The organism is Methylocella sp. (assembly GCF_041905455.1).
In the GTDB taxonomy this organism is placed as follows: Bacteria; Pseudomonadota; Alphaproteobacteria; order Rhizobiales; family Beijerinckiaceae; genus Methylocapsa.
The window spans coordinates 52,692-107,086 of record NZ_JAYRLA010000007.1; the positions used below are offsets into that span (position 1 = coordinate 52,692).

Here is a 54,395-nt window from a genome sequence, read left to right on the forward strand (position 1 = left end):
AGCCGCAAATCCGCCCGTCGCGCCGCCGCCGCGCCGCGGGCCCGGCGCACAAGCCCGGCGCGCAAAGGAGTAGAGTGAATGAACACCGCGCCGCTCATGCCCAAGGCCACGGCCGTCTGGCTCGTCGAGAACACCTCGCTGACCTTCGACCAGATCGCCAATTTCTGCAAACTGCATCCGCTGGAGGTCAAGGGCATCGCCGACGGCGAGGTGGCGAGCGGCATCAAGGGACATGATCCGATCACCTCGGGCCAGCTGACGCGCGAGGAGATCGCCGCCTGCGAGAAGAATTCGAGCCGCCAGCTGCAGCTTGCGCAGTCGAAGGTGCGCCTGCCCGAGGCGCCGCGCAAGCGCGGGGCGCGCTATACGCCGCTGTCGCGCCGTCAGGACCGCCCCAACGCGATTCTCTGGCTGATCCGCAACCATCCCGAGCTCAAGGACGCGCAGATCATGCGCCTCGCCGGCACCACCAAGACCACGCTGCAGGCGATCCGCAACCGCACCCACTGGAACTCCGCTGCGCTTACCCCGGCCGATCCGGTGACGCTGGGCCTGTGCTCGCAGATCGACCTTGATTTCGAGGTCAACCGCGCGGCCAAGGACAGGCCGCATCACGTCGAGGAGCCGCACGCCGACGCCCTGCTTCCGGCCGAGGCGACGACGCGCCGCTACGACGAGCCGCGCACCGAGGCGGACGTGTTCGGCGCGCCCTCCCCCAAGGCGCCCGAGGAGGACGACGTCGACGTCGATTCGGTGTTCGCGAGCCTCAAGGACCTGAAGACGCGCGAGTGAGGCTCACGGTTGGCGCGCCGACCGTTCGCGGCCGGCGCGAATCGCGCCCTGAAGCAATTACTTAAAATTGTCTATTTATCGTATTGGTTGAAAACACTCGCGCCCGCGTGCGCAGGCTGCTACAATAACCTGCGAATCAGGCCGCATCGCTCCGTCCGGCGCGGAGACGCGCGGACGCAAGGCGGGAGCGGCGGCATGAAACGCAGGTTCGGGCGCGCGACGGGACGGCGCGAGGCGCGGGGGACGCGCTTTTCCGGTCGCGCGACGGCGATTCGCGCGTCGGCGCTCGTCGTCTCGCTTGCCGCCGGGGGCGGCGCGTTCGCAGCCGATCTCGGCTATGCGCCCTATTCTCCCCCGCCCGCGCCCTCGAGGGCCGACGCGGCCGCGGCGGCCTACCAGCTCGACCCGCGCTGCGTCGTCGCGCCGATGCCCCAGGCCGACCTCGTCGGCGACACGGCGCGCTTCCGCGCGACCGCCGTCTGTCAGTCGCGCGGACTCTACGCCGACACCGTGATCTTTTCCGGGCCGCCAGTGACGTATGGCGGCTACGCTTACGGCTATGCGCGCTGAGCGCGGCGCCCCGCGTGACAATCACGAAGAATTTGTGAACGCGTATGACATATTTGGGTCAATCGGCGCCGTCTCGAGGCTGTAGGCTCACGGCGCGAAGTTCTCGATGCCTTCGCAACTTCGGACGGTCCGCCCTCCCGTAAGGTTCAGGCGGGTCCATGTCTGGCCGGCCGTTCCGCATGTCGGAACGGCCGTCCCTCTCCGGCCCTCCTTAATTTACGAACGACGCGATCTGCGCCTCAAGCCCGTCGACGCGACGCGCAGCCTGTCCCGTCTATGAATAGCGCGGCCCGCGCTTCGCCTGCGCCAGCGCGCCCGACAGTTGCGCCGCGAAATCCTCCTTCTCCCGCCGGCCGAGGAAGGATGCGACCTCGAGGCTGCGCCCGCGCGAGACGAGGCGCACGCGCTCGACGCCGAATTCCTCATGCGTTTCGCGCTCGAGCCGCACGAAGGCCGGATTGAAACGCCATTCGTCCCGCAGCCCTCGCGCGCTCACCTTGGCGACGACGAGATCGAAGAAGGTCACGATATAGTCCTCGAACGCCCGCGCCTGCGCGAAACTGGCGCGGAAGGCGAAATAGAACAGCGCGACGTCAAGGCCACAGAAGCCGAGCACCGGCCAGGCGCCGAGCATGACGAAGGGCGCGCTCAGGGCGACGTTGGCGAGGCCGAAGGCGACGAGAAGCACGCGGAAGCCGGCGGGCGGCAGCGATCGGTGAGGATGGAGGCGCGCGTGGAACAGTTCGGCGTCGCCGGCGCAGGAGCGCGTTTCCGCCGGCCCGGGCGGCCCCGATTCCTCGGTCGGCATAAAACCTCCTTCTTTCCAGAGGAGCATGAAACTATAACGCGCGAATGGCGAAAACATCCAGCTCCGCCGGCGCGTCCGCCCGCCCGCCGCGGGCGCGAAAGAGCCGCGCCGAAACGGGCGAGGCGGCGCGGATAGAGGCGATCTTCGCGCGGCTCGCCGCCGCGCTGCCGCAGCCGCGCACCGAGCTCGAATATCGCAACCCTTTCACCCTGCTGGTCGCCGTCGCCCTTTCCGCGCAGGCGACCGACGTCAGCGTGAACAAGGCGACCAAGGCGGTGTTCGCGCTCGCCGACACGCCGCGGAAGATGGTCGATCTCGGCGAGGACCGGCTGCGCGACATGATCAGGACGATCGGCCTCTACCGCGGCAAGGCGAAGAACGTGATCGCCATGTCGCGCCTCCTGATCGAGCGTTTCGGCGGCGAGGTCCCGCGCGAGCGCGAGGCGCTCGAGAGCCTGCCCGGCGTCGGCCGCAAGACGGCCAATGTGGTGATGAACGTCGCCTTCGACGCGCCGCTGATCGCCGTCGACACCCATATCCTCCGCGTGTCGAACCGCATGCCGATCGCGCCTGGCAAGACGCCGCTCACCGTCGAGCTCGGCCTCGAGCGCGTGACGCCGGAGCGCTACAGGCTCAACGCCCATCACTGGCTCATTCTGCACGGGCGCTATGTGTGCAAGGCGCGCCGGCCGGAGTGCTGGCGCTGCGTCGTCGAGGACCTTTGCCGGTTTCCGGCGAAGACGACGGCCGGCTCTCCGAACGGCGCGGCGGCGTAGGGCTCAGAACGGAGCCGCGGGCGGAACGACGCCGCGCGCCTTGTTGCGGGCGGCGTCGGCGCCGAGCTCGCGGCGCAGCGCGTCGAGCTCGTCCTTCGAGCGCGGCTTGGGGCTCTCCCGGTCGGGACCCCAGGGCGGCCGGTAGTCGAGGCTGTCGTCGTCCGGGCGCGCCTGGCGCACGAAGTCCTTGGCCTCCGGCACGTCCGGCCAGAGCTTGGTGTTCATCAGCGTGTCGAGCGGCGAGCCCGTCGGATTGTGCTTGCGCGCGGGCGCGTCCGACGACGCGGGCGCCGCGTCCTGCGCGGCGAGCGGGCCGATGCAGGCGAACGCCAGAAGCAGCGCGAGCGGCGCCGCCGCGGCGCGCGGGGCTCTGGGAAGCGCTCTCAGTCGCATAGGGCTCAAACCTCATCCTTCGCGCGTAGGCGCTCTATGCCTTAGGGCGGATCACGTCACAACGCTGTTTTCCGCCGTCTCAAAACCATTATGATGGACGAGGCCTTTAAGAAAGCGGCGCCGTCGAGCGCCCCGTGGCCTCGAGCCCGCGTCGCCGCCTTGGCGAAAAAATGGTCCCGCGAAGGAACCGCCCGGAGGAAACCGATGAGTCCGACAGGATCCCGCCGCATGCCGGAGGCCGCCCAGCTCAACAAGGCCAAGGTCGCGGCGCGCAAGAAGAGGGCGCAGGCCTCGGCCAAGACGAAGCGCGGGGCGAAGGCCGACGCCGCGCCGCGCGAGGAGGCCGCCAAGGAGGCCGGCGCCAACGGCGCCGGGTCCGCAGGCCGCGAGGCGCAGGCGGCTCCGCCGGCGCAGGCGCTCGGACTGCCGCAGGGCTTTCCCGTCAACCTCTCCTCGATCTCCGTTCCGCCGGCCTTCGCCAATCCGCTCGGCGCGGTTCTGGGCCCCCTCGCCCAGACGGGAAAGAGCGCCCCCAAGATCGATTTCGAGAAGCTCGTCTACAACATGGCCCGCCTCGTCGAGCAGGGCGGCAAGGCGGTCGCGGCGACGCTGAAGCCGGCGGAGAACGGCGAGGGGAAGAGCGATTTCTCGAACGAGATCGCCAACGCCGCCAAGGCGATCGGCAAGGTCGCCGAGCTCTGGCTGAGCGATCCCAAGAAGACGGCGGAGGCGCAGTCGGCGCTGGTCATGGGCTTCTTCGGCCTGATGGCCAACACCATGCGCCGCATCGCCGCCGAGGGGGCCGAGCCGATGGTTCCGCTCGACCCGGCCGACAAGCGCTTCGCCGCGCCCGAATGGCGCGAGAGCCCGTTCTTCGATTTCCTGCGCCAGGCGCACGCGATCACCGTGACGTGGGCGAACGGCCTGATCGACAAATCGCTCGAGCTCGCCCCGCACGAGCGCGAAAAGGCCAAATTCTATTTCCGCCAGGTTTCGAGCGCGCTGTCGCCGGCGAACTTCTTCGCCACCAATCCGGAGGTGCTGAAGGAGACGCTGGCCTCGAACGGCGAGAATCTGGTGCGCGGCGCCTCGCTGCTGGCGAGCGACCTTGCGGCCGGCAACGGCCGCCTGAAGATCACCCGCTACGACGCCTCGAAATTCGAGCTCGGCGTCAACATCGCCAACACGCCCGGCAAGGTCGTCTTCCGCAACGACCTCATCGAGCTCATCCAGTACGCGCCGACGACGGAGACGGTCTACAAGCGCCCGCTCCTCATCATCCCGCCGTGGATCAACAAGTTCTACATCTTCGACCTCGGCCCGGAAAAAAGCTTCGTGCGCTACCTCGTCGCGCAGGGGTTCACCGTGTTCATGGTCTCCTGGGTCAATCCCGACGCGCGCCACCGCGAGAAGGGATTCGAGGACTACATGCGCGAGGGAATCATGGGCGCGCTCGAGGCGATCGAGCAGGCGACCGGCGAGCGCAGGATCACGGCCATGGGCTATTGCATCGGCGGCACGCTGCTGGCGATGACCCTCGCCTATATGGCGCAGACCGGCGACGACCGGATCGAGACCGCCTCGTTCTTCACCACCCAGACGGACTTCAGCGAGGCGGGCGACCTCAAGCTGTTCGTCGACGAGGATCAGCTCGCCGAGCTCAAGGAGAGGATGGCGGCGACGGGCTACCTCGAATCCTCGTCGATGGCGAACTCGTTCAACATGCTGCGGCCGGACGACCTGATCTGGTCCTTCGTCGTCAACAACTACATGAAGGGCAAGCCGCCGCTCGCCTTCGACCTCCTTGCGTGGAACGCCGACGCGACGCGCATGACGGCCGCCAACCACATGGCCTATCTGCGCGACTGCTACCTCGAGAACAAGTTCGCGCGCGGCGACGCGACGTTCGGCGGGCGCAAGCTGAACCTCGCCGACATCAAGATCCCCGTCTATCACCTCGCCGCCAGGGAGGACCACATCGCCCCGGCGCGCTCGGTGTTCAAGGGCGCCAAGCTGTTCGGCGGCGAGGTGCGCTACGTGCTCTCCGGCTCCGGCCATATCGCCGGGGTCATCAATCCGGCTGGCAAGCCGAAATATCAGTACTGGCTTGGCGAGCGGCCGCAGGGCGACTTCGACGCATGGACGAAGGCGGCCGTCGAGCACAAGGGCAGCTGGTGGCCCGACTGGGTCGCCTGGGCCTCGGCGCAGGCGCCCGAAAAGGTTCCCGCACGCGTTCCGGGCGAACGCGGCGCCGCGCCGCTTTGCGACGCGCCCGGCGAATATGTGAGAGTGCGCTACGGCTGACGCGAACAGGCCCCGCGCGCGCGGGGCCGCCTCTTTCGGACCTTCAGGGAATGACGCGAAGCTTTTCGAGACAGACCTTCCGCTTCGCCCCCTCCTCGAACGGCTACCTCCATCTCGGCCACGCCTATTCCGCGACGCTCAACCACGAGCTGGCGAAAGCTTGCGGCGGGCGGATGCTGCTGCGCATAGAGGACATCGACGTCGAGCGCTGCCGGCCGGAGTTCGAACAGGCGATCTACGACGACCTCGGCTGGCTCGGCCTTTCGTGGGAGACGCCGGTCCGGCGCCAGTCCGAGCATTTTGGCGATTACGCCGGCGCGCTCGAGCGGCTGGTCCGGCAGGGCCTCGCCTATCCCTGCTTCTGCTCGCGCGGAGAGGTGATGGCCGCCGTCGCCAGCAAGCCCGACTGGCCGCGCGACCCTGACGGCTCGCCGCTCTATCCTGGCCTGTGCCGGCGCCTGTCGCCGGTCGAGCGCGCGCGCCGCGTCGCGCAAGGGCGCGCGCCGGCCCTGCGGCTCGACGTCAAGGCCGCCCTCGCCCGAGTCGCGTCGGAAGGCGCGCCGCTCGATTGGCTCGAGAAAGGCGTCGGCGACGCGACGCGCCGGATCGCCGCGACGCCGGCGATCTGGGGCGACGCGGTGATCGCGCGGCGCGACATCAGGACGAGCTACCACATCGCCGTCGTCGCCGACGACGCGCTGCAGGGCGTCACCGACGTCGTGCGCGGCGAGGATCTGTTCATGGCCACGCATCTGCACCGGCTGCTGCAGGCCCTGCTCGACCTGCCGACGCCGGCGTGGCGTCATCACCGCCTGCTGCGCGACGCGTCCGGCCAGAAGCTGTCGAAGAGCCTGCGCGCCAAGTCCTTGCGCGCCTGGCGCCAGGAGGGGATGTCGCCGGAGGCGGCGCGCCGGCGCCTCGCCGTCGAAGCGCTCGCGCCGCCATGAAGCGCGCCTCGCCGCCATCTCGCCCATATGCGGGCGCATGGTCGCGCCGACGTCGACGCGGCTCGGTTGACGCGGCTCGCCGAATGCGCCTAGCTGCCGCCTGCGGAATCCTGTCCCTTCATCGCGGACACAGCCTCTTCCCTCCGGTTCGAACCCGTCAAGGAGCGCATATGACAGCTCTTCGCGTCAAGGCCAGGCCCGTCCTCCGCAGCCGCGCGTTCGGCGCGGCGCTGGCGGCGGGCGCGGCGCTCGCCGCGCTCCCGTGCCTCGCCGAGCAGCCGGCCGCGCCGAAGGCCGAGGCCGGCAAGCCCAGGGGCGCGGCCCCCGCGAAGTCCGAGATGACTTTCGACATCATCCGCAAGGGCGACAAGATCGGCGTCAACGTCGTCGGCGTCGAGCGCAAGGGCGATATGGTCACCGTCAAGAACAAGACGGACATCTCCGTCAAGGTTCTGGGCTTCGAGGCCTACCGCTTCGCCCACGCGAGCAGCGAGACATGGAAGGGCGAGCAGCTCGTCGCGTTCTCGTCGCAGACCGACGACAACGGCAAGAAGCACGCGGTCAAGGTCGAGCCGGGCCCGGGCCCGGACAAGCTCACGCTGACCGTCGACGGCAAGAAGTCGGAGGAGGCGAAATCGCTGACGCCGGCGACGCTGTGGAGCCGGGCGCTGCTGTCGCGCACGGACCTGTTCGAGCCGGCCGACGGAACGCTCATGACCGTCGCGGTCAAGGACCTCGGCGACGAGAAGATCACCGTCGCCGGCGTCGAGCGCCACGCGCGCCACTACCAGCTTGCGGCCAAGCCGCCGGCCGATTTCGATCGCGACCTCTGGTTCGACGGCGACGAGCTCTTGCGCCTGAAGCTCGTCGGCTCGGACAAGTCGGTGATCGTCTCCGACCTCGTGAAGTGATTTTTCGCGCGCGGAGCGGAGCGCCCGCGGCGGAAGCCGCGGACGTCCGCTGAAGCGGCTTACGGACGTTTGCCTTCGGCGACCACCCGGTCGCTCGCCCGCTCGGCGGCCGGCGCCTGCGTCAGCAGCGCGTCGATGCGGTCGCGCTCGCGGCGGAAATTGGCGAGCATGCGTCCGTCGAACTCGCGCGTGCGGGCGAGCTTGACCTTCATCGGGTCGACGAAATGGCCGTTGACCAGCACCTCGTAATGAAGGTGCGGCCCGGTCGCAAGGCCAGTCTGGCCGAGATAGCCGATCACCTGCCCCTGGCGCACGCGCGCGCCGGTGACCGCGCCGCGGGCGAAGCCGGACATGTGGTTGTAGGTCGTCACATAGCCGTTGGCGTGCTCGATCTCGATGCGCCGCCCGTAGCCCGAATCCCAGCCGGCGCTGATGATCGTCCCGTTGCCGGCGGCGACGATGGGCGTGCCGATCGGCGCCGCCCAGTCGACGCCGGTGTGCGGGCGCGCGTAGCCGAGAATGGGATGGAAGCGGTTGCCGAAGCCGGAGGTGAACTTGGCGTTGGCGATCGGCGTGCGCACGAGGAACTTCCGCGTCGAGCGGCCGTCGGGGTCGTAGAAGTCGACGACGCCGTCGTCGGGCGTCTGGAAGCGGTAGTAGCGATAGGTCTCGCCGCGCGCCGTGATCGTCGCGTACAGAAGCTGGCCGCGCCCCTCGCCCTCCTCGCCTTCGTCGTAGAAGGCCTCGAACGAGTCGCCCGGAGCGACGGCGCTCTGAAAATCGACGTCGTTGGCGAACACGCGCACGAGGTCGTCGATGATCGGGCGGGGAATCTCCTGCTTCAGCGCGGTCTCGTAGAGCGAATCGTAAAGCCGCATGCCGTCGTCGTCGTCCGCCGCGCGGCGGCGCGCGGTCGGATGGGAAGGCGCCATGACGCGCACATAGTCGCCGGCGTCGTCGATGGCCACGGCGCTCTCGAGCGTCTCGTCCTGATAGACCGAGAGGCGGGCGAGCGTCTTTCCCTCGCCCGAGCCGTCGGGGTCGGCGAACAGCAGCTTCACGCGCCTTCCCTCGGGCGCCGGCGACTCGCCGGGCCGAAGGCGGAAGCCGGCGATCAGCGCGGCGATCGTCGGCTTGGCGACGCCGGCCGCGCGCAGCACGTCCTCGAGCGTTTCGCCGCGGCGCACGACGACGAGCCGCTCCTCCGGCGCCGACCCGGACGCCTGCGGCGAGCGCGCGACATTGGTGACGTTCTCCGGCACCATGCGCACTTCGATCGCCGAGAAGGGCGTCGTCTTGATCTCCTCGGCCGGGTTGGCGTAGGCGAGCGCGCCCGGCAGATTGGCGCGCGCCGTGCGCATCAGCAGGAGCTGCGGCGGCAGGGCGATCTGGCGCGAGCCGGCGGAGGCGCTGTTCTTGACGTGCTCGGCGACCTGGGCGCGCGCCTCCTCCTCGCTCAACGCATGCGCGGAGAGGCTTCCCGGGACGACGTCGCGCGTGGCGAAGGAGACCTCCGCATCGTCCTGCGCCGGCTCGGGCGCGACGTCGATCGGGTTGCGCGCGTCGGCGAGGACCTTCAGCGCGTCGAAGGCGGGCACCTCGTCGGAGAAACCCGCGCCGCTGGTCAAAAGCGTCGTCTCGACGCGGGTGAAGGCGTGGTTGCGCAGCGTCTCCTTGTCGCCCACCTTGACGGCGGTCTGGGCGCGGAACGTCTGCTTCGCGGCGACGATGTCGACCGATTTGACAAGCCGATCGGCCTTCTGCTGGTTCACGCCGTAGTCGAGGGCGATCTCTTTTCGCGGCGCGAATGTGGCTGGCTCGGGGAAGAAGGAGTCGCCGCCGAGCGAGGCGTAGATCGCCGCGCCGATCAGCGCCGCGCCGCCGACGCCGGTGAGGATCGTGCCCGTGAACCAGCGCGTCGACACGCGCCGGCGCTCGATCGCCGAGTGGCGCCGCCCGTCGGCCTCGATCGGCGGCTCGAAGCCGAGGTCGACGCCGCCCTGGAAGCGGCCGAGCCAGAGGCCGGGAACGAAGGGCTGGCTGCGCAGGGGCGCCTGCATCGTCATCCGCGCCGGCCCGCTCTTGCGCGCGCGCGGAAATACGTCGCTCTGGCTGGACCGGGGCTCGCGGCGTTCGGGTCGGCTGGTTCGGTCATCTGTCGGCCTGCATCCCTCCGCGCCATCCCCCGGCCGTTAGAGCCGCCGGCGCCGTCCGCGTCAAGGATGGCGGGCCGCCGCCGGGGAGCGAAAGCGCGGCGCGGACAGGAAGGCGGCCGCGGGATCGCGGCCGATGAACGGACTCTGACAAAGCCCCGCGAACGTGGCTCAAATGGGGCGCGCGGACGTCGACGCCGCCTCGCCGCTCGCGTTGACATCCGCGCGCGCGGCGCCTATAGGATGACGAAAGCGCGGCTGACCTTCGGCCGCGCTTTTCGTTGCTCGGCCTCCAGCCGGAGCGGCGCGGGTCCGCCGGCCTCGCACGAGGCGACGGCCCGACCGGATGCGACAACTGCAAAAAGACGGCCGCGGGCGCGCGACGATGGCGCGCCCTTGGAGCCGGATCGAACACATCAGGGAAAAACGATGTTCGCAGTCATCAAAACCGGCGGCAAGCAATATAGCGTTTCCGCCGACGACGTCATCACGGTGATGTCCCTCCCGGGCGAGCCGGGCGAGGCCGTAGCCTTCGAGGAAATCCTCATGCTCTCGGGCGAGGGCGGAGCGACTGTCGGCGCGCCCTTCGTCGACGGCGCGCGCGTGTCGGGCGAAATCGTCGAGCAGAAGCGCGGCCCCAAGGTCATCGCCTTCAAGAAGCGGCGGCGCCAGAACTCGAAGCGCAAGCGCGGCCACCGGCAGGATCTGACGGTGGTGAGGATCACCGCCGTCGCCGCGCCCTGACGACGCATTCGGGTCTTGACGGGCGCGCCCGCAGGACCGCTGATCGGCGTTGAAGTGGCAAAGGTCTTGCTTGGGATGGCGCCGAAATCGACCGTTCCCGCAGGGCGCAGTTCAGACATTCGCGGCGGCCTGCGTCAGCGCACGCCCCGCCACCAGGATTTGGAGCCAGATTCATGGCGCATAAGAAAGCAGGCGGCTCGTCCCGCAACGGCCGCGACTCCAAGGGCCGTCGTCTCGGCGTGAAGAAGTTCGGCGGCGAGGCCGTGCGCGGCGGCGCCATAATCGTGCGCCAACGCGGCACTAAATTTCATCCGGGCGCCAACGTCGGCGTCGGCAAGGACCACACGCTGTTCGCTCTCGTCGACGGCGCGGTCAAGTTCCTCGCCAAGTCCAACGGCCGCTCCTATGTATCGGTCGTTACGGCGCAAGCCGAAGCTGCTGAATAGGCGGAAGCTGCTCGAAGCCTCCGCCCAGCTCTTAAAGAGAACCCGGGCGGCAGGCTGAACACGCTCCTCGACTTCCCCGCATCGTCGCGGGGCGAGGAGCCGCCCGGATCAAGGCGGAACGCCGCGAGGCGGCGTTCCTTCAGACTTTGCTCCGGAGCCGTCATGTTTCCCGACCTGACCAGCGACGACATCTTCCGCCTCGAAACGAAGCGCCTGTGGCTGCGCTGGCCGCGGGCGAGCGACGCCGCCGCCGTCAGGAGCTTCGCCAGCCTCGCCGAAACGGCGCAGATGACGGCCGAGGTGCCGCATCCCTATCCGCCGGGAGAGGCGGAGCGCTTCGTCTTCCGCGCGCGGGCGCAGAACGCCGACGGCAAGGCGATGATCCTGGTCGTCACGCAGAAGGGCGACGGCCGCCCGGTGATCGGCCTCTCCAGCGCCACGCTCTCCGCCGCCGGCGGCATCGAGCTCGGCTTCATGATCGCGCCCTCCGCCTGGGCGAAGGGCTACGCCACCGAGGCGGCCGGCGCCCATGTCGAGGCGCTGTTCGCGCTCACCCGCGCCGACCGCATCCGCGCCAACGCGCGGGTGAACAATCCGGCCTCGCGCCGCGTGCTCGAGAAATGCGGCTTCGTCTATGTCGGCTCGGGGCTCGACTTCCTGCCCGCGCGCGGCGGGCTGCATCCGTGCGACCGCTTCCAGCTGACGCGCAAGGCGTGGAGCGCGCGGCGCACGGCGCCGCGGCTGCCGGCGATGGCGCATCAGGCTCCGGATCTGGCGCTCGCCCATGCGGTCGCCATGACGTCGCCGGCCGCCGAGGCGTGAGGCGCCGCGCCGCGGGCGCCGCCTTTTCATGAGGCGCCCGCGGCGGCGCCACGGCCGCGACGGGCTTGCCGTCCGCCGCGGCCAGCCTTAGAGCGAAAGCCGACCGGACTGAAACGGGGTTCGACGCCTTCAGTCCTCACGACGTCCGGCAAGCCCGCGGCTCGCGGGCCCTGCTCTCACCACGGCGAGCCATGAAATTTCTCGACGCCGCCAAGGTCTACATTCGCTCCGGCGACGGCGGCGCCGGCTGCCTGTCGTTCCGGCGCGAGAAGTTCATCGAGTTCGGCGGCCCCGACGGCGGCGACGGCGGACGCGGCGGCGACGTCGTCGCGCGCTGCGTCGGCGGGCTCAACACGCTGATCGACTACCGCTACCAGCAACATTTCAAGGCCAGGACCGGCGGCCACGGCATGGGCAAGAACCGCGCCGGCGGGCGCGGCGCCGACGCCGTGCTCGACGTGCCGGTCGGCACGCAGATCTTCGAGGAGGACGGCGAGACGCTGGTCGCCGACCTGACGCAGGAAGGCCAGAGCGTCGTCCTCGCGCGCGGCGGCAACGGCGGCTTCGGCAACGCCCATTTCAAGACCGCGACCAACCAGGCCCCGCGCCGCGTCAACCCCGGCCAGGAGGGTGAGGAGCGCACCCTCTGGCTGCGCCTCAAGCTGATCGCCGACGCCGGGCTCGTCGGCCTGCCCAACGCCGGCAAGTCGACCTTCCTATCCGCCGTCAGCGCGGCGCGGCCGAAGATCGGCGACTATCCCTTCACCACGCTGCACCCCCAGCTCGGCGTCGTCGCGGCGCGCGGCCGCGAATTCGTCCTCGCCGACATCCCCGGCCTGATCGAGGGCGCGCATGAAGGCGTCGGCCTCGGCGACAGGTTCCTCGGCCATGTCGAGCGCTGCCGCGTGCTGCTCCATCTCGTCGGCGCCGACTGCGAGCACGCCGGCAAGGCCTACAAGACCGTGCGCCGCGAGCTTGAGGCCTATGGCGCGGGCCTTTGCGAAAAGCCCGAGATCGTGGCGCTGTCTAAGATCGACGCGGTCGATGCCGAGACGCTGAAGCAGCAGGCGGCGCGGCTGCGCCGGGCCGCCGGACGGACGCCGCTGAGGCTCTCGGCCGCGACGCGCCACGGCGTCGAGGCGGCGCTCGACGCCGTGCTCGCCGGGATCGACGCGGCGAAGGCGGACGAGCCGCAGGTGGCGCAGGACGCGCCCTGGACCCCGTGAATTTTTTGCGAATCAGCTCATGACCGCGTCAGCCGCCTCCGCTCCGCCTCCCGCCTCCGTCCCTGCGCTCGAAGGGTTCCGCCGCGTCGTCGTGAAGGTCGGCTCCTCGCTGCTCGTCGACCGCGCGCAGGGATGCGTGAAGGCGCAGTGGCTCGCCTCGCTCGTCGAGGACCTCGCGGCGCTGCATCGGCGCGGCGCCGACGTGCTCGTCGTCTCCTCGGGCGCCGTGGCGCTCGGGCGCACCGTTCTGGGGCTTCCCGACGGCGCCCTGAAGCTGGAGGACAGCCAGGCCGCCGCCGCCGTCGGCCAGATCGCCCTCGCCCGCATCTGGGCCGAGACGCTCGCGGGGTCGTCGCTCACCGCCGGGCAGATCCTCGTCACCTTCGCCGACACCGAGCAGCGCCGGCGCTATCTCAACGCGCGGGCGACCATCGCCCGCCTCCTCGACCTGCGCGCCGTGCCGGTCATCAACGAGAACGACACGGTGGCGACGTCCGAGCTGCGCTACGGCGACAACGACCGCCTCGCCGCCCGCGTCGCGACCATGGCCAGCGCCGACCTCCTGATCCTGCTCTCCGACGTGCCGGGCCTCTACGACGCCCCGCCCGCCGACAATCCGGGCGCGCGGCTGATCCCGGTCGTGCCGCGGGTGACCGCCGAGATCGAGGCGATGGCCGGCGGCGCCGCCTCGCATCTGTCGCGCGGCGGCATGCGCACCAAGATCGAGGCGGGCAAGATCGCGACGACCGGCGGCGCCCATATGGTGATCGCCGACGGGCGGATCGACCATCCGGTCGCCCGCGTCGCCGCCGGCGGCCCCTGCACCTGGTTCCTCACCGGCTCGAGCCCGGTCACGTCGCGCAAGAAATGGATCGCCGGCTCGCTCGAGCCGCGCGGCGCGCTGCATCTCGACGCCGGCGCCGAGCGGGCGATCCTCGCCGGCGCGAGCCTGCTGCCGGCCGGCGTCACCCGGATCGAGGGCGATTTCACGCGAGGCGATTGCTTGATCATGCGCAATGAGCAGGGCGGCGAGATCGGCCGCGGCCTCGCCGGCTTCGACGCCGGCGACGCGGCGCGGATCCTTGGGCGCAGCTCGCAGGACGTCGAGGCGATCCTCGGCGGTCCGCAACGCGCGGCGCTGATCCACCGCGACGACATGGCGCTGGCGGGAGAAGGGCGGGGCTGACGCGCGACGCCTTTCGTCCGGCGCGCATTGCGCCTGCGCCCGCTTTTTCCTAAGTCTCTTGCGCATGCGGGATAGGCCCGAGACGAACGGAATCTGAGACGATGAACGCGCTGGAGCTGGTTCAACCCGCCGACGACGTCGCCGCGCTGATGAGCGAGCTCGGCCGGAACGCGCGCGCCGCCGGGCGGACGCTGGCGCTCGCCTCGCCCGAAACGAAGACCCGCGCGCTCCTCGCCGCCGCCGCCGCCGTCCGCGCCCGCGCGGGCGAGATCGTCGAGGCCAATGCGCAGGACTACGCCGCGGCGCAGGCGCGCGGCGTCGCCGGCTCGTTCCTCGACCGGCTGAGCCTCGACGCCAGGCGCATCGAGGCGATGGCGCGGGGCGTCGAGGAGGTCGCCGCCCTGCCCGATCCGGTCGGCCACGTTCTCGCCCGCTTCGAGCGGCCAAACGGCCTCGCCATCGAGCGCGTGTCGGTCCCGCTCGGCGTCGTCGGCATCATCTACGAGAGCCGCCCGGCGGTCACCGCCGACGCCGGCGCGCTCTGCCTCAAGGCCGGGAACGCCGCCATCCTGCGCGGCGGCTCGGAAAGCTGGCGCTCGAGCGCGCTCATCCACGCCTGCCTCGTCGAGGGGCTGCGCGCCGCGGGCCTCCCCGAGGCCTCGATCTCGCGCGTTCCGACCACCGACCGCGCCGCCGTCGGCCTGATGCTGTCGGGCCTTGGCGGGACGATCGACGTGATCGTGCCACGCGGCGGCAAGAGCCTCGTCGCCCGCGTCGAGGCCGAGGCGCGCGTGCCGGTCTTCGCCCATCTCGAAGGCCTTGTGCATGTCTATGTCGACCGCGACGCCGACCTCGACAAGGCGAAGGGGATCGTCCTCAACGCCAAGATGCGCCGCACCGGCGTGTGCGGAGCGGCCGAAACCCTGCTCGTCGACCGCGCCTGCGCGCAAACGCATCTGCGGCCGCTTCTCGACGCCCTCGTCGCGGCGGGCTGCGAGATCCGCGGCGACGAGGCGGTCCAGGCGGCCGATCCGCGCGTGAAGCCTGCGGGCGAAGAAGACTGGCGCACCGAATATCTCGACGCGATCCTGAGCGTGAAGCTCGTCGACGGGCTGGAGGCGGCGATCGCCCATATCGAGGCCTATGGCTCCCATCACACCGATTGCGTGGTGACGGAGAACGCGGCGGCCGCCGCGCGCTTCCTGAACGAGGTCGATTCGGCGATCGTGATGCACAACGCCTCGACGCAGTTCGCCGACGGCGGCGAATTCGGATTCGGCGCCGAGATCGGCATCGCCACGGGGCGCATGCACGCGCGCGGGCCGGTCGGCGTCGAGCAGCTCACGACGTTCAAGTACAAGGTGCTTGGCGACGGGCAGACCCGTCCGTGACGCCAGGGCCGGCGCTGCGCCGGACGCTGCCGCCGCATGGCCGGGGACTGCGCGTCGGGCTCCTTGGCGGCAGCTTCAACCCGCCGCACGAGGGCCATATCCTCGCCGCGCTGGTCGCGCTGAAGCGGCTGCGCCTCGACGCCGTCTGGCTGCTCGTCAGCCCCGGCAATCCGCTCAAGGACCGGCGCGAGCTCGCCCCGCTCGATGAGCGGATGGACGCGGCGCGCAAGCTCGCCGCCCATCCGCGCCTGCATGTCAGCGCGATCGAGGCCGCGCTCGGCGCCTCCTACACGGTCGATCTCGTCGCCTATCTGCGCCACCGCTGCCCCGAAACGCGCTTCGTCTGGATCATGGGCGCCGACAACCTCACCTCCTTTCACCGCTGGCGACGCTGGCGCGACATCGCCCGCCTCGTCCCGATCGCCGTCGTCGACCGGCCGGGATCGACCCTGAACATGGCGGGAACGCGCGCCGGCGCCTTCCTCGCGCCCTATCGCGTCGACGAGAGACGGGCCATCCGCCTGCCCTTCATGAAGCCGCCGTCGGCGGTTTTTTTGCATCATCGCCGATGCCGGCAGGCTTCGAGCGCATTGCGCGCGAAGCGCGAGCCGGCGCCCCCGCCCACGTTTCACGCGAACCTCGCGAAAGCCACAGTCGTCTAGATAATGGTCCCGCGGAGGCGCCGCCCTCGCGACGGGTCAGCGAACAGGTCGAATATGAGTCTGCCCAACATCGCCCCCGGCGCGCGCATGCGCGGCCCCGCCGCCGGCGTCACCTATATCTTCACCCACGCCTCCGAGAATCTCAGCGTCGCGGAATTCGACGTCGAGCTCGAGCCGGGGGCCTGCGACGGCTGGAAGCCGCGCCACTTCCATCCCAACGCCTGCGAGGAAATCATCGTCAAGCGCGGCAGGCTCGACGTGCGGCTGCGCGGCGAACGGCGCGAGCTCGGCGAGGGCGAAAGCCTCATCGTGCCGCCCGGCGTCCCCCACGGCGTGCGCAACGCCCATCATGAGACGACTCTGTTCACCGCGCGCCACCGTCCGGGCGGCCAGTTCCTGCGCTTCCTCGTCACCCGATCGCTCATCGCCGCCGAAAACGCGAAGCGCAGCGCCGACGGCCTGCCGCTGCTGCCGCGCGCGCTCATCCTCAACGCCTATCCCGGCCTCGACTACGCGGCGGGAATTCCCATCTGGGCGCAGAAGCCCTATTTCGCGGCGCTCGCCGCGATCGCCCGCCGCAGGGGCTATAGCCTGCCGGTCGCGCCGCGCCAGATCGTCAAGCGCGGCGGCCTCACCGGCGTCATCCGCCGCTAGAGCGGACCGGTCCGCAGCGCTTCGCGCAGCCGGACGCGCTCCTCCTCGCCTTCGGGAATGGCTAGCCGCAGCCAGCGCGGCTTTTGCGCGAAGCGGCGCGTCCATATCCCCGCCCGCGCGAGCCGCTCGAAGATTTCCTCCGCGTTCCGCGCCTCGACGAGCCGGAACAGCGGCGCGCGTCCCGCGGCCGCGAGCCCCGCTTCGGCGAGCAGGGCGTCCAGCGCCGCCGCCGCGCCGGCGAGCCGCCTCCCCGTCGCGGCGAGCCAGTCCGCGTCCCCGTAAGCCTGCCGCGCGATGTCGAGCGCCGGCCCGGCGACAGGCCACGGCCCGAGCGCCGCGCGCAGCCGCGCCGCGAGCTCCGCGCCGCACAGCGCGAAGCCGAGCCGCAGCCCAGGCAGGCCATAGGCCTTGCCGAAGGAGCGCAGGACGACGGCCCCCGCCGGCGGCATGAGCGGGGCGAGGCTCGCGTCGCGCCCGCCGAAATCGGCGAAGGCCTCGTCGACGATCAGCGTCGCTCCCTTTCGTGCGAGGCGCGCGGCGAGCGCCGCCAGCCGCTGCGGGTCGACCATGCGCCCGTCGGGGTTGTTGGGATTGACGACGACCGCCGCGTCGAAATCTTCGAGCTCGTCGATCCTCGCCGCCGTCTCGACCTCGGCTCCCGCCCGCGCGAAGGCGAGCGCATGCTCGGCGTAGGAGAAGCCGAGGACCGCCGCGCGCCGCGCCCGCAGGAGGCGCGGCAGCCATGAGATCAGCGCCTGCGTGCCCGCCCCCGCCACGACCGCGACGGACGCCGGCGCGCCGAAGGCGGCGCGCGCGGCCGCTTCAAGCTCCGCGAGCGCCTGCGGCTCGGGCAGCCGCGTCAGCGCCTCGGCCGGCGGGGCGCGGAACGGATAGGCGTAGGGGTTGACGCCGGTCGAAAGGTCGAGCCAAGGCTGCGACGCGGCGGGAAAAGCGCGCCGCGCGAGGGCGAGGTCGCCGCCATGGGCGGCAGGCTCGTCGGCGCGTCCCGCCCCGGTCTGAGGCTCCAGCATGACCCTCGCCCTTTCCGCCGCCTGCGGCGCGCTCGAACCCATCCTCGGCTATCCCGACGCGCTGTTTCGCGCCGTCGGCCATCCGGTGAGCTGGATCGGCCGCCTGATCGGCTTTCTCGACGAAAAACTCAATCGCGAAAACCATTCCTTCGTCCGCCGCAGGCTCATGGGCTGCGCGGCGACGGCGCTGGTCCTCGCCGCGGCCGCGGTCGCCGGCGCAGTCGTCGAGCGCGTCTTAGCCCTCGCTCCGGCGCCTTTCGGCTTTCTCCTTTCGGCTGCGGCGGGCTCGACGCTCGTCGCGCAAAAGAGCCTGTTCGACCATGTGCGGACGGTCGGGGCCGCGCTCGAAAGCGGCGGGATCGAGGCCGGGCGGGAGGCCGTGGCGCGGCTCGTCGGGCGCGACGTCAGCGCGCTGGAGGCGGCCGGCGTGCGCCGCGCGGCGATCGAGAGCCTCGCCGAAAATTTCTCCGACGGAATCGTCGCGCCGCTCCTGTGGATCGCCGCCTTCGGCCTGCCCGGCGGCCTCGTCTACAAGGCGCTCAACACCGCCGACAGCATGGTCGGCCACCGCTCGGCGCGCCATGAGGCGTTCGGCTTCGCCGCGGCGCGGCTCGACGACCTCGCCAACCTCCTGCCCGCGCGCTGGGCGGCGCTGTGCGTCATCGTCGCCGCCGCGTTCACGTCCAGCGCCGAGGCGCGCGCCGGCGCGAGGATCGTCCGTCGCGACCATGGCGCCCATGACTCGCCCAACTCCGGCTGGCCGGAGGCCGCCTTCGCCGGCGCGCTGGGGCTGAAGTTCGGCGGCCCGCGCCGCTACGGCAAGCGCCTTGTCGAAGGACATTTCATCGGCGACGGGCGCGCCGACGCGACGCCGCAGGATCTTTCTCGCGCGCTCGCGCTTTATCGGCGCGCCTGCCTCGTCAACTGGGCGGCGCTCGCGTTCGGCGCGCTCGCCTTCATCCTGTGGCGAGGCTGAGGAGCCGGTCGAGGTCGAGATGGGCCTCGAGATGGGCGGCGACCGCGTCGAGCGCATCTTCGAGCGCCTGCGCATAGGAGCGCCCCGCCCCCTCGCCGCCGAGCCGGCGCAACAGGCTCGCGCGCTGCTCGGGAGCGGCGAACAGCCCGTGCGCGTAGCAGCCGCGCGCGCGCCCGTCGGCCGAGACCGCGCCGTCGCGCCGCCCGCCCGCGAGGATGAGCATGGGCCGCTCGATCCCGGGGCCGAAGGTTCGCCCGACATGCATCTCATAGCCCTGGAAGGGCGCGCCGTCCTCGGCGCTTTCCCCCTCGACAGGGGAGAGCAGCTTGTCGCCGCAAAGCTCGGTCTCGACGTCGAGCAGCCCGAGCCCGGCCGCCTCGCCGGGCGGTCCCTCGACGCCGTCGGGATCGCGCACCACGCGCCCGAGCATCTGATAGCCGCCGCAAAGGCCGAGAACCTCGCCGCCGCGGCGCAGATGGGCGAAGAGATCGACGTCCCACCCCTGCGCGCGAAAGGCGGAAAGGTCGGCGAGCGTGGTCTTCGAGCCCGGCAGCAGCACGAGCCGCGCCGCGGCGGGGATGACCTCGCCCGGCCTGACCAGCCCGACCTCGAGGTCGGGCTCAAGGCGCAGCGGATCGAGGTCGTCGAAGTTGGAGATTCCCGGCAGCAGCGGGACGGCGACGAGGATTTTTCCCCCCGATTTTTGGCTCGCCGCTCCAAGCCCGAAAGAATCTTCGGCCGGCAGCGCGGCGGCGGCCGGGCAATGCGGCACGAGGCCCAGCGCCGGCCAGCCCGAGCGCGCCTCGGTGAGCTTCATCCCCTCCTCAAACAGGCTCGGGTCGCCGCGAAAACGGTTGACGATGAAGCCCTTGATCCGCGCCGCGTCGGCTTCGTCGAGCACCGCCCTGGTCCCGACGATCTGGGCGATGACGCCGCCGCGGTCGATGTCGCCGACGAGGACGACCGGAACGTCCGCGGCCTGTGAAAAACCCATGTTGGCGATGTCGTCGCGGCGCAGGTTGACCTCGGCCGCCGAGCCCGCCCCCTCGACCAGCACGAGGTCGGCCTTCGCGCGCAGCCGGGCGAAGCTTTCGAGCGTCAGGCCGAGAAGCTTCGGCTTCAGCGCCTGATAGTCGCGCGCCGAGGCCGTGGCGAGGACGCGGCCCTGCGCGACGACCTGCGCGCCGTTTCCCGCCTGCGGCTTGAGCAGGACGGGGTTCATGTCGACGTCGGGCGGCAGGCCGCAGGCCAGCGCCTGCAGCGCCTGCGCCCGGCCGATCTCGCCGCCGTCCGGCGTCGCCGCGGCGTTGTTCGACATGTTCTGCGGCTTGAACGGCGCGACGCGAAGGCCGCGCCGCCTGTAGGCGCGGCACAGGCCCGCGACGATCAGGCTCTTGCCGACGTCCGAGCCCGTGCCCTGAAACATCAGGGCCCTGGCTCTCAAAACTCGATGCCCGGCTGCGCCCTGACTCCGGCGGCGAAATGATGCTTGACGAGGGTCATCTCGGTCACGAGGTCGGCCGCCTCGATCAGCTCGGGCTTGGCGTTGCGGCCGGTGACGACGACGGTGAGGTCCTCGCGCCGCCCGCGCAGGGCGTCCAGCACGCGTTCGAGCGGCAGGTGGTCGTAGCGCAGCGCGATGTTGAGCTCGTCGAGCACGAGGAGCTTGAGGTCGGGCGCCTCCATCAGCTCGCGCGCCTTGGCGAAGGCGGCCTCCGCCGCCGCGACGTCGCGGGCGCGGTCCTGCGTCTCCCAGGTGAAGCCCTGCCCCAGCGCGTGAAGTTCGCAGAGGTCCGAAAAGCGCCGCAGCGCCGCCCGCTCGCCGCTCTCCCACTGGCCCTTGCCGAACTGCACGACGGCGCAGCGCCAGCCGTGGCCGAGCGCGCGCAGGAGGAGCCCGAAGGCGGCGCTGGACTTGCCCTTGCCCGTTCCGGTGTGGACCATCAGCAGGCCCTTGCCCTCGACGGTCTTGCCGGCGAGCTTGCGCGCCTGCGCCTCCTTGCGCGTCGCCATCTTGGCGCGATGGCGCTCGGCGTCCTGCGTCACGGTCATGGCTGCCTCCCGCGGACGGCTGCGCGCCCGCAAATGTGATCGCGCTTCCCTGCTTCTAGAGGGTTAGTCTGGGGAACGGAACCGGTGCGGAAGCGCCTCCGCCGCCGCCAATCAGGAGCCTGCGATGCGACGCTTCCTTCTTCTCGTCCTTCTTGCGTCCGTATGCGCCGGGCTGGCGCGCGCCGACGGCGCGGGAAACCCCGCCCCCGCCTCCTCCGACTCCGGGGAATATTACGACAAGGACGGAAACCCGACTTACAAGATCGGCGCGGACGGCACGGTCGACTGGTTCACCTTCATCGGCTACCGCATGTATGGCGCGAACTGCCTGCAATGCCACGGCCCCGACGCGCTCGGCTCGAGCTACGCGCCCTCGCTCGTCGATTCGCTGAAGTCGCTGACGACGCAGCAGGTGCAGTCCACCATCATCAACGGCAAGCGCGACGTGACGGCCTCGCAGGAGCTGGTCATGCCGAGCTTCGGCGAAAACAAGAACGTGATGTGCTACCTCGAGCCGATCTACGTCTATCTGCGCGCCCGCTCGGACGGCGCGCTCGGGCGCGAGCGGCCGGTGAAGCACGAGCCGAAGCCCGACGGCTGGGAGAAGAAGGTCGATTCCTGCTTCGGATGAGGCGCCGGCGGACGATTTGCGCTTCGCCTCCCCCGCGTCTAGAGTCCCTCCCACGGCCCCTCCCCGAGGGTTAATAGGGAATGCGGGACGCGCCCCCGAAAAGGGCGCGCAAGCCGCAGCCGCCCCCGCGACTGTGAGCGGGTAGCCGCGCGCCGATGCGCCACTGGGGCGAGCCCCGGGAAGGCGGCGGGCGGCGCCGATCCGCGAGCCAGGAAACCTGCCGCGCCTGATCGAATCGCCGCCGGCGGGGCGCTCCGGCTGCGATCCGCGCCGTTCAGGCGCGGGGCGCCCGCGCGCCTTCTCGAGCCGCCCGCCGCGTTCAGAAGGGCCGGCCCTTGACCAGAGACACGCCCGCAAACTCGCCTGCCGCCGCCTTTCCTGCGCGCCTTTCGCGCATCCCGGCGACGATCGTCACCGGCTTCCTCGGCGCCGGCAAGACGACGCTGATCCGCCATATCCTCGCCAATTCCGGGCGCCGCCTCGCCCTCGTCATCAATGAGTTCGGCGACGTCGGCGTCGACGCCGAGATCCTGCGCGGCTGCGGCGACGAGGCCTGCGACGAGACGCGCCTCATCGAGCTCGCCAACGGCTGCATCTGCTGCACCGTCGCCGACGACTTCCTGCCCGCGATCGAGAAGCTGCTCGCGCTCGATCCGCCGCCCGAGCACATCGTCATCGAGACCTCCGGGCTCGCGCTGCCGAAGCCCCTCGTCAAGGCGTTCGACTGGCCGCAGATCAGGGCGCGGCTCACGGTCGACGGCGTCGTGGCGGTGGTCGACGCCGCCGCCGCCGCGGATGGGCGCTTCGCCGACGATCCCGAAAAGCTCGCCGCCCAGCGCGCGGCCGACCCGTCGATCGAGCACGACAATCCGATCGAGGAGGTGTTCGAGGACCAGCTCGCCTGCGCCGACCTCATCGTCCTCAACAAGACCGACCTGCTCGACGAGGGCGCGCGCGAGCGGGTCGCAGCCGACGTCCGCGCGGCGGGCGGGCGCGCGACGCCGGTCGTTTTCACCCGCGACGGCGAGATCGCCGCCGACGTGCTTCTGGGGCTTTCCGCCGCCGCCGAGGACGACCTCGAAAACCGCCCCTCCCATCACGACGCCGAGGGCGAGCACGACCACGACGATTTCACGAGCTTCGTCGTGAGCGTTCCGGCGGTCGACGATCCGGCCGGTTTCCTCGCGCGCCTCAGGGAGGTCGCCGCCGCTCACGACATATTGCGCGTAAAAGGCTTCGTCGAGGCGCGCGGCAAGCCGATGCGCCTGCTCGTGCAGGGCGTCGGCGCGCGCTTCCAGCACGCCTTCGACCGCCCCTGGGCGCCGGGCGAGCCGCGCCGGGGCGCCCTCGTCGTGATCGGCGAGAAGGGCCTCGACGCGACGGCGGTCAGGGCCGCGCTGGAGCGTTAGGGATGCATCTGCTGCGGGTCGAGCGGCGCGGGCTCGAGGAGGCGGAAAGCGCCGTCGACCTCGAGCAGACGCCCGCCGACCTCGTTTTCCTCTCCTTCTCCGACGCCGAGCTCGGCGCGCTGGCGCAGGCGGCGCAAGGCTCTGCGCTCTCCGTGCGGCTCGCGAGCCTTGCCGAGCTGAAGCATCCCTACTCCGTCGACCTTTATGTCGAGAAGGTCGTCGCCCGCTCGCGCTTCGTGCTGGCGCGAATCATCGGCGGCCTCGACTACTGGCGCTACGGCGTCGAGGAGGCCTCCGCCGCCGCGCGCGCGCATGGCGTCAGGCTCGCGCTTCTTCCGGGCGAGGGCGCGTTCGACGAGCGCCTCGCGGAATTCTCGACCGTTCCCGCGCAGACCCTGCGCGAGCTCGGGACGCGCCTCACGGCGGGCGGGCCGGACGCCCTCAAGGGTTTGCTCGCCGACGTCGAGGCGCAGCTTTGCGGCGCGGCGCGGCCTTTCGCCGCGCCGGCGCCAGCGGCGCCGGAGGCCGGCGAGGCGATGGAGGCGCGACGCGAGACGGACGCGCAGGCGCCGCGCGCGCTGATCGTCTTCTACCGCTCCGCCTTCGTCGCGCGCGACATGGCGCCGGTCCTCGCCCTCGCCGACGCCCTCGCCGCGCGAAGATTCGACGTCGAGGCGGCGTTCGTCTCGAGCCTCAAGGCCGACGCTTCCATCGCCTTCCTGCGCGCGCGCTTCGCCGCGCGGCGGCCCGACGTCATCGTCAACGCCACCGGCTTCTCGGCGCGGCGCGAGGACGCGGGAAGCGCGCTCGACAAGGCGGACGCGCCCGTCCTGCAAGTCGCGTTCAGCGGCGCGACGCGCGCGCAATGGGAGGACGACCCACGCGGGCTTTCCGCCGCCGACCTCGCCATGAACGTCGTGCTTCCCGAGATCGACGGGCGGATCATCGCCCGCGCCGTCGCCGTCAAGGAGCAGGGCGTCCTGCGCGAGGACGTCGAGTTTTCGCCGCGCGCCTTCGCCGCCCTGCCCGGCCGCGTCGATTTCGTCGCCGACCTCGCCGCCAATTGGGCGCGTCTGCGGCGCCTTCCGCGCGCGGAAAAAAGGATCGCGCTCATCCTCTCCGACTATCCCGGCAAGCCGGGGCGCAGCGGCTACGCCGTCGGGCTCGACACGGGCGAGAGCGTCGCGGTCGTCGCGGACGCGTTGCGGCGGGCGGGCTATGACGTCGGCGCCCTGCCGCCGGGCGGCGAGATCGTCCGCGCGCTCGAAGCTGGCGCGGAGCTCGCGCGCCTGCCGCTCGCGCAGCACGAGCAGCTGCTCGACGCCCTGAACCCGGATTTCGTCGCGCAGGTCAAGGCGCAATGGGGCGATCCGGCGCAGGAGGCGCGGGACGGCGCCTTCGCCTTTCCGGCGCTCCTCGCCGGAAACGTCGTCGTCGCCCTGCAGCCGGGGCGCGCGCGCGAGGACGAGCGCAAGAGCGCCTACCACGACGTCTCGCGCCAGCCGCGCCACGGCTTCATCGCCTTCTATCTGTGGCTGCGGCATGTCTTTCGCGCCGACGCGATCGTCCATTGCGGCGCGCATGGCGCGCTCGAATGGCTGCCGGGCAAGGCCAACGCGCTGAGCGCCGCCTGCGCGCCCGAGGCGCTGCTCGGGCCGACGCCGCTCGTCTATCCGTTCATCGTCAACAATCCGGGCGAGGCGGCGCAGGCCAAGCGCCGCGCGGCGGCGGTCACGATCGGCCACCTCACGCCGCCGCTCGTCGAGGCCGGGCTTTACGGACATGGCCACGCGCTCGAAGCGCTGCTCGACGAATACGCCGACGCCGCGCAGCTCGACCCGAAGCGCGCCAGAGCGCTCGCCGCCGCCATCCTCGAGGAGGCGCGGCGCGGCGGGCTCTCGCGCGACTGCGGCCTCAGCGAGGACGACGACGAGGCGGAGGCGCTGCGCAAGCTCGACGCCTTCCTTTGCGACGTCAAGGAGATGCGCATCGGTGACGGGCTGCATGTGTTCGGCCGCTCGCCGCTGGGGGAGGCGCGCGCGGCGGTCGCGGCCTGCTTCGGCGACGCGCCCGAGGCGCTGGCCCGGATCGACGCCTGCGGACGCGACGAGCTCGCCGCCCTCCTTGGCGCGCTCGACGGCCGCTTCGTCGAGCCGGGACCCGGCGGCGCGCCCTCGCGCGGGCGGCTCGACGCGCTGCCGACAGGGCGCAACATCTTCTCGATCGACCCGCGCGCCGCGCCGACGCGGGCGGCCTACGAGATCGGCCGGCGCGCCGCCGACGAGACGCTGCGCCGCCACGCGCAGGACCACGGCGACTGGCCGAAGCGCCTCGTCATGGACCTGTGGGCGAGCCCGACCATGCGCAGCGGCGGCGACGAGTTCGCGCAGGCCCTCGCCCTGATCGGCGCACGCCCGCTGTGGGACGACGCCTCCTCGCGCGTCACGGGCTTCGAGATCCTGCCGCCCGCCATGCTCGGGCGCCCGCGCGTCGACGTGGCGCTGCGCATTTCCGGCATGTTCCGCGACGCCTTCCCCGGCCAGATCGCGCTGTTCGACCAGGCGGCGCAGGCGATCGCCGCGCTCGATGAGGACGATTCCGACAATCCGCTCGCCGCGCGCATGCGGGCGAGCGGGCGACCGCCCGAAAGCGTGTTCGGCGCGGCGCCTGGAGCCTACGGCCTGCAGCTCTCGCGCGCGCTCGAAGGCGGCGGCGAGGCGAGCCGCGAGGAGCTCGGCCAGCTTTATCTCGCCGCGACCTCGCACGCCTATGGCGGGCCGGGCGGACAGGGCCGCGAAAGCGCGGGCTTCACGCAGCGCGTCGCCGACGCCGACGCGCTCGTCCATGTCCAGGACCAGGTCGAGCAGGACCTTTTCGAATCCGACGCCAAGGTCGACCATGTCGGCGGTTTTTTCGCCGCGGCGCAGGCGCTCGGGGCCGCGCCCCGGATCTATGTGCTCGACGCGCGCGGCCCGCAGGCGCCGAAGGCGCGCAGCCTCGACGAGGAGGCCGCGCGTCTGCTGCGCGGACGCGCCGCCAATCCGCGCTGGCTCGAAGGCCAGATGCGGCACGGCCACCGGGGCGCGGCGGAGATCGCCGAGACGGTCGATCACGTCTTCGCCCTCGCCGTGATGAGCGACGCGATCAGAAGCGAGCATTTCGATCTGATGTTCGAGGCGGTCTGCGCCGAGGCCGGCGTCGCGGACTTCCTCATCGCCGCAAATCCGCAGGCCGCCGGAGCGATCTTCTCGCGCTTCGATCAGGCGGCGCGGCGCGGTCTGTGGCGGCCGCGCCGCAATGCGCCGCTCGACGAGCTCGCCCGCCTGATGGACGCCCTGTCGTGCTGAGGAACGCGCCTGCGCGCAAAGGCTGGTGCCCCGGCGCCCTGGCGCCGATGGCCGCGCGGGACGGCCTCATCGCCCGCGCGCGCCCACGCGCCGGACGCCTTTCGGCGGATGACGCGCGCGCTCTGGCGCAGGCCGCGCGAGACCTCGGGAACGGCGTCTGCGAGATCACCTCGCGCGCCAACCTGCAGCTGCGCGGGCTGCGCGAGGAGACGCTTCCCGCCTTCCGCGCCGTCCTCGCCGCGCTCCGCCTCCTCGACGAGAGCGTCGGCGCGGAGGCGACGCGCAACATCCTCGTCAGCCCGCTCGCCGGCCTTGGCGGCGCGCCCGACGTCGGCGCGCTCGCGCAAGCGCTCGCGGCGGCGCTGGCGCAGGCGCAGGACCTTCACGCGCTGCCCGCCAAATTCGGCTATGCGCTCGACGACGGCGGCCCGCTTACGCTGGCCCATGAGGGCGCGGACCTGCGCTTCACCTTCGAGGCGGGGCGCGGCCTGTTCTCGATCGCGGCCGGCGGCGCCGGCCCGCAAGCGGTCGGGCTCGGCTTTTGCGCGCGGGATGAAATCATCCCGCTCGCGCTTTCCCTCGGCCGCGCCTTCCTCGCCATTTGCGGCCGCCTTCCCGAGCCGCCGCGCCGCCTCGGCGGCCTGCTCGCCCGGCTCGGCGCGGAAAATTTCGCACGCGAGACGGGCCGTCCGTCGACGGCGCCGCCGACCGCGCCGACCGCGCCGCGCCCGCCGGTCGGGTTCGCGACTTATGACGGCCTCGCATGCCTCGGCGCCGGCGCGCCGTTCGGACGGCTCTCCGCCGCCATGCTGGAGGCGCTCGCCGAGGCCGCGCGGACGGCCTCGGGCGACATCCGCCTGACGCCGTGGCGCGTGTTCCTGCTGCCGGGAGCGGATGCGGGCGCCGCCGCGCGGCTGGAGCGCGCCGGCTTCATCCTGTCGGGCGACGACGCGCGGCTCGCGGTCGCCGCCTGCGGCGGCGCCCCCTCCTGCGCGCAGGGCTCGAGTCCGGCGCAGGACGACGCGCTGGCGCTCGCCCCGCTCGCCCGCGCGCTGACTCCCGACGGCCTCGTCCTGCATGTCGCCGGCTGCGCGAAAGGCTGCGCCCATCCGCGTCCCGCGCCGCTCACCCTCGTCGCGCGCACGGGACGCTATGACCTCGTCCGCGACGGGACGGCGCGCGACCGGCCGAGCGTCGAAAATCTGTCATTGACGCAGGCGCGCGATCTGTTGCACGCCATGACGGGCCGCGGCGCGGCGCGAACATGGGGCGAGATGACGGCGCCGGACGCAGCGCGTTTCGACTATCTCAAGGACGGCGCCGAGATCTATCGCCGCTCCTTCGCGACGATCCGCGCCGAGGCGGACCTCTCCCGCTTCTCGCCCGACGAGGAGGTCGCGGCGGTGCGCATGATCCACGCCTGCGGCATGGTCGAGATCGCCGCCGACCTCGTCTTCTCGCCCGGCGCCGCCGCTTCCGCGCGCGCCGCCCTCGCCGCCGGCGCAGCGATCCTGTGCGATTCGCGCATGGTCGCCGACGGGATCACGCGCGCGCGCCTGCCGGCGGGCAATGAAATCGTCTGCTCGCTCGACGACCCGGCCCTGCCGGCGCTCGCGCGAGAGAAGGGCGACACGCGCAGCGCCGCCGCGGTCGAGCTGTGGGGCGAGCGCGTCGCGGGCGCGGTCGTCGCCGTCGGCAACGCGCCGACGGCCCTCTTCGCGCTCCTGAACCTCATGGCGCGCACGCAGCTGCGCCCGGCCTGCGTCATCGGCGTCCCGGTCGGCTTCGTCGGCGCGGCCGAATCCAAGGAGGCGCTGATCGAATCCGCCCCCGCCCCATTCATCGCGCTGCGCGGCCGGCGCGGCGGCAGCGCCATCGCCGCCGCCGCCGTCAACGCGCTGGCGGGCGCCCCGGAATGAGCGGACCCGCCGCCGGCGCCTTTTACGGGATCGGCCTCGGGCCGGGCGACCCGGAGCTCGTCACCGTCAAGGCGGCGCGCGTCCTGAAGTCCGCGCCGGTCGTCGCCTGGTTCGCCAAGGCCGGGCGGCGCGGCCATGCGCGGGCGATCCTCGACAGCTGGCTCGCAGGCGACGTGACCGAGCTGCCGCTGGTCTATCCGATGACGACGGAGCGCCATTTCTCCGACCCCGTCTATATCGAGGCCCTTTCCGGCTTCTACGCGCAGGCCTGCGAGGAGATCGCCGCCCATCTTTCCGCCGGCCGCGACGTCGCGCTCGCCTGCGAGGGCGACCCGCTGTTCTACGGCTCCTTCATGCATCTGTTCGTGCGGCTGAGGGATCGCTTCCGCGTCGAGGTGATTCCCGGCGTCACCGGCATGTCGGCCTGCTGGAGCGCCGCGCGCGCGCCGATGACCTGGGGCGACGACGCCCTGAGCGTGCTCCCCGGCACGCTCAGCGAGGAGGACCTCGCCTGGCGGCTGGAGACCTGCGACGCCGCGGTCATCATGAAGCTCGGCTCGAACCTGCCCAAGGTGCGCGCCGCGATCCGCCTCGCCGGACGCGAGGGCGACGCGATCTACGTCGCGCATGGCGCGCAGCCGGGCGAGGAGATCCGGCGCCTCGTCGAAAAGCCCGACGACGACGCGCCCTATTTCTCGATGATCCTCATCCCCGGCGAGGGCCGCCGGCCGTGAGCGCGCCGCCGCAGCTTTCGGTGGTCGGCCTCGGCCCGGGGTTTGCGGGCTGGGTCACGCCGGAGGCGCGCGCCCTGATCGAGGCGGCGAGCGACCTCGTCGGCTATGCGCCCTATCTCGCGCGCTGCCCGCAGCGTCCCGGCCAGCTTCGGCATGCGAGCGACAACCGCGTCGAGCTGGAGCGCGCCCGCCTCGCGCTGGAGCTCGCCGCGGACGGGCGCCGCGTCGCCGTCGTCTCGGGCGGCGATCCCGGCGTCTTCGCCATGGCGGCGGCGGTGTTCGAGGCGCTGGAGGACGGCCCGCCCGCCTGGCGCGCGCTCGACGTCCATGTCGCGCCGGGCGTCTCGGCGATGCAGGCGGCGGCGGCGCGGCTCGGCGCGCCGCTCGGCGGCGATTTCTGCGCGATCTCGCTCTCCGACAATCTGAAGCCCTGGGCGACGATCGAACGCCGGCTTCGCGCGGCGGCGGAGGGCGACTTCGCCATCGCCCTCTACAATCCCGCCTCGAGGACGCGCCGCAGCCAGATCTTCGACGCCTTCGCCCTGCTGCGCGGCCTCAAGTCCGGCGACACGCCGACGGCGTTCGCCCGCAACGTCGGCCGGGTCGACGAAAGCCTTTCCATCGCAACGCTCGCCTCGGCCGACCCCGGCGCCGCCGACATGTCGACGCTCGTGCTGATCGGCTCGAGCGAGACGCGCCTCATCGAGCGCCCGGGCGGCGGCGCTCCTTACGTGCTCACGCCGCGCCGCGCGAGGGTTTCAGCGTGAGCGAGGATCAGACCCAGCGCGTCCTGCGGCGTCGCGACGCCGTCCGCCAGAGCCGGCCGCGCGACCATGACGACGGGAAGCTTGAGCCGGCGCGCCGCCGCGAGCTTGCCGGCGACGGCGGGCGAGCCGGAATTCTTGGCGACGACGACGTCGATGCGCTTCGCCTGCAACAGCGCCTCCTCCGCGTCGGCCGAGAATGGTCCGCGCGCGAGAATCGCCTCGCAGTTCGGCAGGCCGGGCTCGACGGGCTCGATGGCCCTGACCAGATAGAAATGCTGCGGCGCAGCGCGGAAGGCGGCGAGCTGCTGGCGGCCGATGGCGAGGAAGACGCGCCGCGGCGCCGCGCCGAGAAGACGCGCCGCCTCCTCCATGTCGCGCGCGTCGAGCCAGCGATCGCCCGGAGCGGCGCGCCACGGCGGGCGCACGAGGCGGATGAGCGGAACGCCCGCCTCGCGCGCGGCTTGCGCGGCGTTGCGCGAGATGTTTTGCGCGAAGGGATGGGTCGCGTCGACGAGAAGATCGATTCGCTCCGCGCGCAGACAGGCGGCGAGTCCGTCCGCCCCGCCGAAGCCGCCGACGCGCGTTGGCAGCGGCGAGGCGGCCGGCGCCGAGGTGCGTCCGGCGAGCGACAGCGTCGCCTCGATTTCGGGGCGCGCGGCGAGGAGCGCGGCGAGCGCGTTCGCCTCGGCCACGCCGCCGAGCAGAAGAAGCCGCATGGAGCCCTCGTGAGTCGCCGCGCATGAACGCCGCGCCGGACGAAAAACCCTGGCTCGCCCTCGTCGGGATCGGCGAGGACGGCGCCGCCGGGCTCTCTCCTGCCGCGCGCGCGGCGCTCCTGCAAGCTTCTTTGGTGGTCGGCGGAAGACGCCATCTGGCGCTGGCCGGAGAATTTCCGGGCGCGCGCATGGAATGGCCCTCGCCGATCGAAGCGGCGATGCCGGAAATCCTCGCGCGGCGCGGCGAGAAAGTTTGCGCGCTCGCCTCGGGCGATCCCTTCTTTTACGGCGTCGGAACGCTGATCGCCGCCCGTCTCGCGCCGGAGGAATTCACCTGCTTTCCGGCGCCCTCCGCCTTCAGCCTCGCGGCGGCGCGGCTCGGCTGGAGCCTGCAGGACTGCGCGCTCGTCTCGCTGCACGGGCGCGCCTTCGCAAGGCTCATTCCCACGATCCAGCCTGGCGCGCGGATCCTCGCCCTGTCGTGGGACGCCGGCACGCCCGAAAAAATCGCGCGCTTCCTTGAAGGCCGTGGGCTCGGGGCCGCGCGCCTCATCACGCTCGAAGCCCTCGGCGGCCCGCGCGAACGCGTCCGGCAGGCGCGCGCCGAGGGCTTCGACCTTGCGGAGGTCGATCCGCTCAACCTCGTCGCGATCGAGCTTCCGACGTCGCCGCGCGAAAAATTCCCGCCGCTCGCGCCCGGCCTCGACGACGCGCTGTTCGAGACCGACGGCCAGATCACCAAAAGCCTGATGCGGGCGGCGACCGTCGCCGCCCTCGCCCCGAGGCGCGGCGAGCTGCTGTGGGACGTCGGCGCGGGCTCGGGCTCGATCGCCGTCGAATGGGCGCGGCTCGACCCCGCCAACCGCGCCGTAGCGATCGAGGCGCGCGCCGACCGGGCGGAGCGGATCGCCCGCAACGCGCAGGCGCTCGGCGCGCCGCAGGTCGAGATCGTCCGCGCCCGCGCGCCCGCCGCCTTCGCCGGCCTGCCGCGGCCCGACGTGGTCTTCGTCGGCGGCGGGCTCGCCGAGCCCGGCGTGCTGGACGGCGCGCTCGCCGCCCTCGGCCCCGGCGGACGGCTCGTCGCCAACGCCGTGACGCTGGAGGCGGAGGCCGAGCTTCTCGCCCGGCGCGCGGCGCATGGCGGCGCGCTGACGCGCGTCGCCTTCGCCGAGGCGGCGCCGCTCGGCGGATTCGAGACGTGGCGGCCGTCGATCCCGGCGACGCAGTGGCGCCTCGTCAAGCCGGAGGCGTCGACATGAGCCTCGCCGTCGGCGTCGGCTGCCGCTCCGGCTGCGAGGCGGACGCGATCGTCGATCTCGTGCGCCGCGCGCTGGAGGAGGCCGCCCGGCCGGGCGCGCCCGCCGGCCTCTTCACCCACGCCGCCAAGATGGGCGAGAAAGGCCTGATGGAGGCGGCGGCCATGCTCGGCCTGCCGCTCGTCTTCCTGCCCATCGAGCTTCTGCGCCAGACCGCGGGACGCGTGGCGACGCGCTCGCCCAAGGTCGAGGCGCTGTTCGACCTGCCCTCCATCGCCGAGACGGCGGCGCTCGCCGGCGCGGGGGCCGGCGCGCGGCTGATCCTGCCGCGGCGCAACGGCGCGGGGGCGAGCTGCGCGCTCGCCGAAAGCTGAACCATGACCGTGCATTTCATCGGCGCCGGACCCGGCGCGCCCGATCTCATCACCCTGCGCGGACGCGACCTCCTCGCCCGCTGTCCGGTCTGCCTCTACGCCGGCTCGCTGGCGCCGCGCGCGCTGCTCGACCATTGCCCGCCGGGCGCGCGCCTCGTCGACACCGCCGCGCTGGACCTCGACGCCATCACGCAGGAGTTCCGGCGCGCCCACGCCGAGGGCCAGGACGTCGCGCGGCTGCATTCAGGCGACCTTTCGGTGTGGAGCGCGATGGGCGAGCAGATCCGCCGGCTCGAGGCGCTGAACATCCCCTACACGGTGACGCCCGGCGTGCCGGCCTTCGCCGCCGCCGCGGCCGCGCTTCGCTGCGAGCTCACCCTTCCCGAGGTCGCCCAGTCGCTCGTCCTCACCCGCACCCAGGGACGCGCCTCCGCGATGCCCGCCGCCGAGACGCTCGAGGCCTTCGCCGCGACCGGGGCGACGCTCGCCGTGCACCTGTCCATCCACGCTTTGGCGCGGGTCGTCGAACGGCTGGCGCCCTTCTATGGCGCGGACTGCCCGGCGGCGATCGTCTATCGCGCGAGCTGGCCCGACGAGCGCATCCTGCGCGCGCCGCTCGGCGCCCTCGTCGCCGCCGCGGCCGCCGCGCCGATGGAGCGCACGGCGCTGATCCTCGTCGGCCGCGCCCTCGGCGCGCGGGATTTCCGCGACAGCGCGCTCTACGACCCGGGCTACGTCAGACGCTATCGCGGCGCGGGAGGCGAGGAATGAGCGGCCCGCGCGGGCTGATGATCGCCGCGCCGCGCTCGGGCTCGGGCAAGACCGTGCTCACGCTCGGCCTGATGCGCGCGCTGCGCGACAAGGGCTTTCGCGTCGGTGCGGCCAAATGCGGGCCGGACTACATCGACCCCGCCTTCCACGCCGCCGCCGCGGGACGCGCCGGCGTCAATCTCGACAGCTGGGCGATGCCCCCGGAGCTCTTGCGCGCGCTCGCCGGCGCCGGCGCGGCGGGCGGCGACGGGCCGGCCGACTTCACCCTGTGCGAAGCCTCCATGGGCCTGTTCGACGCCGTGCCCGGGCCGCCCGGGCGCACCGGCGCCTCCGCCGACGTCGCCGCCGCGCTCGGCTGGCCGGCGATCCTCTGCCTCGACGTCAGCGGACAGGCGCAGTCGGCCGGCGCCGTCGCGCTCGGCTGCGCCCGCTTCGACCCGCGCCTCCAATTCGCCGGCGTGATCTTCAACCGCGTCGCCAGCGAGCGGCACCTGCGCCTCGCGAAGGCCGGCGTCGAGGCGGCGGGGCTGAGGCTCCTCGGCGCCCTGCCGCGCGAAAAGGACATCGTGCTGCCCGAGCGCCACCTCGGCCTCGTGCAGGCGCAGGAGATCGAAGGGCTCGAGACGCGCCTTGGAAGAATCGCCCGCTTCGTCGGCGCCCATTGCGACCTCGACGCGATCGCCACGCTCGCCGCCGCCGGCGCGGCCCCGGCGGCCGCGGCCCCGCCTATCGCCGTCGCGCCCCCGGCGCAGCGGATCGCGCTCGCGCGCGACGACGCCTTCTCCTTCATCTACCCGCATGTGCTCTCGGGCTGGCGCGCGGCGGGGGCGCAGATCCGCTTCTTCTCGCCGCTCGCCGACGAGCCGCCGCCCGCCGACTGCGACCTCGTATGGCTGCCCGGCGGCTATCCCGAGCTGCACGCGGGAAAGATCGCCGCCGCCGGCCGCTTCCTCGACGGGCTGCGGCGCTTCGCCGCCGCAAAGCCGGTCCATGGCGAGTGCGGCGGCTACATGATCCTCGGCGAAAGCCTGACCGACGCCTCCGGCGAGGCTCACGCGATGGCCGGGCTGCTTTCCGCGCGCTTCAGCTTCGCGCGGCGCAGGCTCAACCTCGGCTACCGCGAGGCGCGACTCTGCGCCGACCATCCGCTCGGCCCGGCCGGGACGCGGCTCAGGGGCCATGAGTTCCACTACGCCACGGCTTCGGACGAAGACGCCGACGCGCCGTTCGCGCAGGGCCGCGACGCCCATGGCGGCGCCCCGGCGCGGGCGGGAGCGCAGCGCGGCGCCGTTTCGGGAAGCTTCTTCCATCTCATCGCCAAAGATTAACGTTCGATGAACGGAACGGCCCCGCATCGGGCTCTAGTTCTTTAGCAATATCAATGCTGAAAAGCGGCGATTGGTCACGTCGCGCGGGCCGTCCGTCCAATTGCTGCACTTGCGAAATAAACCTTCCCGGCGCATATAGAGAGCGACTGGAGAGGCCGCCGCGCTTGAGACGCCGGCGGCCCGCCTGGGAGGAGCGGCGAGCCGAGGGCGCGCCGCGCAAGGCGTTTTCTGGCGAGCGAGAGGCCGCGCGGCGGCGAGGCTCGGCCAACTCCGGTCACATGATTGAACGAGGCCACGGCGCGGAAAGACGCCGCCTGGCGCCGAAGGGGCGGCTTTGCGCCCGTCGGCGCCGATCCGGAAGATTGCGACGAGGCGACTTAGATGAACATGCCGATCAAAAGCCCAGACCGCCGCCACATCGTACGCCTGCCGGCGGGCGAGCGGTTCCAACTGCGCTACGTGCGCCCCGACGATCGGGCGAAGCTCGAGGAGATGTTCGCGCGCGCCTCGCCCCAGGACATGCGCTTCCGCCTGCTCGGCGCGGTGCGCGGCTTCGCGGCCCACATGGCCGAGCGGTTCGCCCATCTCGACCCGGGCGCCGAGGCCGCGATCGTCGCGACCAGCCTGCCGGGCGAAGAGCCCGAGGAGATTTACGGCGTCGTCCATATCGCCCAGGACGCGCCCGAATCAGACTCGGCCGAATATGACGTGATGGTCCGCTCGGACTTCAAGGCGCACGGCCTCGGCTACCGGCTGATGACCGAGATCCTGCAATGCGCCCGCCGGCGCGGGCTCAAGGCGGTGACCGGCTACATCTCGCCCGACAACTCCAGGATGCTGGTCATGGCCCAGGAGCTCGGCTTCGTCGCCCGCCGCGGCGAAGACAATCTCGTCGAGGTTCGTCTCGACTTCGACGATCTCGACCGCCGCGTCGAGGACGAGCTGTCCGCCGGCTGACGCGCCTGCGGTTGACGCCGGGGACGGGGCGGCCCATGTCGGCTGAAGGCTCAAGCGCGCGCGGCGCGGTCCGGGCCCGAAGGCCGGGAGCCGCGCATGAAGGATGATGAAGCCAACCGCTTTTCGGCGCGGGCGGCGCGCTACGCCCGCGTCGGCGCCAACGTCGGCGTCGTCGGCGCGCGCATAGTCGCCGCGCGCCTCGCCGGCGCCCGCGACGGGTCTGAGGCCGCGGCGCTGGCCAGGGCGCTCGGCGGCCTCAAGGGCCCGATGATGAAGGTCGCCCAGATGATGGCGACCATCCCCGACCTGCTGCCCCCCGACTACGCCGACGAATTGCAGAAGCTGCAGGCCGACGCGCCGCCGATGGGCGCGGGCTTCGTGCGGCGGCGCATGCGGGCCGAGCTCGGCGAGGCTTTCCTCGAGCGGTTCGCGAGCTTCGACTTCGCCCCCGCCGCCGCCGCCTCGCTCGGGCAGGTGCACCGCGCGGTCGCGCTCGACGGCGAGCGCCTCGCCTGCAAGCTGCAATATCCCGACATGGCCTCGGCGGTCGAAGCCGACCTCGCCCAGCTCGACGTGATCTTTTCGCTGCACCGGCGCTTCAATCCGGTGATCGACACGCGCGAGATCGTCAAGGAGATCGGCGCGCGCGTGCGCGAGGAGCTCGACTACGCCCGCGAGGCGCGCCACGCCGCGCTTTACGGCGAGATTCTGCGGGACGCGCCGGACGTGCGCGTCCCGCATGTGCGCCCGGAGCTTTCGACCGCGCGGCTCCTGACGCTCGGCTGGCTCGACGGCGCGCCGCTGCTCGAGCTCCGGAGCGCGCCGCAGGCGGCGCGCGGACGCGTCGCCGCCGCGCTGTTCCACGCCTGGTGGACGCCCTTCGCCCGCTTCGGCGTGATCCATGGCGACCCGCATCTTGGCAATTACGCCGTGTTCGGCGAGGGCGGCGCGCCGCGCGGGCCGGACGACGCGCTGGGAATCAACCTGCTCGACTACGGCTGCGTGCGCATTTTCCGGCCGGAGTTCGTCGAGGGCGTCAAGACCCTCTACGAAGCCCTGCTGCGCGACGATTTCGACCGCGCCGTCGCCGCCTACGAGCGCTGGGGCTTCCGCGGCCTCACCCGCGAGCTCGCGGAGGTCCTCAACATCTGGGCGCGCTTCATCTTCGGCCCGCTGCTCGACGACCGCGAGCGGACCATCGCCGACGGCGTCTCGCCCGGCCGCTACGGCCGCAAGGAGGCGTTCCGTGTGCACCAGGCGCTGAAGGAGAAAGGGCCCGTGCTGGTGCCGCGCGAATTCGTGTTCATGGACCGCGCGGCGATCGGCCTCGGCGGCGCCTTCCTGCATCTCGACGCGCGGCTCAACTTCCACCGCCTGTTCGAGGAGGCGATCGGCGATTTCAGCCTCGAGGCGCTGCGCGCGCGCCAGGCGGGGGCGCTGGAGCGCGCCGGTCTGCCCGCTCCCGTCTGAGCGCGAATTTTCCCGGCTACTTCGTTTGCCCTCTTGCGCGCGCGGCCAAACCCCGCCAAAGCTTGCCGCAAAGCAACGGGAGGCCAAAGCATGGCGCATGATGTAGCGGATACGCCCTTCTCCTCCGACGCCGACTACGCCGAGCGCCTTCAGAGCTACCGCTCGTTCCTGCGGCTGGCGAAATATTGCACGATGGCCGCCGCCGCCGTCGTGATCCTGCTCGCCATCCTCACCCTCTAGCGTCCCAAAGCCTACGCCGGCGACGCGCGGCGAAGCCTGCGCCGACGCGCCCTTGCGATCACGATCCTCGCGGAGCCTGTCATGCGGATTGCGGTGCAGACCGAAACCGACGCCAACGAAAGCCGCGTCGCGGCGACGCCCGAAACCGTCAAGACCCTGATCGGCCTCGGCGCCGAATTCGCCGTGCAGTCCGGCGCCGGGCGCGGCTCGGCCCTCGACGATTCGGCCTACGCCGCAGCCGGCGCGACCATCGTTCCGACCGCCGCCGACGCCGCCAGGGACGCCGACGTGATCCTGCGCGTGCGCCGGCCGACCGTCGCCGAGGTCGCGGGCGCGAAGCCCGGCGCGCTTGTCCTCGCCATTCTCGACCCCTACGATAACCTCCCCGCGCTCGGCGCGCTCGCCGGGACCGGCGTCAGCGCCTTCGCGATGGAGCTCATTCCGCGCATCACCCGCGCCCAGTCGATGGACGTGCTGTCGAGCCAGGCCAATCTCGCCGGCTACCGCGCGGTGATCGACGCGGCGGCCGCCTATGAGCGCGCCATCCCGATGATGACCACGGCGGCCGGCGCGGTGCCGCCGGCGCGCATCTTCGTCATGGGCGTCGGGGTCGCCGGCCTGCAGGCGATCGCCACCGCCAAGCGCATCGGCGGCGTCGTCACCGCCACCGACGTGCGCCCTGCGACCAAGGAGCAGGTGCTCTCGCTCGGCGCGAAATTCATCGCCGTGGAGGACGAGGAGTTCGCCGCCGCCGAGACCGCCGCCGGCTACGCCAAGCCGATGTCGGCCGAATACCAGGCGAAGCAGGCCGAGCTCACCGCCTCGCATATAGCCAAGCAGGACATCGTCATCACCACGGCGCTGATCCCCGGCCGCAAGGCCCCGGTGCTGATCACCGCGCAGATGGTCGCCTCGATGCAGCGCGGCTCGATCATCGTCGACCTCGCCGTCGAGCGCGGCGGCAATTGCGAGCTGTCGCGCCCCGGCGAAACGGTGGTGACCGAAAACGGCGTCAAGATCCTCGGCGCGCTCAACGTGCCGGGCCGCGTGCCGGCGACCGCCTCGGCGCTCTACGCCCGCAACCTCGTCAATTTCCTCAAGCCGCTGATCGACAAGGACGCCAGGACGCTCGCCGTCGACTGGGACGACGAGATCGTCAAGGCGACGCTGCTCACCCGCGACGGCGGAACGCCGCATCCGGGCTTCCAGGCGCCGGCCGATGAGCCGCCGGCCGATGAGCCGCCGGCCGACGCGACGCCCGCCGCGCAGGCCGCGCCCGAATCGGCGGCGCCCGCGGCGGAAACCGAGGCCGCGCCCGACGACGACGACGCGGAAGCGTCGGACGACGCCGCGCCGGGTCCGGACGAGACGGGGGGCGGAGCGGCGGCCCCCGGCCAGCCGCCCGCGCGACGGCAGAAACCGCGCGGCCGCGGCCCACGCCGCTGAGCCTGCGCCCTGCGGGCGACGCGCCCGAGGGGACCACGTTCTTCGAGGGAGGTATGGATGGCGACTGAAATCGATCCCCTGGCGCTGCAGCGGCTCCACGACGCCGCCGTGGCGAGCAGGGAGGCGGCGCAGGCCGCCGAATCCTATGCGGACCAGCTCGCGGCCGCAGGCCATGTGGCGACGGGCGGCCTCATCGACCCCTTCGTCTTCCGGCTGGCGATCTTCGCGCTCGCCGTCGTCGTCGGCTATTACGTCGTCTGGTCGGTCAAGCCGGCGCTGCACACGCCGCTGATGTCGGTCACCAACGCCATATCGTCGGTCATCGTCGTCGGCGCGCTGCTCTCGGCGACCGTTGACGCGAGCCATGGCGAGGAGCCGGGCGCCTTCGCCGCCAAGATCTTCGGCTTCATCGCCCTCGTGCTCGCCTGCGTGAACATCTTCGGCGGCTTCCTCGTCACCGAGCGCATGCTCGCCATGTACAAAAAGAAGGCGTAAGCGATGAGCGCCAATTTCGCGGCCGTCCTCTACCTCGTCGCCGGCCTTCTGTTCATCTACGCGCTGCGCGGCCTCTCGAGCCCCGAAACCTCGCGCCGGGGCAATCGCGCCGGCATGATCGGCATGGCGATCGCGATGATCACCACGCTGCTCTACAACCCGCCGTCCGGCGCGCTGTCGTGGATCCTGATCTTCCTCGGCGTCGGCCTCGGCGGCGCGATCGGCGCCTGGCGCGCGCGCACCATCCAGATGACGGCGATGCCGCAGCTCGTCGCGCTGTTCCACGCCCTCGTCGGCCTCGCCGCGGTGCTGGTGGCGGCGAGCGCGCTCCATGCGCCGCGCGCCTTCGGCCTCGGCTCGCCGATCCATGGCGGCAGCCTCGTCGAGATGTCGCTTGGCGCGGCGATCGGCGCCCTGACTTTCACCGGCTCGGTGATCGCCTTCCTGAAGCTCGACGGGCGCATGTCGGGGCGCCCGATCCTGCTGCCGCACCGCCACCTCATCAACATCGGCCTCGGCGTCCTCCTGTTCCTGTTCATCGTCGCCTTCACGACGAGCGCGGACCATGCGGTGTTCTGGGCCATCGTCGCCGTCTCGCTGGCGCTCGGCGTGCTGCTGATCATCCCGATCGGCGGCGCCGACATGCCGGTCGTGATCTCGATGCTGAACTCCTACTCCGGCTGGGCGGCGGTCGGCATCGGCTTCACCCTCTCGAACCTCGCCCTTATCATCACCGGCTCCCTCGTCGGCTCGTCCGGCGCGATTCTGTCCTACATCATGTGCAAGGGCATGAACCGCTCCTTCATCTCCGTCATCCTCGGCGGCTTTGGCGGCGAGACGGAGGCGCCGGCGTCGGCCGCGACGGCCGATCCGGACGCGCCGCAGCGCGAGGTGAAGAAGGGCACGCCGGAGGAAGCAGCCAAGCTGTTCAAGGCGGCCAAGCTCGTCATCATCGTGCCGGGCTACGGCATGGCGGTGGCGCAGGCGCAGCACGCGCTGCGCGAGCTGGCCGACCTCATCAAGAAGAACGGCGGCGAGGTCAGATACGCCATCCACCCGGTCGCCGGCCGCATGCCCGGCCACATGAACGTGCTGCTCGCCGAGGCCAACGTGCCCTATGACGAGGTCTTCGAGCTCGAGGAGATCAACGAGGACTTCAAGAAGGCCGACGTCGCCTATGTCATCGGCGCGAACGACGTGACCAATCCGGCCGCCAAGACCGACCCGAAGTCGCCGATCTACGGCATGCCGATCCTCGACGTCGAGGACGCGAAGAACGTCCTGTTCGTCAAACGCGGCATGGGCTCGGGCTACGCCGGCGTCGAGAACGAGCTGTTCTTCAGGCCGAACACCACCATGCTGTTCGGCGACGCCAAGAAGGTGACCGAGGCGATCGTGCGCGCGATGGAGTGACGCGCGCCGTCCACGACTGCGATGCGAGGCCCGGTCCGGCGCAAGCCCGGCCGGGCTTTTTTCGGCCCGCCTCTTGCTCTACTTAGAGACGACCACGGCCCGTGACCCTTCGAACGTCAGCGAGACCGCATGAGCCAAACGCCCGAAGCGGCGCGCCGCGCCTCCGACCCCGACGCGCTGCTGCGCCTCGTCCGCGCCTCGATCTGCGTCGCCGCGATCGGCTCCTGGATCGCGCTCGTCGTCCTGTCGCTCGTCCCCGGAGTCGCGCGCCCGCGCACCGGCCTGTCCGGCAACACCGAGCATTTCATCGCCTATCTCCTCGCCGCCTTCGCCACGCGCCTCGTGTTCGAGCGACCTTCGAGCCTCTGGCAGGTCGCCGGCTTCTCCGCGGCGGCGGGCGCCTTCGAGATTCTCCAGACCTGGGTGCCCGGCCGCACGCCGGCCGTGGACAACTGGGCGACGAGCCTCGCCGGCGCGGCGGTCGGCGTCGGGCTCGCCGCCGGCGTCACGCGCCTCATCCGCGGCCGCGCCAGAGCGTCGTCCGCGCGGATCGAATCGCCCTGATCGGCAGACTGGCGACACCATTTTTAAGCTCGAGCGCCGCCAATGCGGCGCGAACCCCGTGGAAGGACCGCCCATGCCGCACGTCGCCGACGACTTCCCCGACGACCTCAAGGCGGTGGCGCGCCTGCCCAATCTCGACATCGAGATCCGCCGGCGGCGCGAGGCGGGAAGCGAGCTCGTGACGATCGCCCTGCGCGCGACGCCCTCCTTCGAGGAGTTGTTCGGACGCTTCGACGCGCCCTCCCCGGCCGCGTTCTGGCTGCGCGCGGTCGGGGCCGCTTGGGCGCCGTGGCTGCGCCTGTGGGGCCTTCCGCAGCCGGAAACGCCCCGGCTCGCCGCGCGGCGCGCCGGCGAGGTCTGAGGCCCTCAGCCGCGCGACAGGCGGCGCCGGTTGGCCGAGGCCGTCTTGTGGATCGGCGCCAGCGCCCGCCCGAAAGCGAGGCTGGCCCCGCTGGCGATGCGCAAGCCTCGCGCGCCAAGGCGGAGCATGTCGGCTGGCGTCGGCGCCCGTCCGGCGATGGCGAGCGCGGCGAAATCGCGCCCCTGCGCAATGCAGTCCTCGCGCAGCGCCGCCCAGTCGGCAAGGAGCGAGACGCCCGACAGCGAGAAGGCGCGCGCCTTCTCGAAGCCCATCAGGCCGAGCTCGGCGTAATCGGCCCGCATGGGATCGCGCGCCGCCGCGCCAATGATCGTCCCGCGCCGCAAGATCACCTCCCGGCTCGCCTGCGCCGTCTCACTGAGCGCGAGCGCGTTGCGCCAGAACGAGGCGGCGAATTTCGTCGGATCGGGGAAGAAGAACATGAACACTCCGGGAGATGGAACGACGGGTGGCGCGCAGGATCTGACGCGTCGCGGAAACGGCGCGCCACAACGCTTGTAATCGAACTCGCTGCAACGCACCATCCAACGGACGTCGCCCGTATGCCGCAAGACCTTCAATAAACATCCGCCTGATAGCGCCCCGCCTTCTTCATCTCGGCGACGATCGCCTGCGCCTCCTTGCGCTCGATCTTCTTGCCCTCCTCAAAAATGTCGACGATCGCCCGCTCGACATCCGCCGCCATGCGCTTGGCGTCGCCGCAGATGTAGAAATGCGCGCCGCGCTCGAACCACGCCAGAAGCTCCTCCGCCTCCTCGCGCATCCTGTCCTGCACGTAGGTCTTTTCCTCGCCGTCGCGCGACCAGGCGAGCGACAGCTTCTTCAGCGCGCCCCTGGCCTGAAAATCCTCGATCTCCTCTTCATAGAAGAAATCGGCGGCGCGGCGCTGGTGGCCGAAGAACAGCCACATGTCGCCGTTCGCGCCTGATGCGACGCGCTCGTGCATGAAGGCGCGGAAGGGCGCGATCCCCGTGCCCGGGCCGCACATGACGATCGGCGTCGAACCATCCGCCGGCAGCGCGAAGTTGTGCGCCTTCTGCACATAGGCCTTGAAGCCCGCGCCGGGCATGATCCGCTCGGCGAGCCAGGACGAGGCGACGCCTTTGCGCACGCGCTCGCCGATCAGGTAGCGCACATGGTCGACCGTCAGCGTCAGCCGGCCCGGCGCCGTCTTCGGCGAGGAGGAAATGGAATAGAGGCGCGGCTGTAGCGGCTCGAGCGATTCGACGAAGGCCTCCGGGTCCGGCCTGATCCCGGGGAATTTCTCCAGCGCGGCGAGCACGTCGAGCGTTTTCGCGTCGCCGTCAGGGTCGTCGCCCTTGGCCAGCGCTTTCGCGAGCTTCCTGCGCTCGCCGCCGACCATGTAGGAGATGAGCTCGAACAGCGCGTCGGGCGCGGCGCCGAGCGCGATCTCATGCATCAGGACCTCGCGCAGCGTCTTGTCGGCGATCGGGAAATCGTCCGGAGCATGGATCGCCGCGATCACCTGATCGACGAGTTCGGGATCGTTCGAGGGGAAGACGCCGAAGCTGTCGCCGACGACATAATCGAGGCCGCTTTCCGAGAGGTCGAACTCGATGTGGTAGGTCGATTTCTCCGAATCGGCCTTGTTGAGGCGCCGGCGCGACACGAACTTCGCCTCGACCGGATTTTCGCGCGCGTAGCCGAGCGGCTTGGCGGATTTCTTCGGCGCCGCGGCTGGAGCGGCCTCGGCGGCGGGCGCAGGAGCGGCGCCGGCGCCTTCGACGAGCGTCTTCAGCGCGCGCGCCGTCGGCTTCTCGCCCGGCGCGCAGAGATTGAGGCGCGTCTCCTGCCCGCTCGCGATCGCGGCGGCGTATTTCCGGCAGTCGTAGCCGCACTGGCCGCAATCCTGCTGCGCCATCGCCGCCATCAGCCGCAGCGGCAGCGGGCGCCCTTCGGCGAGCTTCATACGTTCGTCGAGCGGGATGGTCGGATCGTGCCAGGCGATCTCCTCCTCCGGCTCGGGCGCGGGGGCGGCGACGCCGGCCGCCGCCGCGACGTCTGGCGCGATCAGCCCGGCGACGAAGCCGTTGAGCCACGCGCGCTGCTCCTCCGAGAACGGCGCCGTGTCGGGAACCAGCGGTGGAGCGATCCGGGGAATTTCGTGGACGCTCACAGGCAGGCCTCCGCGACGGCGCGCAGCTCCGCGATGGGACGACTCAGGGTGAACTGCTGGAAGCTCTGGTCCGGCGCGTCGCGGCCCGCCATGTAGGCCTTGAGCAGCCCTTCGACGAGGCGCGGCGCGGCGCTCGCCTTGACGTTCCTGACGAGTTCGCGGCCGATCGCGCCCTCGGCGCCGAAGCCGCCTCCAACATAGACGTCGAAGCCGTCGACCTGGTCGGACTCCTCATTGTCGGGGTCCTCGGCGACGCGCGCGCCGATGAGTCCGATGTCGCCGATATAATGCTGCGCGCAGGAGTTGTGGCAGCCGGTGACGTGAATGTTGACCGGCTGATCGACCTCAATGCGCGGCTCGCACCAGTCGGCGATGGTCGCCGCCGCGCCCTTGGTGTCGGCGCTCGCGAAGCGGCAGCCCTTCGAGCCGGTGCAGGCGACGAGGCCGGCGCGGATGGAGGAAGCTCGCCAGTCGAGGCCGCAGGCCTCGATCCGCGCCTTCGCCTCGTCGAGTTTTTCGGCCGCGATTCCCGGCAGCAGCAGGTTCTGCCAGACGGTGAGGCGGATCTCGCCGTCGCCGCATTCGCGCGCGAGTCGTGCGACCTCGCGCATCTGGACGGTGGTCAGGCGGCCGAGCGGCAGCACGAGGCCGATGTAGAAAAGCCCGTCCTGACGCTGCGGATGGACATCGACATGGCCGGCGCGGTCGTGCGGCGGCCGGGACTCCAGAAAGCCTTCGTCGACGCGCGCGAGCTTCGCCCCGAGCTTCTCCTCGACGAGCTCTAAAAAGGCGTCGAAGCCCATGGCGTCGAGCACATATTTGAGCCGCGCCTTCGTCCGGTCCGTGCGGTTTCCGGCGTCGATGAAGACGCGCACGATGGCGTCTGCGAGCTTCGTCGCGTCGGCGGGGGCGACGACGACGCCGGTCGGACGGGCGAGGTCCTTGTGGCCGGAGATTCCGCCGAGCGCGAGGCGGAACCAGACGCCGGGCGCGACGGACGCGCCCTCCTTCGCCTCGACCGCCTGAAAGCCGATGTCGTTGGTGTCCTCGAGCGTCGGGATGGGACCGCCGCCGTCGAAGGCGACGTTGAACTTGCGCGGCAGGCCGCTCATCACGCGCTCGTTCTGCACATGGAAATGCCACTCGCGCGCGAAGGGGCGCGTGTCGATCAGCTCGCGCGGGGCGAAGCCGGCGGTGGCGTCGCCGGTCACGTTGCGGATGTTGTCGGCGCCCGAATGGCGCGAGGAGAGGCCGGCGTCCTCGATCGCCTCGACGAGGTCGGTCGCGCAGCGCGCCGGAATCTCGCGCATCTGCAGGTTGGCGCGCGTCGTCACATGGCAATAGCCGCCGGCGTAGCGGTCGGCGGCGTCGGCGAGCGCCTCGAACTGCCAGTGCGTGACGACGCCGTTGGGAATGCGCAGGCGGCACATATAGGCGTTCTGGTTCGGCGCGACGTAGAAAAGGCCGTAGTAGCGCCAGCGGAAATTGTCCGGCGGCTTGGGGAACTCGTCGCGCCGCGCCTGCTCCTTCAGCCTGGGGTAGGCGTCGAAAGGATGCTCCTCGCGCTTCCATTTCTCCTGGTCGGCGAGCTTCCCGCCCTCCGCCTCCTGGCGCGCCATGGCGGCGAGATGCGGCGCGTCGGGCCCGCTCGGCGCGGCGGGGCCTTGCGCCGGGGCGCGCGCGCTGCGGGAAATCTTCAGGCCGGAGGCGAAGCCTTCGAGATAGCGCGTCTGCTTGGGACTGAAACCGCCGCCCATGCGTCTCTCTCCTTGAAGCGGGACATCTGGCCGGAAATTTTCGCAAGCTTTGTGCCAGACGGGAGACCTTCCCGAACGGGCCAAAGCCTGGCCGTAATGCGTTGGCGCGCCGGTTCGCCGGCGCGTTCTCGCCTGCGCCGGCCTGCGGCCGGGCTTGACCTGCGGCCGTCGATGGGGCAGAGACTGGCCGCAGTTCTCCGAACCGGCCTCGCGCCGGTCGTTTTCGTTTGGAATGGTCTGATGAAAGTCCGCAACTCGCTCAAATCGCTGCGCACGCGTCATCGCGACAACCAGCTCGTGCGCCGCAAGGGCCGCGTCTACATCATCAACAAGACGCAGAAGCGCTATAAGGCCCGCCAGGGCTGACCGGCGCGCCGGGCGGGGCCGCTCCCGGCGCCTTGTTTCGCCCGGCGCTTTGATTTTCGCCCCGCGGCGTCTTACGCTTCGGCCATGGCCAGCCGCCTTTTCTCCTCCGCGCTCGCCCTGAGCCTCGCCGTCGCCGCGCCCTCCCGCGCGCAGGAGGACGAGCCGGTCTTTCCGCGGCCCCGTCCGCCCGCGGACGCGGAGGCGCCGCCGTCCTCCTGGCCAGGCGGTCTTCCGGACGGTTGGCGCGCGCTCGGCGACGACGAGCCGCCGCTCCGCCAGAACGCTCCCTCGCTTGATTTCGGCCGCGACAGCCGTTTCGCCCCGCCGGGCTCGCTCGCGCCGCGCAAGCCGGCGCCGAAGGATGAGGCGACGCTCAAGGCCGAGCGCGAGAAGGCGCAGGCCGAGGCGCTGCGCAAGGCGCTCGAGCCGAAGCCCGATCCCGCCGTTCTGCGCGCGCAGGCGCTCGACGTCCTGTTCGCGCGGCTCGCGGCGACCAACGACCCGGCGCAGGCGGAGCCCATCGTCGCCGCCATCCAGCGCATCTGGACTCAGCCGAACTCCGACACCGCGAGCCTGATCCTGCAACGCGCGCAGGCGGCGGTCGACGCGCGCAGTTACGACGCCGCCCTCGCCCTCCTCGACCGGCTGACGGCGATCGCGCCGGACTGGGCCGAGGCGTGGAGCGAGCGCGCCGCCGTGCGCATGCTCGCGGGCGACGCCGAAGGCGCGATGGGAGACATCGACCGGACGATCCGCCTCGAGCCGCGCCAGTTCGACGCGCTCGCCAATCTCGGCGGGCTCCTTGAACGCGAAGGCCTCGAGAGCCGGGCGCTTGAGGCCTATGAGAAGTCGCTGCGGATCTATCCGGCGCAGCCGGCGCTGAAGGAGGCGGTCGAGAAGCTCGAGGTCAAGGTGCGCGGACGCGACATCTGAGCGAGGCCGGCCCGTCGCGGCGCGGCCCTTTCGACGTCGGCGCGAAAAAATCCGGGGCGGGAACGCGTCCCGCCTCGGGCTTCAGGCGCGCCGGGCGCCGTCAGGGACAGGGCGAGGCGTATTTGGCGGCGACGTTGAGGTCGAGCGGCGCGGTCCCGTCAATCGGGGTGATATTGGTCAGCTGAACGGTCAGTTGTTGCGAGTAGACCGTCCGTTTCAGCGGCACCATCAGCACGTTCGCCCACACCTTGGGCGCGCCCGCGAGGATTCCGCCGGAGACTGCAGCGTCGGCCGAGGCGATCGCGCGGTCGAAGTTGACGATCAGGTTGGCGTCGCCTGTCGAGGAGAAGCCGCAGCTCGAGGTGTAGGACGGCGTGGGCAGCGTCGGCGGAGCAGCCGTGGTGGTCGGCGAATCGACCGCCGTCTGGCTGGCCGCGTCGGCGCCCTGCCGCACGAAAGCGTACAGCGCGAACAGGGAATAGGCCGCGGCCTCTCGCGGCAGGGCGCCCGTCTGCGCGTAGGTCTTCCAGAAGTTGGCCACGGTCTGGTTCGGGAGCCAGATATAGGGCCGCGGATCGTTGTAGGAGGCTTTCGGGGCGATGACGACATTGGTCATGCGCTCGTCATCGCCCCACGGCTGCGTATTGGTGTTGAGCGCGACGTCATAGGTCCCGCGGTAGGCGCCGGCGTAAGTGCGCCAGTCCGGCGCCAGGAACGGCGCCGTCGTCGGCGGCGTCGCCGGCAACGCGGCCTTCAGGATTTCCTGCGTCCAGAATATGAAAAAACGCGAGCTGATCTCATGGTTCCAGCCGTATCGCGACCCCCCGTGCCACTCCCCGGGCTGCAGCATGACGGTGATCGGGCGGCCCTGCGCGGCGAGCTGGCGGGCGAAAACGTCATGGTTCGTCACCGGAGTCATGTCTTCGACGGGACGCGTCAGACCGCCATAGACGTCGCTTTGCGTATCCGCGAGGAAGAGAAACGGCGTCCACGGCGGCGGCAGATAGGGCGATTGATCGAGTTCGTCGAAGGCCGCGACAGCGAGGACGCGCTGCGGCGCCTTGGTCGGATCGGGATTGGACAGCAGCGGGCTCGAGGCGGTGATCGCGGCGCCTGCGGCGCCCGCCGAAAAACCGATGAGGACGACGTTGAGATGCTGGATCTCGGGATGGTCGGGCAGCGCCTGCGAGCCGGCCTTCAGCGTGTCGAGGATGCGCTGGGCGCTCGACGCCGGATCGGTCCAGTCGAGGAAAATGTTGAGCAGCACGGCGTTGTAGCGCCGGGCGAGAGTGCGCAAGTTAATTTCGGAGTTCGGCAGCACTCCCGTCATGTTGTTGACGATTGCGAGCCGCACGGGTTGCGACGTGTCGGTGACGAATGCGGGACGGCCGGCGAAAAGTCCGTCCCAGGAGGCGGCCTGAGCCGACGACATGAAACCCGCCGCGAGCGCGCAGAAAGCGGCGATCTTCAGAGTGGAGAATAATTTTCGCATCGGTCCAGCGTCTTTCCAGAAAGAGGTCCAACGCAAGGCTACGAATAACTAACGAATGATAAAATACATTTTTCGTTATAATTTATAACGAAATATCGCGACCGGCTGCGGCGCGTCGCGAAGGGTGACGAGAAGAGCGGCGATTCGCTTGGCGCGCTTACGCGCGGAGCGCCGGAGATCTCACCGCCAGCGGCGCGCGGCGCGCAGCAGGGTCCACTGGCGTCGCCACTGCGGACGCTCGACGCGGCTTGTGAACGGATCGTAGCCGCGTCTCTCCATAAGCCGCAGATAGGGCTCGCACAGGCTCGCCGGCAGGCAGGCAGGGCGCGCCCCGGGCGGCATGGCCTCGAGCGCGCCGGGCAGCGCGGCGAGATGGGAGCGGGCGAGCGCGCGCATGTCGGCGAGCGCGGCGAGAAGCGCGGGCGCGGCCCGTCCCGACAGCGCCTCCTGCGCCGAAATTCCGTGCGCGGCGAGGAGATCGCGCGGCACATGAAGCCTGCCGCGCGCCGCGCTCCATGGATAGGCGCGCAGCAGCCCGACGAGCGCGTAGGCGACGCCGGCGTGACGCGTCGCGGCAGGCTCGATCGCGCGCGTCTGCGGCGCGAGGATCGCCGCGGCGAGGCGCATGGGGACGGAAGAGGTGGCGTTTGCGTAGGCTTCGAGCGCGGCGACGTCGGCTGGCGGCGCTTCGTCGAGGTCGGACTCGCGCGCCTCGATCAGTTCGACGAGCGGCTCGCGCGGCAGGTCGAACCGCGCGACCGCGGCGAGGAGCGCGGCGGCGACCGGATTGGCCTGGGCCGCGCCGTCGCCGGCCGCGAGCGCGTCGCGCCACCACTGCAGGCGCATCAGTCCGAGCGTCGGCTCACGGACCTGCGCGACGGCGCGGGCGATCTCGAGGTTGAAGGCGTAGATCGCGTGGACGGCGGGCCGCGCAGGCGCCGGGATGAACAGGCAGGCGAGCCAGCGGTCCGGGTCCTCGCGCCGCACAAGCTCGCCGCACCAGGCGAAACCGTCGTCCGCGGCGGGCGCGCTCATGGCGTCGCCAGCAGCGCGGCGGCGACGCGCCGCCTCTCGCCGAGGAGGATGGGATAGGTGCGGGCCGCCGCGCCCGTCTGCATCGGCTCGGGCCTGATCCCGGCCTCGCGCAGGCGCCGCAGAAGTTCGGGATCGAGCGGGACGAGCCGCTCGCCGACGCCGACGAGCAGATGTTCGATCGCCCCGCGCGGCTCGGCGAAGACGCGGGCGAGCGATTCGATCGTAATGTCGGCGGGCTCGCGCGCGTCCCAGGCGTAGACGCCGGACGGCAGGGCGAGGATCGAGCCGCGATGCGACATGCCGGCGAAGCGGAAGCCGCCCGCGCCATAGCCCTCGATCTCATGGGCGCCGGGCAGGAAGCCGCCCGGCGGCGCGCTCGGACCGCCGCCGCTCATCGGGCTCAGGCGGATTCGCTGGCGAGCTTGCCCGCGCCGGGATCGGCGCCGACCGTCTCGTTGCGCAGGCCGAGGTAGATGAGCATCGGCGAGCAGATGAACACCGCCGAGTAGGTGCAGACGAACACGCCGAACAGCATGGCGAGCGAGAAGGAGCGGATCACCTGGCCGCCGAAGATCACCAGCGACAGGAGGGCGAGGATCACGGTGGTCGCCGTCATGATGGTGCGCGGCAGCACCGCGTTGATCGACATGTCGATCAGTTCGTCGGTCGGCATCCTGCGGTATTTGCGCATCATCTCGCGGATGCGGTCGAGCACCACGACGGTCTCGTTGAGCGAATAGCCGACGATGGTCAGGATCGCGGCGATCGACGTCGTGTTGAACTCGAGCCGGGTCAGCGAGAAGAAGCCTACGGTCAGCAGGAGATCGTGCATCGTGGCGATGATCGCCGCCACGGCGAACTGCCATTCGAAGCGGAACCAGAGGTAGCAGAGCACCGCGACGATGGCGACGACGACGCCGAGCGTGCCCGACTGCACGAGCTCGTTGGAGACGCGCGGGCCGACCACCTCGATGCGGCGGATTTCATACGCGTCGCCGAGCGCCGCGCGCACGCGCGAAACCGCCGCCTGCTGCTCGGCCGCCTCGCCGAGCGGACCATGCTGCACGCCGAAACGGAAGGTGACGTCGGAGGGCTGGCCGAAGCCCTGCACCTCGACGTCGCCGAGATTGAGCGCGTGCGCCTCGGCGCGCAGCTGCGCGAGGTCGGCGACGCCCGATTTCGCGCGCAGCTCGATGAGCGTGCCGCCTGAAAAATCGATGCCGAAGTTGACGCCGAGGGTCAGAAACAGCGTCACGGACAGGATCGAGAGCAGCGCCGAGAAGGGGTAGCTCACGCGCCGGAAGCGCATGAACGGGAATTTCGTCGTCTCGGGCGCGAGGCGCAGAAGCTTCATGGCGGTTCCGTTGCGGGCCGCCGGGCGGCCTGCGTCGAGAGGTCAGATCGGCAGGCGCGTCGGCTTCGCCCTGCGGTACCATAGCGTGATCATCATCCGCGTCATGGTGACGGCGGTGACGATGGTCGTCAGCACGCCGAGCGCCAGCGAGACGGCGAAGCCGCGCACCGGGCCGGCGCCGAGGAAATAGAGGATCGCCGCGGCGACGAACATCGTCACGTTGGAGTCGACGATGGTCGCGAAGGCGCGGTTGAAGCCGGCGTCGAGCGAGGAGACGATCGAGCGCCCCGAGTGGTTCTCCTCGCGGATGCGCTCGTAGATCAGGACGTTCGAATCGACCGCCATGCCGATGGTCAGCACGATGCCGGCGATGCCCGGCAGGGTCAGCGTCGCGTTGAGCAGGACGAGGCCGGCGAAGATGAAGGCGATGTGCACGAACAGCGCGACGTTGGCGAAGACGCCGAACACGCCGTAGGTCGCGAGCATGTAGGCGGCGACGAGGAAGGCGCCGACATAGGCCGCGCGCTTGCCGGCGTCGATCGAATCCTGGCCGAGCCCCGGCCCGACGGTGCGCTCCTCGACGATCGAGAGCTTGGCTGGCAGCGCGCCGGCGCGCAGGAGAATCGCGAGGTTGTTGGCCTGCTCGACGCTGAAGCGGCCCGAAATCTGGCCCGAGCCGCCGGTGATCGGCGAGAGGATGCGCGGCGCCGAGATCACCTTGCCGTCGAGCACGATGGCGAAGGGCTTGCCGACGTTCTCGCTGGTCACCTCGCCGAAGCGCTGGCCGCCGCGCAGGTTGAAGCGGAAATTGACGACGGGCTCCTGCGTGCGGCTGTCGAAGCCGGGCTGCGCGTCGGTCAGGTCCTCGCCCTGCACCATGACGCGCTTCTCGACCGGCAGCGTCGCGCCGGGGCGCTCGACGTCGGGCAGCGTCTCGACCTCGGAGGGGTCGGCGCCGGGATCGGCGACGAGACGGAACTCGAGCTTCGCCGTCGTGCCGAGAATCTCCTTGAGCTTGCCCGTGTCCTGCAGGCCGGGCACCTCGACGAGCACGCGGTCGTCGCCCTGGCGCTGGATGTTCGGCTCGGTCGTGCCGAGCGCGTCGACGCGACGGCGCAGCACCTCGATCGACTGCTCGACGGCGCGGCGCACCTTGGCCCTGACGCCGGCGTCGGTCACCGTGAACTGGATGAGGCCGTCGCCTCCCTCCGAGACGTCGAAGGCGGCGGGCGCCGCCGCGCCCGAAAGGCCCGAGCTCGCGCCGCTCGCGAGGTCGCGCAGCTTGGGCATGACGCGGGCGCGCTCGGCGGCGTCGGGAATGCGCAGCTGCACGCCGCGCGGCGTCACGCCGACGCCGCCTGAAATCGCGACCTTCTCATCGCGCAGCGTGCGGCGCACGCCGTCGCGCAAATTGTCGATCATCGTCTTGGTGACCGACTGCCCGTCGACCTCGAGCAGCACATGCGAGCCGCCCTGCAGGTCGAGGCCGAGCACGATCGGCCGGATCGGCAGGAACGACGGCGCGTGCGCCATCAGCGCCTCGCGCGCGCCCTGCGGCAGCAGGCTCGGAACGACGAGCAGGAGCGCGAAGACGGTCATCGCGACGATCGAGGCGATTTTCCAGGTCGCGAAGCGCAGCATGGTCAGAAGCGGTCCCGAGGCGGTCGGCGGCTGGGTTGACGAGGCGGCGCGCCTCAGGCGTTGGCGACGTCCTTGGCCGGCTCGCCGCGCGAGCGCACGTCGGTGACGAGGCCGCGCATCACCCGCACCCGCACGTTGGGGGCGATCTCGAGCTCGACCTCGGCGTCGTCGACGACTTTCGTGACCTTGCCGATCAGGCCGCCCGAAGTCACCACGCTGTCGCCGCGGCGCAGACCCTTGACGAGGGCGGCGTGGTCGCGGGCGCGCTTCTGCTGCGGCCGGATGATCAGGAGATACATGATGCCGAGGATCAGGACGAAAGGCGCCAGCTGCATCAGCACGTCGGTCGCGCCGCCGGCGCCTCCGGACGCCTGGGCGTAAGCTGGCGTGATCAGCGTGAACACAAGGCCCCTCCATTCAATCATTCGACTGGCGGCGCGAGCCTAACCCCGCCCGCCAAAAGCGCGCGGACTATAACCGCGGCGAGCGTGAAAGCAATGCCGGCTCTGGCCAGCGCCGGCGCGCATGGCCTATAGGCTGCCGCGCGACCCGCAACGAGGCCCTTGATGACCGATTCTCCTCTTTCCGCGGCCCTGGCGCAGCTCGAGCGCATCGCCGCGGCGCTCGAGCGCCTCGCCCCGCCCGAAGCGGAAAAGCCCGACTTCTCGACCGCCGACGCCTTCGTCTTTTCGGCCGCCGCGCCGCATTTTTCCCCCGTCGCGCGCGTCAACCGCGTCGAGATGGCCCTGCTCAAGGGGGTCGAGCGGATGCGCGACGCCCTCGCCGACAACACCGAGCGCTTCGCGCGCGGCCTGCCGGCCAACAACGCGCTGCTGTGGGGCGCGCGCGGCATGGGCAAGTCCTCGCTGGTCAAGGCCGCGCACGCCGAGATCAACCGTCGGCTCGCCGCCGAGCCGGGCTTCTCGCCGCTGAAGCTCGTCGAGATCCATCGCGAGGACATCGACGCCCTGCCCGCGCTCATGAGCGCGGCGCGCGAGGCGCCGTTCCGCTTCATCGTGTTCTGCGACGACCTCTCCTTCGACGGCGCCGACGCCAACTACAAGTCGCTGAAGGCGGTGCTCGAGGGCGGCATCGAGGGACGACCGGACAACGTCCTGTTTTACGCGACGTCGAACCGCCGCCACATCCTGTCGCGCGAGATGGTCGAGAATGAGCGCTCGACGGCGATCAACCCCGGCGAGGCGGTCGAGGAGAAGGTCTCGCTGTCCGACCGCTTCGGCCTGTGGCTCGGCTTCCACCCCTGCTCGCAGGACACCTATCTCGCCATGGTGCGGGGCTACGCGGAGCGTTACGGCCTTGACCAGGACCCGGCCGAAACCGAGCGCGAGGCGCTCGAGTGGGCGATCACGCGCGGCTCGCGCTCCGGGCGCGCCGCCTGGCAATATGTGCAGGACCTCGCCGGAAGGCTCGGCAAGCGGCTGGAGTGAAGGCGCGCGCCGCCTCGCGGCGCTATTCCGCCGCCTGCGCCTCGTCGGGCGCGCCGACGAAGGCCAGCGCCTCGCGCAGGACCTCGACGCCGGCGCCCCTGCGCTGCGCCTGCGTCGCCAGATGACGACGGAAGGCGCGCGCGCCGGGGCGCCCGTTGTAGAGGCCGAGCATGTGCCGCGTCATCGCCGCGAGCGGGACGCCCTCGGCGAGGCGCGCCTCGAGATAGGGGACATAGGCCTCGACCGCGCCGAACGCGTCGGCGAAGGACGCCGGCTCGCCGAAAAGCTCGGGGTCGACGGCGAGCAGCAGCGCCGGGTCCTGATAGGCGGCGCGCCCGACCATGACGCCGTCGACCTCCTTGAGCCGCTCGCGCGTCGCCTCGATCGTCGTCAGGCCGCCGTTGACGACGACGGGAACGTCGGGATGGGCGAGCTTGAGGCGGCGCACGATGTCGTAGTCGAGCGGGGGAATGTGGCGATTGTCCTTCGGCGACAGCCCGTCGAGCCAGGCCTTGCGAGCGTGCACGATCAGCGCGTCGGCGCCGGCCGCGACGACGCGTCCGGCGAAGCCGAACAGCGCCTCCTCCGGGTCCTGCTCGTCGACGCCGATGCGGCACTTGACGGTGACGGGAAGCGCGACCGCCGCCTTCATCGCCGCGACGCCCTCGGCGACGAGGTCCGGCGCGCGCATCAGGCAGGCGCCGAACGCGCCCTTCTTCACCCGCTTCGACGGGCAGCCGACGTTGAGGTTGATCTCGTCGTAGCCGAAGTCGGCGCAGGCGCGCGCAGCCGCCGCGAGCTCTTCGGGCTCGCTGCCGCCGAGCTGGACGGCGAGCGGCCGTTCGGCCGGATCGAAGCCGATGAGGCGCGCGCGCGGGCCATGCAGCACGGCGCCGGCGGCGACCATCTCCGTATAGAGCCGCGCCCGGCGCGACAGCAGGCGATGCAGGGAGCGGCAGTGGCGGTCGGTCCACTCCATCATCGGCGCGACGCAGAAGCGCCACGCGTTGAAATCGCTCGATTTTTCAGTCAATATAACCTCTTGCGGCGCCGCCGGATCGCGCCCGTTCACGCTCATTTCTTTTCATTTCCGCCCGTTTCCGGGCAGGTTTACGCCAAACGCGTAAATCTCTCGGGCGGAAGGTGTAAATAAGAGCGGTCGCCGCAACGCG

Annotated in this window: 53 protein-coding genes, 1 pseudogene and 1 riboswitch; of the genes and pseudogenes, 37 read left to right on the top strand and 17 right to left on the bottom strand. The window is 71.3% G+C overall.

The genetic code is table 11. The features are described 5' to 3' along the window. Positions 1–78: 78 nt before the first annotated feature. Both ACE3OG_RS07715 and ACE3OG_RS07720 read left to right on the top strand, forming a co-directional pair. Complete coding sequence (locus ACE3OG_RS07715; protein WP_374307307.1) at positions 79–792, top strand: DUF1013 domain-containing protein; 714 nt, start codon at positions 79–81, stop codon at positions 790–792. A gap of 195 nt (positions 793–987) precedes the next feature. Beyond that, positions 988–1,362: a hypothetical protein gene (locus tag ACE3OG_RS07720; RefSeq protein WP_374307310.1), complete on the top strand. Its 375-nt coding sequence runs from the start codon at positions 988–990 to the stop codon at positions 1,360–1,362. Positions 1,363–1,636: 274 nt separating this feature from the next. Here the strand turns inward: ACE3OG_RS07720 and ACE3OG_RS07725 are convergent, their stop codons facing one another. Next, positions 1,637–2,170, bottom strand: a complete 534-nt coding sequence (locus tag ACE3OG_RS07725; RefSeq protein ID WP_374307312.1) for a DUF2244 domain-containing protein — start codon at positions 2,168–2,170, stop codon at positions 1,637–1,639. A gap of 44 nt (positions 2,171–2,214) precedes the next feature. Here ACE3OG_RS07725 and nth point away from each other — a divergent pair, with 44 nt between their 5' ends. Further along, positions 2,215–2,946 carry an endonuclease III gene (nth, locus tag ACE3OG_RS07730; protein WP_374307314.1) on the top strand — a complete coding sequence of 244 codons (732 nt, stop codon included), beginning with the start codon at positions 2,215–2,217 and terminating at the stop codon, positions 2,944–2,946. A gap of 3 nt (positions 2,947–2,949) precedes the next feature. Here the strand turns inward: nth and ACE3OG_RS07735 are convergent, their stop codons facing one another. Beyond that, positions 2,950–3,339: a hypothetical protein gene (locus ACE3OG_RS07735; protein WP_374307317.1), complete on the bottom strand. Its 390-nt coding sequence runs from the start codon at positions 3,337–3,339 to the stop codon at positions 2,950–2,952. A 228-nt stretch (positions 3,340–3,567) separates the two neighbouring features. On the opposite strand from ACE3OG_RS07735, the gene ACE3OG_RS07740 reads away from it, so the two are divergent. The 3 genes from ACE3OG_RS07740 to ACE3OG_RS07750 all read left to right on the top strand — a co-directional run bounded on the left by ACE3OG_RS07740 (position 3,568) and on the right by ACE3OG_RS07750 (position 7,501). Then, on the top strand, positions 3,568–5,643 hold the full coding sequence (locus ACE3OG_RS07740) for a PHA/PHB synthase family protein (RefSeq protein WP_374307319.1): 2,076 nt from the start codon (positions 3,568–3,570) through the stop codon (positions 5,641–5,643). A 50-nt stretch (positions 5,644–5,693) separates the two neighbouring features. Then, positions 5,694–6,590 (top strand): tRNA glutamyl-Q(34) synthetase GluQRS, encoded by an 897-nt coding sequence (gluQRS, locus tag ACE3OG_RS07745; RefSeq protein WP_374307321.1) that lies wholly within the window; start codon positions 5,694–5,696, stop codon positions 6,588–6,590. 170 nt (positions 6,591–6,760) lie between these two features. Then, complete coding sequence (locus ACE3OG_RS07750) at positions 6,761–7,501, top strand: DUF6134 family protein (protein WP_374307323.1); 741 nt, start codon at positions 6,761–6,763, stop codon at positions 7,499–7,501. 59 nt (positions 7,502–7,560) lie between these two features. Here the strand turns inward: ACE3OG_RS07750 and ACE3OG_RS07755 are convergent, their stop codons facing one another. Continuing rightward, the gene (locus tag ACE3OG_RS07755; RefSeq protein WP_374307325.1) at positions 7,561–9,561 is read right to left on the bottom strand and encodes a M23 family metallopeptidase; all 2,001 of its coding nucleotides are present in this window, start codon (positions 9,559–9,561) and stop codon (positions 7,561–7,563) included. A gap of 522 nt (positions 9,562–10,083) precedes the next feature. On the opposite strand from ACE3OG_RS07755, the gene rplU reads away from it, so the two are divergent. From rplU to ACE3OG_RS07795, 8 genes are all read left to right on the top strand, one after another. Continuing rightward, the gene (gene rplU / locus ACE3OG_RS07760; RefSeq protein ID WP_374307327.1) at positions 10,084–10,398 is read left to right on the top strand and encodes a 50S ribosomal protein L21; all 315 of its coding nucleotides are present in this window, start codon (positions 10,084–10,086) and stop codon (positions 10,396–10,398) included. A gap of 173 nt (positions 10,399–10,571) precedes the next feature. After that, positions 10,572–10,844, top strand: coding sequence for a 50S ribosomal protein L27 (gene rpmA / locus ACE3OG_RS07765; protein WP_374307329.1), 273 nt, complete (start codon positions 10,572–10,574; stop codon positions 10,842–10,844). A 162-nt stretch (positions 10,845–11,006) separates the two neighbouring features. Beyond that, the gene (locus tag ACE3OG_RS07770) at positions 11,007–11,666 is read left to right on the top strand and encodes a GNAT family N-acetyltransferase (RefSeq protein WP_374307331.1); all 660 of its coding nucleotides are present in this window, start codon (positions 11,007–11,009) and stop codon (positions 11,664–11,666) included. Between the two features lie 191 nt (positions 11,667–11,857). Then, a complete protein-coding gene (gene obgE / locus ACE3OG_RS07775) occupies positions 11,858–12,892 on the top strand; it encodes a GTPase ObgE (RefSeq protein WP_374307333.1) in 1,035 nt (344 codons plus the stop codon). A gap of 19 nt (positions 12,893–12,911) precedes the next feature. Continuing rightward, positions 12,912–14,078 (top strand): glutamate 5-kinase, encoded by a 1,167-nt coding sequence (gene proB / locus ACE3OG_RS07780; protein ID WP_374307335.1) that lies wholly within the window; start codon positions 12,912–12,914, stop codon positions 14,076–14,078. A gap of 101 nt (positions 14,079–14,179) precedes the next feature. Further along, positions 14,180–15,469: a glutamate-5-semialdehyde dehydrogenase gene (locus ACE3OG_RS07785; protein ID WP_374307337.1), complete on the top strand. Its 1,290-nt coding sequence runs from the start codon at positions 14,180–14,182 to the stop codon at positions 15,467–15,469. Next, complete coding sequence (locus ACE3OG_RS07790) at positions 15,466–16,131, top strand: nicotinate-nucleotide adenylyltransferase (protein ID WP_374307339.1); 666 nt, start codon at positions 15,466–15,468, stop codon at positions 16,129–16,131. The genes ACE3OG_RS07785 and ACE3OG_RS07790 overlap by 4 nt, the downstream gene beginning before the upstream one ends. Positions 16,132–16,185: 54 nt before the next feature. Next, complete coding sequence (locus ACE3OG_RS07795) at positions 16,186–16,785, top strand: cupin domain-containing protein (protein ID WP_374307341.1); 600 nt, start codon at positions 16,186–16,188, stop codon at positions 16,783–16,785. Here the strand turns inward: ACE3OG_RS07795 and cobD are convergent. Continuing rightward, positions 16,782–17,816, bottom strand: a complete 1,035-nt coding sequence (gene cobD / locus ACE3OG_RS07800; RefSeq protein WP_374307343.1) for a threonine-phosphate decarboxylase CobD — start codon at positions 17,814–17,816, stop codon at positions 16,782–16,784. The two genes, ACE3OG_RS07795 and cobD, sit on opposite strands and share 4 nt — an antisense overlap. Here cobD and cbiB point away from each other — a divergent pair. After that, on the top strand, positions 17,815–18,792 hold the full coding sequence (gene cbiB / locus ACE3OG_RS07805) for an adenosylcobinamide-phosphate synthase CbiB (RefSeq protein ID WP_374307345.1): 978 nt from the start codon (positions 17,815–17,817) through the stop codon (positions 18,790–18,792). The two genes, cobD and cbiB, sit on opposite strands and share 2 nt — an antisense overlap. On the opposite strand, the gene ACE3OG_RS07810 is transcribed toward cbiB, so the two are convergent. Both ACE3OG_RS07810 and cobO read right to left on the bottom strand, forming a co-directional pair. Beyond that, the gene (locus ACE3OG_RS07810; protein ID WP_374307539.1) at positions 18,773–20,218 is read right to left on the bottom strand and encodes a cobyric acid synthase; all 1,446 of its coding nucleotides are present in this window, start codon (positions 20,216–20,218) and stop codon (positions 18,773–18,775) included. The genes cbiB and ACE3OG_RS07810 overlap by 20 nt on opposite strands. Before the next feature lie 14 nt (positions 20,219–20,232). Then, positions 20,233–20,844 (bottom strand): cob(I)yrinic acid a,c-diamide adenosyltransferase, encoded by a 612-nt coding sequence (gene cobO / locus ACE3OG_RS07815; RefSeq protein WP_374307348.1) that lies wholly within the window; start codon positions 20,842–20,844, stop codon positions 20,233–20,235. A 124-nt stretch (positions 20,845–20,968) separates the two neighbouring features. Between cobO and ACE3OG_RS07820 the strand changes: the two genes are divergently transcribed. The 7 genes and pseudogenes from ACE3OG_RS07820 (at position 20,969) to cobJ (ending at position 29,651) form a co-directional block, all read left to right on the top strand. Next, positions 20,969–21,475 carry a c-type cytochrome, methanol metabolism-related gene (locus ACE3OG_RS07820; RefSeq protein WP_374307350.1) on the top strand — a complete coding sequence of 169 codons (507 nt, stop codon included), beginning with the start codon at positions 20,969–20,971 and terminating at the stop codon, positions 21,473–21,475. A gap of 36 nt (positions 21,476–21,511) precedes the next feature. Further along, a riboswitch (cobalamin riboswitch) is annotated at positions 21,512–21,715 on the top strand. 95 nt (positions 21,716–21,810) lie between these two features. After that, positions 21,811–22,884, top strand: coding sequence for a cobalamin biosynthesis protein CobW (gene cobW, locus ACE3OG_RS07825; protein ID WP_374307352.1), 1,074 nt, complete (start codon positions 21,811–21,813; stop codon positions 22,882–22,884). Between the two features lie 2 nt (positions 22,885–22,886). Next, complete coding sequence (gene cobN / locus ACE3OG_RS07830; RefSeq protein ID WP_374307354.1) at positions 22,887–26,231, top strand: cobaltochelatase subunit CobN; 3,345 nt, start codon at positions 22,887–22,889, stop codon at positions 26,229–26,231. Beyond that, positions 26,225–27,361 (top strand): annotated as a pseudogene (gene cobG, locus ACE3OG_RS07835) (precorrin-3B synthase); the annotation flags it as partial. The gene cobN and the pseudogene cobG, both read left to right, overlap by 7 nt. A gap of 144 nt (positions 27,362–27,505) precedes the next feature. Further along, positions 27,506–28,150: a precorrin-8X methylmutase gene (locus ACE3OG_RS07840; protein ID WP_374307541.1), complete on the top strand. Its 645-nt coding sequence runs from the start codon at positions 27,506–27,508 to the stop codon at positions 28,148–28,150. After that, the gene (locus ACE3OG_RS07845; RefSeq protein WP_374307356.1) at positions 28,147–28,884 is read left to right on the top strand and encodes a precorrin-2 C(20)-methyltransferase; all 738 of its coding nucleotides are present in this window, start codon (positions 28,147–28,149) and stop codon (positions 28,882–28,884) included. Before ACE3OG_RS07840 ends, ACE3OG_RS07845 begins: the two co-directional genes overlap by 4 nt. Further along, positions 28,881–29,651, top strand: coding sequence for a precorrin-3B C(17)-methyltransferase (gene cobJ / locus ACE3OG_RS07850; RefSeq protein WP_374307358.1), 771 nt, complete (start codon positions 28,881–28,883; stop codon positions 29,649–29,651). Before ACE3OG_RS07845 ends, cobJ begins: the two co-directional genes overlap by 4 nt. Here cobJ and ACE3OG_RS07855 read toward each other — a convergent pair. Then, the gene (locus ACE3OG_RS07855) at positions 29,612–30,367 is read right to left on the bottom strand and encodes a cobalt-precorrin-6A reductase (protein ID WP_374307360.1); all 756 of its coding nucleotides are present in this window, start codon (positions 30,365–30,367) and stop codon (positions 29,612–29,614) included. The two genes, cobJ and ACE3OG_RS07855, sit on opposite strands and share 40 nt — an antisense overlap. A gap of 23 nt (positions 30,368–30,390) precedes the next feature. Between ACE3OG_RS07855 and cbiE the strand changes: the two genes are divergently transcribed. From cbiE to ACE3OG_RS07915, 12 genes are all read left to right on the top strand, one after another. Beyond that, complete coding sequence (gene cbiE / locus ACE3OG_RS07860) at positions 30,391–31,626, top strand: precorrin-6y C5,15-methyltransferase (decarboxylating) subunit CbiE (protein WP_374307362.1); 1,236 nt, start codon at positions 30,391–30,393, stop codon at positions 31,624–31,626. Further along, the gene (locus ACE3OG_RS07865) at positions 31,623–31,997 is read left to right on the top strand and encodes a cobalamin biosynthesis protein (RefSeq protein ID WP_374307364.1); all 375 of its coding nucleotides are present in this window, start codon (positions 31,623–31,625) and stop codon (positions 31,995–31,997) included. Before cbiE ends, ACE3OG_RS07865 begins: the two co-directional genes overlap by 4 nt. A 3-nt stretch (positions 31,998–32,000) precedes the next feature. Continuing rightward, positions 32,001–32,768: a precorrin-4 C(11)-methyltransferase gene (cobM, locus tag ACE3OG_RS07870; protein ID WP_374307366.1), complete on the top strand. Its 768-nt coding sequence runs from the start codon at positions 32,001–32,003 to the stop codon at positions 32,766–32,768. Then, entirely contained in the window at positions 32,765–34,096 is a 1,332-nt protein-coding gene (locus ACE3OG_RS07875; protein ID WP_374307368.1) for a cobyrinate a,c-diamide synthase, read from the top strand. The genes cobM and ACE3OG_RS07875 overlap by 4 nt, the downstream gene beginning before the upstream one ends. A gap of 381 nt (positions 34,097–34,477) precedes the next feature. Then, positions 34,478–35,053 carry an N-acetyltransferase family protein gene (locus ACE3OG_RS07880; RefSeq protein WP_374307370.1) on the top strand — a complete coding sequence of 192 codons (576 nt, stop codon included), beginning with the start codon at positions 34,478–34,480 and terminating at the stop codon, positions 35,051–35,053. A gap of 96 nt (positions 35,054–35,149) precedes the next feature. Next, positions 35,150–36,523 carry an ABC1 kinase family protein gene (locus ACE3OG_RS07885; RefSeq protein WP_374307372.1) on the top strand — a complete coding sequence of 458 codons (1,374 nt, stop codon included), beginning with the start codon at positions 35,150–35,152 and terminating at the stop codon, positions 36,521–36,523. A 90-nt stretch (positions 36,524–36,613) separates the two neighbouring features. Continuing rightward, positions 36,614–36,763 carry an aa3-type cytochrome c oxidase subunit IV gene (locus ACE3OG_RS07890; protein WP_374307374.1) on the top strand — a complete coding sequence of 50 codons (150 nt, stop codon included), beginning with the start codon at positions 36,614–36,616 and terminating at the stop codon, positions 36,761–36,763. Positions 36,764–36,844: 81 nt separating this feature from the next. After that, the gene (locus tag ACE3OG_RS07895; RefSeq protein ID WP_374307376.1) at positions 36,845–38,209 is read left to right on the top strand and encodes a Re/Si-specific NAD(P)(+) transhydrogenase subunit alpha; all 1,365 of its coding nucleotides are present in this window, start codon (positions 36,845–36,847) and stop codon (positions 38,207–38,209) included. 57 nt (positions 38,210–38,266) lie between these two features. Further along, on the top strand, positions 38,267–38,704 hold the full coding sequence (locus tag ACE3OG_RS07900; protein WP_374307378.1) for an NAD(P) transhydrogenase subunit alpha: 438 nt from the start codon (positions 38,267–38,269) through the stop codon (positions 38,702–38,704). A 3-nt stretch (positions 38,705–38,707) separates the two neighbouring features. Then, the gene (locus tag ACE3OG_RS07905; RefSeq protein WP_374307380.1) at positions 38,708–40,117 is read left to right on the top strand and encodes an NAD(P)(+) transhydrogenase (Re/Si-specific) subunit beta; all 1,410 of its coding nucleotides are present in this window, start codon (positions 38,708–38,710) and stop codon (positions 40,115–40,117) included. Positions 40,118–40,246: 129 nt separating this feature from the next. Further along, positions 40,247–40,681 carry a hypothetical protein gene (locus ACE3OG_RS07910; RefSeq protein ID WP_374307382.1) on the top strand — a complete coding sequence of 145 codons (435 nt, stop codon included), beginning with the start codon at positions 40,247–40,249 and terminating at the stop codon, positions 40,679–40,681. A 73-nt stretch (positions 40,682–40,754) separates the two neighbouring features. Continuing rightward, positions 40,755–41,042 carry a hypothetical protein gene (locus ACE3OG_RS07915; RefSeq protein WP_374307384.1) on the top strand — a complete coding sequence of 96 codons (288 nt, stop codon included), beginning with the start codon at positions 40,755–40,757 and terminating at the stop codon, positions 41,040–41,042. A gap of 5 nt (positions 41,043–41,047) precedes the next feature. Here the strand turns inward: ACE3OG_RS07915 and ACE3OG_RS07920 are convergent, their stop codons facing one another. The 3 genes from ACE3OG_RS07920 to ACE3OG_RS07930 all read right to left on the bottom strand — a co-directional run bounded on the left by ACE3OG_RS07920 (position 41,048) and on the right by ACE3OG_RS07930 (position 44,954). Next, positions 41,048–41,482, bottom strand: a complete 435-nt coding sequence (locus ACE3OG_RS07920) for a hypothetical protein (protein ID WP_374307386.1) — start codon at positions 41,480–41,482, stop codon at positions 41,048–41,050. A gap of 134 nt (positions 41,483–41,616) precedes the next feature. Next, on the bottom strand, positions 41,617–43,182 hold the full coding sequence (locus tag ACE3OG_RS07925; protein ID WP_374307543.1) for a sulfite reductase subunit alpha: 1,566 nt from the start codon (positions 43,180–43,182) through the stop codon (positions 41,617–41,619). Between the two features lie 11 nt (positions 43,183–43,193). Then, positions 43,194–44,954 (bottom strand): NirA family protein, encoded by a 1,761-nt coding sequence (locus ACE3OG_RS07930; RefSeq protein WP_374307388.1) that lies wholly within the window; start codon positions 44,952–44,954, stop codon positions 43,194–43,196. 240 nt (positions 44,955–45,194) lie between these two features. Here ACE3OG_RS07930 and ykgO point away from each other — a divergent pair, with 240 nt between their 5' ends. Beyond that, the gene (ykgO, locus tag ACE3OG_RS07935; protein WP_088521155.1) at positions 45,195–45,320 is read left to right on the top strand and encodes a type B 50S ribosomal protein L36; all 126 of its coding nucleotides are present in this window, start codon (positions 45,195–45,197) and stop codon (positions 45,318–45,320) included. 84 nt (positions 45,321–45,404) lie between these two features. After that, positions 45,405–46,253, top strand: a complete 849-nt coding sequence (locus ACE3OG_RS07940) for a hypothetical protein (RefSeq protein WP_374307391.1) — start codon at positions 45,405–45,407, stop codon at positions 46,251–46,253. A gap of 100 nt (positions 46,254–46,353) precedes the next feature. Here the strand turns inward: ACE3OG_RS07940 and ACE3OG_RS07945 are convergent, their stop codons facing one another. The 6 genes from ACE3OG_RS07945 to yajC all read right to left on the bottom strand — a co-directional run bounded on the left by ACE3OG_RS07945 (position 46,354) and on the right by yajC (position 52,110). Beyond that, a complete protein-coding gene (locus ACE3OG_RS07945; protein WP_374307393.1) occupies positions 46,354–47,685 on the bottom strand; it encodes a hypothetical protein in 1,332 nt (443 codons plus the stop codon). A gap of 240 nt (positions 47,686–47,925) precedes the next feature. Further along, complete coding sequence (locus ACE3OG_RS07950; RefSeq protein ID WP_374307395.1) at positions 47,926–48,780, bottom strand: phytoene/squalene synthase family protein; 855 nt, start codon at positions 48,778–48,780, stop codon at positions 47,926–47,928. Beyond that, complete coding sequence (locus ACE3OG_RS07955; RefSeq protein WP_374307397.1) at positions 48,777–49,175, bottom strand: Mth938-like domain-containing protein; 399 nt, start codon at positions 49,173–49,175, stop codon at positions 48,777–48,779. The genes ACE3OG_RS07950 and ACE3OG_RS07955 overlap by 4 nt, the downstream gene beginning before the upstream one ends. Before the next feature lie 5 nt (positions 49,176–49,180). Further along, positions 49,181–50,134: a protein translocase subunit SecF gene (gene secF / locus ACE3OG_RS07960; RefSeq protein WP_374307399.1), complete on the bottom strand. Its 954-nt coding sequence runs from the start codon at positions 50,132–50,134 to the stop codon at positions 49,181–49,183. A 42-nt stretch (positions 50,135–50,176) separates the two neighbouring features. After that, positions 50,177–51,775, bottom strand: coding sequence for a protein translocase subunit SecD (secD, locus tag ACE3OG_RS07965; RefSeq protein ID WP_374307401.1), 1,599 nt, complete (start codon positions 51,773–51,775; stop codon positions 50,177–50,179). Positions 51,776–51,828: 53 nt separating this feature from the next. After that, positions 51,829–52,110 (bottom strand): preprotein translocase subunit YajC, encoded by a 282-nt coding sequence (gene yajC, locus ACE3OG_RS07970; protein ID WP_374307545.1) that lies wholly within the window; start codon positions 52,108–52,110, stop codon positions 51,829–51,831. Between the two features lie 231 nt (positions 52,111–52,341). On the opposite strand from yajC, the gene ACE3OG_RS07975 reads away from it, so the two are divergent. Next, positions 52,342–53,223, top strand: a complete 882-nt coding sequence (locus ACE3OG_RS07975) for an ATP-binding protein (RefSeq protein WP_374307403.1) — start codon at positions 52,342–52,344, stop codon at positions 53,221–53,223. A 22-nt stretch (positions 53,224–53,245) separates the two neighbouring features. On the opposite strand, the gene dusA is transcribed toward ACE3OG_RS07975, so the two are convergent. Next, the gene (gene dusA, locus ACE3OG_RS07980; protein WP_374307405.1) at positions 53,246–54,301 is read right to left on the bottom strand and encodes a tRNA dihydrouridine(20/20a) synthase DusA; all 1,056 of its coding nucleotides are present in this window, start codon (positions 54,299–54,301) and stop codon (positions 53,246–53,248) included. Between the last annotated feature and the right edge of the window lie 94 nt (positions 54,302–54,395).

Excerpts from the sequence above, each read along its gene's own strand:
- ACE3OG_RS07910 (WP_374307382.1), top strand. The coding sequence starts at position 40,247 with ATGAGCCAAACGCCCGAAGCGGCGCGCCGCGCCTCCGACCCCGACGCG.
- proB (WP_374307335.1), top strand. The coding sequence starts at position 12,912 with ATGACCGCGTCAGCCGCCTCCGCTCCGCCTCCCGCCTCCGTCCCTGCG.
- ACE3OG_RS07715 (WP_374307307.1), top strand. The coding sequence starts at position 79 with ATGAACACCGCGCCGCTCATGCCCAAGGCCACGGCCGTCTGGCTCGTC.
- ACE3OG_RS07890 (WP_374307374.1), top strand. The coding sequence starts at position 36,614 with ATGGCGCATGATGTAGCGGATACGCCCTTCTCCTCCGACGCCGACTAC.
- dusA (WP_374307405.1), bottom strand. The coding sequence starts at position 54,301 with ATGAGCGTGAACGGGCGCGATCCGGCGGCGCCGCAAGAGGTTATATTG.
- ACE3OG_RS07755 (WP_374307325.1), bottom strand. The coding sequence starts at position 9,561 with ATGCAGGCGCCCCTGCGCAGCCAGCCCTTCGTTCCCGGCCTCTGGCTC.
- ACE3OG_RS07865 (WP_374307364.1), top strand. The coding sequence starts at position 31,623 with ATGAGCCTCGCCGTCGGCGTCGGCTGCCGCTCCGGCTGCGAGGCGGAC.
- cobD (WP_374307343.1), bottom strand. The coding sequence starts at position 17,816 with ATGCTGGAGCCTCAGACCGGGGCGGGACGCGCCGACGAGCCTGCCGCC.
- ACE3OG_RS07785 (WP_374307337.1), top strand. The coding sequence starts at position 14,180 with ATGAACGCGCTGGAGCTGGTTCAACCCGCCGACGACGTCGCCGCGCTG.
- gluQRS (WP_374307321.1), top strand. The coding sequence starts at position 5,694 with ATGACGCGAAGCTTTTCGAGACAGACCTTCCGCTTCGCCCCCTCCTCG.
- ACE3OG_RS07795 (WP_374307341.1), top strand. The coding sequence starts at position 16,186 with ATGAGTCTGCCCAACATCGCCCCCGGCGCGCGCATGCGCGGCCCCGCC.
- ACE3OG_RS07950 (WP_374307395.1), bottom strand. The coding sequence starts at position 48,780 with ATGAGCGCGCCCGCCGCGGACGACGGTTTCGCCTGGTGCGGCGAGCTT.
- ACE3OG_RS07750 (WP_374307323.1), top strand. The coding sequence starts at position 6,761 with ATGACAGCTCTTCGCGTCAAGGCCAGGCCCGTCCTCCGCAGCCGCGCG.
- ACE3OG_RS07895 (WP_374307376.1), top strand. The coding sequence starts at position 36,845 with ATGCGGATTGCGGTGCAGACCGAAACCGACGCCAACGAAAGCCGCGTC.
- ACE3OG_RS07975 (WP_374307403.1), top strand. The coding sequence starts at position 52,342 with ATGACCGATTCTCCTCTTTCCGCGGCCCTGGCGCAGCTCGAGCGCATC.
- ACE3OG_RS07855 (WP_374307360.1), bottom strand. The coding sequence starts at position 30,367 with ATGCGGCTTCTTCTGCTCGGCGGCGTGGCCGAGGCGAACGCGCTCGCC.
- ACE3OG_RS07770 (WP_374307331.1), top strand. The coding sequence starts at position 11,007 with ATGTTTCCCGACCTGACCAGCGACGACATCTTCCGCCTCGAAACGAAG.
- ACE3OG_RS07740 (WP_374307319.1), top strand. The coding sequence starts at position 3,568 with ATGCCGGAGGCCGCCCAGCTCAACAAGGCCAAGGTCGCGGCGCGCAAG.
- ACE3OG_RS07840 (WP_374307541.1), top strand. The coding sequence starts at position 27,506 with ATGACGGCGCCGGACGCAGCGCGTTTCGACTATCTCAAGGACGGCGCC.
- ACE3OG_RS07845 (WP_374307356.1), top strand. The coding sequence starts at position 28,147 with ATGAGCGGACCCGCCGCCGGCGCCTTTTACGGGATCGGCCTCGGGCCG.
- ACE3OG_RS07915 (WP_374307384.1), top strand. The coding sequence starts at position 40,755 with ATGCCGCACGTCGCCGACGACTTCCCCGACGACCTCAAGGCGGTGGCG.
- ACE3OG_RS07735 (WP_374307317.1), bottom strand. The coding sequence starts at position 3,339 with ATGCGACTGAGAGCGCTTCCCAGAGCCCCGCGCGCCGCGGCGGCGCCG.
- cobO (WP_374307348.1), bottom strand. The coding sequence starts at position 20,844 with ATGACCGTGACGCAGGACGCCGAGCGCCATCGCGCCAAGATGGCGACG.
- cbiE (WP_374307362.1), top strand. The coding sequence starts at position 30,391 with ATGAACGCCGCGCCGGACGAAAAACCCTGGCTCGCCCTCGTCGGGATC.
- cobN (WP_374307354.1), top strand. The coding sequence starts at position 22,887 with ATGCATCTGCTGCGGGTCGAGCGGCGCGGGCTCGAGGAGGCGGAAAGC.
- cobM (WP_374307366.1), top strand. The coding sequence starts at position 32,001 with ATGACCGTGCATTTCATCGGCGCCGGACCCGGCGCGCCCGATCTCATC.
- secD (WP_374307401.1), bottom strand. The coding sequence starts at position 51,775 with ATGCTGCGCTTCGCGACCTGGAAAATCGCCTCGATCGTCGCGATGACC.
- nth (WP_374307314.1), top strand. The coding sequence starts at position 2,215 with ATGGCGAAAACATCCAGCTCCGCCGGCGCGTCCGCCCGCCCGCCGCGG.
- obgE (WP_374307333.1), top strand. The coding sequence starts at position 11,858 with ATGAAATTTCTCGACGCCGCCAAGGTCTACATTCGCTCCGGCGACGGC.
- ACE3OG_RS07810 (WP_374307539.1), bottom strand. The coding sequence starts at position 20,218 with ATGTTTCAGGGCACGGGCTCGGACGTCGGCAAGAGCCTGATCGTCGCG.
- ACE3OG_RS07725 (WP_374307312.1), bottom strand. The coding sequence starts at position 2,170 with ATGCCGACCGAGGAATCGGGGCCGCCCGGGCCGGCGGAAACGCGCTCC.
- rplU (WP_374307327.1), top strand. The coding sequence starts at position 10,084 with ATGTTCGCAGTCATCAAAACCGGCGGCAAGCAATATAGCGTTTCCGCC.
- cbiB (WP_374307345.1), top strand. The coding sequence starts at position 17,815 with ATGACCCTCGCCCTTTCCGCCGCCTGCGGCGCGCTCGAACCCATCCTC.
- ykgO (WP_088521155.1), top strand. The coding sequence starts at position 45,195 with ATGAAAGTCCGCAACTCGCTCAAATCGCTGCGCACGCGTCATCGCGAC.
- ACE3OG_RS07940 (WP_374307391.1), top strand. The coding sequence starts at position 45,405 with ATGGCCAGCCGCCTTTTCTCCTCCGCGCTCGCCCTGAGCCTCGCCGTC.
- ACE3OG_RS07880 (WP_374307370.1), top strand. The coding sequence starts at position 34,478 with ATGAACATGCCGATCAAAAGCCCAGACCGCCGCCACATCGTACGCCTG.
- ACE3OG_RS07945 (WP_374307393.1), bottom strand. The coding sequence starts at position 47,685 with ATGTCGTCGGCTCAGGCCGCCTCCTGGGACGGACTTTTCGCCGGCCGT.
- ACE3OG_RS07885 (WP_374307372.1), top strand. The coding sequence starts at position 35,150 with ATGAAGGATGATGAAGCCAACCGCTTTTCGGCGCGGGCGGCGCGCTAC.
- ACE3OG_RS07875 (WP_374307368.1), top strand. The coding sequence starts at position 32,765 with ATGAGCGGCCCGCGCGGGCTGATGATCGCCGCGCCGCGCTCGGGCTCG.
- ACE3OG_RS07900 (WP_374307378.1), top strand. The coding sequence starts at position 38,267 with ATGGCGACTGAAATCGATCCCCTGGCGCTGCAGCGGCTCCACGACGCC.
- ACE3OG_RS07720 (WP_374307310.1), top strand. The coding sequence starts at position 988 with ATGAAACGCAGGTTCGGGCGCGCGACGGGACGGCGCGAGGCGCGGGGG.
- ACE3OG_RS07905 (WP_374307380.1), top strand. The coding sequence starts at position 38,708 with ATGAGCGCCAATTTCGCGGCCGTCCTCTACCTCGTCGCCGGCCTTCTG.
- ACE3OG_RS07920 (WP_374307386.1), bottom strand. The coding sequence starts at position 41,482 with ATGTTCTTCTTCCCCGATCCGACGAAATTCGCCGCCTCGTTCTGGCGC.
- ACE3OG_RS07930 (WP_374307388.1), bottom strand. The coding sequence starts at position 44,954 with ATGGGCGGCGGTTTCAGTCCCAAGCAGACGCGCTATCTCGAAGGCTTC.
- yajC (WP_374307545.1), bottom strand. The coding sequence starts at position 52,110 with ATGCAGCTGGCGCCTTTCGTCCTGATCCTCGGCATCATGTATCTCCTG.
- ACE3OG_RS07955 (WP_374307397.1), bottom strand. The coding sequence starts at position 49,175 with ATGAGCGGCGGCGGTCCGAGCGCGCCGCCGGGCGGCTTCCTGCCCGGC.
- ACE3OG_RS07820 (WP_374307350.1), top strand. The coding sequence starts at position 20,969 with ATGCGACGCTTCCTTCTTCTCGTCCTTCTTGCGTCCGTATGCGCCGGG.
- rpmA (WP_374307329.1), top strand. The coding sequence starts at position 10,572 with ATGGCGCATAAGAAAGCAGGCGGCTCGTCCCGCAACGGCCGCGACTCC.
- secF (WP_374307399.1), bottom strand. The coding sequence starts at position 50,134 with ATGAAGCTTCTGCGCCTCGCGCCCGAGACGACGAAATTCCCGTTCATG.